We start from the raw sequence: 57,341 nt of genomic DNA on the forward strand, positions 1-57,341 counted from the left end.
GGCGACACCCTCCTGCCCGATCAGCACGTTGCCCGACAGGGCGTCGGCGATCTGCAGGGTGACCAGGGGCAGCACGCTGCCGACCATGGCCGCGGCGGTGGCGTACGCGGCGAACGCGGTGCCGAACAGCAGCACGAAGCCGCCGAGCAGCGACGGCCCGAGCACGGGCAGGCCGATCAGCCGCCAGAACTGCCAGCCGGTGGCGCCGCAGTTGGCGGCGGCTTCGCGCCACTGGGGGCGCAGCCCGTCCAGCGCGGGGGCGATGACCAGCACCATCAGCGGGATGAGGAAGTACAGGTAGACCACGGCCAGCCCGGCGGGGGTGTAGAGGCTCCACCTGGCCTCGGTCAGGTGCAGCAGTTCGGTCATCACGCCGGAGATGCCCAGGGTGGCGATGAACGCGAAGGCCAGCGGCACGCCGCCGAAGTTGGCCAGCACCCCGGAGGCGGTGACGACGAGGTTGCGCAGGCCGGGCAACCGGCTGGCGACGACGGCCTGGGCGAGCAGCGTGCCGAGCAGCACACCGAGCGCGGCGGTGACCAGCGACAGCTTGATGCTGCTGGTGAGCGCGTCGAGGTAGGCGCCCTGCACGGAGCGGGTCAGGTTGTCGGCGGTCAGCGTGGTGGTGCCGGTGGCGCGGTCGGTGACGGTGACCGCGCCGACTCCGACCGCGATCATCGGCAGCCCGAAGAAGACGGTGACGAAGGCCAGCAGCGGCAGCGCGGCCAGGGTGGCCGAGCTACGGCGGGCCCCCGCCCGGCCGGACGCCGTGGGGGCGGCGTCCCGCACGGGCGGGGACACGGTGGTGACGGCGGTCGGCATCGTCAGCCGGCCAGGGCCTTGGCCCAGTTCGCGACCAGGTCGGCCTTGGCCTTGTCGTTCTGCGCGGGGGTCGGGAAGCTCGGCTCGCCGTCGACCTTCGGCAGCGCGGCGACCAGGTCGGCCTGCGCCGTACCGTCGGTGATCATGCCGGGCAGCAGGACGGGGCGGGCGAAGCCCTTCAGCCACAGGTTCTGGCCCTCGGCGCTGTAGAGGAACTCCTCCCACAGCCGCGCGGCGGCGGGGTGCGGCGCGTCGAGGTTGACGGCCTGCGCGTAGAAGTTGGCGTACTTGCCGTCGGCGGGGATGGCGACCTTCCAGTCGATGCCCTTGGCGGCGAACTGCTTGGCGTACCCGGCGTTGAGGTAGTCCCAGTCCAGGCTGATCGGGGTCTCGCCCTTCTCGACCGTGGCCGGGGTCGACTCCACCGGGATGAAGTTGCCGGACTTGTTCAGCGCGGCGAAGAAGTCGATGCCGGGCTGGATGTCGTCGAAGCTGCCGCCGTTGGCCAGCGACGCGGCGTACACCGCGGCGATCGCCGCCCCCGCCTTGGTCGGGTTGCCGTTGAGGGCGACCTTGCCCTTGTACTCGGGCTTCTTGAGGTCGGCGAAGGTCTGCGGGCAGACCGCGACGCGCTTGGCGTCGCAGCCGATCGAGACGTAGCCGCCGTAGTCGTTGAACCAGCGGCCTTCGGCGTCCTTCTGCGCGGCCGGGATCTTGTCCCACGCGGCGACCTTGTACGGGGCGAACAGGCCCTCCTGCGCGCCGCTGATGGCGAACGCGACACCGAGGTCGAGCACGTCGGGGGCGCGGTCCTGGCCCTTGAGGGTCTTCACCGCGGTGAGCTCGTCGGCGCTGGAGCCGTCGGGGTTGTCGTTGTTGACCTTGATGGCGTACTTCTTGCTGAAGGCCTCGATGACCTCGCCGTAGTTGGCCCAGTCCGGCGGCAGCGCGATGACGTTGAGCCGGCCCTCCTTCTTGGCAGCGGCGATCAGGCCGTCCATGCCGCCGAAGTCGGCGAGCGAGGTGGCCTTGCCGGCGGCGACACCGGAGGCGGTGGCCGGGGCCTCCTCCTTCGCACCGCACGCGGCGGCGGCCAGGGCCGTGGTCAAGGACAACGCCAGCACGGCGGCCAGGCGGCCGGTCCGGCGGGGGAAAGCGGGGAACATCTGCTGGTCTCCCAGGTGGGTCGGATCTGCGAGCGGACCCAGTAGGCACGCCCAGGATGTCGGCGAACTGAACTGCGTGACATCAATCGGCCGCGCCGGACTGAACAAGCCAGGCGACGAGCACGGAACGTGTGCGACGTCACCGGCCGGCTGGCGTGCCGTTCCGTCTCGTGGTCGGCCTGCGGGCCGGACCAGGCCGCCGCCTGCGGCACTGGCATGATCGCGGCCGTGACGACACGCGTAGCCCTCATCACCGGCAGCTCCCGCGGACTCGGCCGGGTCATCGCCCGGCGGCTGGCCCGGGACGGCATGGCCGTGGCCGTCAACGGCCGGCAGGAGAAACCGCTGGCCGAGCTGGTCGCCGAGATCAGCGCCGAGGGCGGCACCGCGGCCGCGTTCCCCGCCGACATCACCGACGAGCAGGAGGTGGCGCGGCTGGCCGAGGCGATCGCGGCGCGGCTGGGCCCGGTGGACGTGCTGGTGCTCAACGCGACCGGCCCGCAGCCCGAAGCCCTGATCGCCGACGCCGACCGGGCCGCGTTCGAGGCGCAGCTGGCGTTCTTCGTGCACAGTCCCGTGCTGCTGGCGCGGGCGCTGACGCCGGGTATGACCGAGCGCGGCTTCGGCCGGATCGTGCACCTCGACTCGGAGGTCGCCGACCGGCCGCAGCCGGGCTGGTCGGCGTACGCCACCGCGAAGAACGCCCAGATCGGCCTGGCCCGCGCCTGGGCGCGCGAGCTGGCCCCGCACGGCATCACCGTTAACAGCGTCGCGCCCGCCTGGATCCCGGTCGAGCGGCACGCGGGCTCCACCGTGGACGGCTACCTGGCTACGGTGCCCGCCGGGCGGATGGGCACTCCGGAGGACATCGCGCACGTGGTCAGCTTCCTGGCCTCCGAGGGCGCGGGCTTCGTCACCGGGCAGCGCATCGTCGTCGACGGCGGCCGCAGCCTGCACGCCTGAGCGCCGCCCCGGTCGCGATCCCCCGTTGGCGCTCCGGTCGACCTGGTTTGTCATAAAATCGGGTGATGTGCCGACCCGCGCAAGGGGGCGAGATGGCTGCCACGGAACCGGTGTACGAGGTGGAGCTGTCGTGCGCGGTCAACGGGGAGCCGGTGCACGTGCGCGTGGACACCCGGGAGTCGCTGCTCGACCTGCTGCGCGAGCGGCTCGGCGTGACCGGCGCGAAGAAGGGGTGCGACCACGGCCAGTGCGGCGCGTGCACGGTGCACCTCGACGGGCGCCGGGTGGTGTCCTGCCTGACGCCCGCGGTGCAGGCGGCGGGCGCGGACGTGACCACGGTCGAAGGCGTGGCCGGGCCCGACGGCGAGCTGCACCCGCTGCAGCAGGCGTTCATCGACCACGACGCGCTGCAGTGCGGCTACTGCACCCCCGGTCAGATCATGTCCGGGCTGGCCTGCCTGGCCGAGGGCCACGCGGGCGACGACGACGAGGTGCGCGAGTACATGAGCGGCAACCTGTGCCGGTGCGGCGCCTACGCGGGCATCGTCGCGGCCGTGCGCGCCGTCGCCGAGCAGCAGGGGCGCTGAGGCGTGCGCCCGTTCGCGTACACCACGGCCGGGACCGCGGTCGAAGCCGTCGCCGCGCTCGCGGCGGCCGGGCCGGGGGCACGGCTGCTGGCCGGCGGCACGACGCTGTACGACCTGATGAAACTGGAGATCGAGACGCCGCCCGCGGTCGTCGACGTGCACCGGGTCGCCGACCTGGCCGGCTTCGACACCTCCGGCGAGCGGGAGCTGGTGTTCGGCGCGGGCGCGCGGATGGCCGACGTCGCCGAGGACGGCCGGCTGCGCCGTGACTACCCGGCGCTGACCGAGTCGCTGTGGCGCGCGGCGTCGCAGCAGCTGCGCAACATGGCGACCCTCGGTGGCAACCTGCTGCAGCGCACCCGCTGCCCGTACTTCCGGGGCGGGGAGCCGTTCGCGTGCAACAAGCGCCGGCCGGGCAGCGGCTGCGCCGCTCAGGAGGGCCTCGACCGCTCGCACGCGCTGTTCGGCGGCAGCGACGACTGCATCGCGGTGTACCCGGGCGACTGGGCGACGGCGCTGGTCGCGTTCGACGCCGAGGTGGACGTGCTCGGGCCGGGCGGCGCGCGCAGCCTGCCGCTGGCGCGGCTGCACCGCGAGCCGGGCGACACCCCGCAGCTCGAACACACTTTGGAACCGGGCGAGCTGATCACCAGAATCCGGGTGCCGGTCACCCCGGCGGGCCGCGGCTCGGCCTACCTGAAGATCCGCGACCGCGAGTCGTACGCGTTCGCGCTGGTCTCCGCGGCCGTCGCGCTGACCGTGGACGGCGACGGCCGGGTCGGCGAGTGCCGCATCGCCGTCGGCGGCGTCGCCACCCGCCCGTGGCGGGTCCCCGCGGCCGAGCAGGCGCTGCGCGGGCAGCCGGTCAGCGACGCGAGCGCCCGCGCGGCCGGCGAGGCCGCGTTCGCCGGCGCGCGGCCGGGCCGCCACAACGCGTTCAAAATCGAGCTGGGTACGCGTACCGTCGCCGACGCGGTGCGCGTGGCCGCGGGCAGGGCCGTCCGATGAGTTCGCCGCACGCCGACGTCCAACCCGTCGACACCCGGCGCGTCGACGCCCGCGAGAAGGTCACCGGCGCCGCCGTGTACGCCACCGACCTGCACCCCGACCAGCTCGCGCACGCCGTGCTGGCCACCGCGACCGTGGGCCGCGGCCGCATCACCGGACTGGACACCGCGGCCGCCGAAGCGGTCCCCGGCGTCCTGCTCGTGCTCACCCACCTCGACCACCTGGACCTGCAGTCCCCCGGGTTCGTCATGGGCGGCGGCTACGGCGTGCAGAGCCTGCAGCCGCTGCTCGACGAGCACATCGCCTACCGGGGCCAGGCCGTCGCGCTGGTCGTCGCCGAGACGCTGATCGCCGCGACCCAGGCCGCCAAGCTGGTCCGGGCCGACTACGAGCCGGAGCCGTTCGCCGTCACCCTCGACTCCCCCGGCGTCGAGCGGCTGTCCCAGCCCGCGGTCATCCCGCTGCCGTTCCTCGCCGACCTCGACGTCGGCGACGCCGAGAGCGCGTACGCCGCCGCCCCGGTGCAGATCGACGCCGTCTACGACCAGCCGGCCCAGCACCAGAACCCGATGGAGCTGATCGGCGCGACCGTCTGGTGGCGCGGCGACACCGTCGTCGTGCACGAGGGCACCCAGAACGCCTCCGCGATCCGCCACGGCCTGGCCCGCCAGCTCGGCATCGACCCGGCGAACGTCGAAGTCGTGTCCCCCTACACCGGGGGCGGGTTCGGGCAGAAGAACTCGCTGCAGATCCACATCGCACCCCTGGCCGTGGCCGCCCGCCGCCTCGGCCGCCCGGTCAAGCTGGTGGTGTCCCGCACCCAGCTGTTCCACCACACCAGCTTCCGGCCCGCCAGCCGGCACCGGATCCGGCTGGGCGCCGACGAGCACGGCCGGATGCTCGCCGCGCTGCACGACGTCGAGCACCAGACCTCCCGGTTCGACCTGTTCCCAATGATGTACACCGAGACCACCGCCCGGCTGTACGGCATCGGCGACTTCCGCGGCCGGCAGACGTTCGCCCGGATGGACACCCAGTCGCCCGGTTTCATGCGCGCCCCGTTCGAGCACCCGGGCGTGTTCGCGTTCGAATCCGCCGTCGACGAGCTCGCCTACGCCGCGCAGCGCGACCCGCTCGAATTCCGCCTCGCCAACGACACCACCGCCGACCCCGTCACCGGCGAGCCGTTCTCGTCCCGCCACCTGGCCCAGTGCCTGCGCCGCGGCGCGAAGCTGTTCGGCTGGAGCGCCCGGCAGTGGCAGCCGGCCAGCATGCGCGCCGACGACGGGTCCCTGGTCGGCTGGGGAGTCGCCGCCGGGGCGTACCCCGCCTCGATCGTGCCCTCCGCCGCGCACCTGGTGGCGAGCGCGGACGGCCGGATCCGGGTCGGGGTCGACGGGCACGAGATGGGCCAGGGCATCCGGTCCGCCATCGCCCTGCTGGTCGCCGAGAACCTGGGCCTCGACGTACGGCATGTCGAGATCACCGTCGGCGACACCCGCGTCGCCACCCAGCACCTGACCGCCGGCTCCTGGGGCACCGCCTCCACCCTCGGCGCGGTCCACGCGGCCCTGCGCGAACTGCGCAAACAGCTCGGCGCGGACGTCAGCGGCCCGGTGGACCTGGCGGCCGCCGTCGGCGCGACCGGCCGCGAACACGTCGAGTCCCGCGCCGAGACGCTCGGACCCGGGCAGACCGAGCAGGACGCCGAGCGGGCCCGGCAGGGCCTCGTCGCCCTCGCCGGACCGGAGTTCACCGGGTACAGCACGTTCAGCTGGATCGCCCACTTCGTCGAGGTGCGCGTCGAACCGACGACCTGTCGCATCCGGGTGCCCCGCGTCGTCAGCGTCGCCGACTGCGGCCGGGTGGCCAGCCCCGTCACCGCCGCCAGCCAGGTGCGCGGCGGCATCGTCTGGGGCATCGGCGCCTGCCTGCGCGAAGCCGGCGAGGTCGACCCCCGGTACGGCGGCTGGCTCAACGCGAGCCTGGAGGAGTACCCGGTGCCGGTCAACGCCGACATCGGCACCCTCGACGTCGACTTCATCGGCGAGCCCGACCTGCGCTTCCACCCCGTCGGGGTCAAGGGGCTCGGCGAGGTCAGCATGGTCGGCGTCGCCGCGGCGGTCGCCAACGCCGTCTACCACGCCACCGGCGTACGCCACCGCCGCCTGCCGATCCGCATCGAGGACGTGCTCGCCGGGACGGGTCTTCCTGAGCCTCGCCTGTGAACGCTGAACCGCAGATGTGCGCAATACACGCATCAAGCGGTATATCTGGCACAGCCCAGCCCTCTTACCAGCAGGATCGAAGGTTCTTCTTGCGCTCCGTCGAGCAAGGCGCGGCAGCGTCGGAGACTCACCGATCGCAAGGAGGCGAGCTCTCATGATGAAGTTCTCGAAGAAGACCCTGGTCACGGTCGGCGCCGCAGGAGTACTGGCGCTCGGCATCGCGGCGCCCGCCGCGGCGTGGGCGGCCGAGGACAGCGGATCCGCGTCCGCCGGGACCTCCGCGCAGGGCAAGGACAAGAACGGCCAGCGCGCCGAGCATCAGCAGAAGCTGGCCGAGGCGCTCGCGAAGGAACTCGGCATCGACCAGGCGAAGGTCTCGGCCGCGCTGGAGAAGGTGCAGTCCCAGCTGCGCCCGGACGGCAAGACCGGCAACAGCAAGACCCGCGACGGCAACGCCGCCGACCGGACCGCGCAGCTCAAGGAGCGGCTCGCCGCGGCCGTCAAGGCCGGCAAGCTGACCCAGGCCGAAGCCGACGCGATCATCAAGGCGACCGAGGCGGGTGTCCTCGGCGGCCACGGCCACTCACCGGACCGTACCTCCTCCAGCGAGTCCGGCAAGTGACCCGGCGGGCGGCGTCCGGTGAGGGGGATACTCCGGACGCCGCCCGCAGCGGCACCCGATCCAGGCTGTGAGCACGGCGTGAGCGCACCGGCTCATGCCCCGCTAACGGGGCATACGATGAACTGTCCCCTGATGGCACGCGTACTGCTGATAGACGACCACCGCCCCGCCCGCGACGGCCTGCGCGCGGCGCTGACCCGGCACGGGCACATCGTCGAGACCGCCGACAGCGGCGAGCAGGGCCTGGCCCGGCTGCGGGGTTTCGCCGCCGAGGTCGTCGTGCTCGATCTCGCGCTGCCCGGCATGGACGGCTTCGACGTGTGCCGCCGGCTGCGGGCCGAAGGCGACCTGCCGATCATCGTGCTGACCGCCCGTGACGACGACATCGACGTGGTCGCGGCACTGGAGGCGGGCGCGGACGACTACGTGGTCCAGCCGGTGCACGCCCGGATCGTCGAGGCCCGCATCCGCGCCGTACTCCGCCGCGCCCGCCGCGGACCCGCCCGGCCGGCCGGCTCGGAGCAGCACGGCGCGCTGAGCATCGACCGGGCCTCGCTCTGCGTCGGCAAGGCGGGCCGGCGCGTCCGGCTCGCCCCGACCGAGATGCGGCTGCTGCTCACCCTGTCGGCCGAGCCCGGCCGCGTACACAGCCGCCGACAGCTGCTCGAAGCCGTCTGGCAGCACGACTTCCTCGGCGACTCCCGCCTGGTCGACGCCTGCGTCCAACGCCTCCGCGCCAAGATCGAAGACTCCCCTGCCAGCCCGGTGTTCGTCCAGACGGTCCGCGGCTTCGGCTACCGGTTCGGCCCGGTGTGACGCCCTCGATCGCCCGCGGATCACGCGACCTCAGACTCGGACACCCGGCGCGGTGGACCGGGTCGGTTCGGCCGCCGGGGTAGGCGGGGTTCGTCGCGTCGTCCACTCTGGCAGCTCGAACAGCCACGACGCGCCCAGTGCGCGCAGACCGCGGTGGATCAGCAGGCACAGTGCGATCACGACCGCCGACAGCACCGCCGGGTAGACCAGTGCCGACACGAGCTGGCCGGTGAAGCCGAGGTTCGAGATCGGGTCGTGGAGCAGCAGGTGCAGCAGCGCCAGCACCGGCATGTGGATCACGTAGATCGGGAGGGTGCGGCGTCCGAGGGCGGCGAGCAGGCCACCGAGGGCGGGAAGGCGGGCGAGCCGGGCGGCGGCGGTGATGCCGAACGCCACCGCGATGAGCCCGACGGCGAGCCATACCCCCGGCCAGCGCTGTGCGCCCGCGGCGGCCATGGCGATCAGCGCTCCCGCGTAGGCGAGGAAGGAGCCGGTGAGGCGGCGGGTGGTCGCGGAGTCGGCCCAGCGTTCGATGTGCGGGCGCAGGTGGACGCCGGCGAGGAAGAAGACGAGGTTCTGGTACAGGCCGCCGCGGTCGCCGGGAGTAGCGAGCAGGCCCGCCGCGGTGATCGCCGACAGGGTGGCCGCGGCGGTGAGCACCGCGGCGCGGGGCAGCCGGTGCAGGGCTTTGGCGATGACGAAGTAGACGGCGAGGGCGTACAGGTACCAGAGGTTCGACGGTGTGACGGTGAGCTGTGCCAGCAGTGCGAGGGCGGAGTCGGCGCGGGCGGTGGCGAAGCCGGGGGTGGCGCTGAGGATCGCGGTGTGGATCAGGAGCCAGGCGGTGTACAGGTAGAGGAACTTGGCTATGCGGGATCGTGCGGTCTGCCGCCAGGGCCGGGCCAGGGCCGTGGTCGCGAAGACGCCGGAGATGGTGAAGAACAGCGGCATCCGCAGTGGGAGCAGCTGCTCGCCCAGGGTGCCCCAGGCACCGGGCAGCGGGATGCCGATATGCCAGTCGACCTGCAGATAGTCCTTCATGACCACGTGCCACAACACGACGAGGACGATGCAGGCGCCCTTGGCGGTGTCCGCCCACAGCGCGCGTGGGCGAGGCTCTTGCAGCGACTTCGCAAGCGACGGGGTGAGTTCTGTTCGCACGCGGCAAAACTGCCGACGCCATGTCCGCGCCTATCGCGCAACATGTCACAAGACCGTCACAACGCCGCGATTCTGGGTTCGCCAACCCATTCCCTGCCATCCGGAGGCGGCGATCGGCATTACCTGGGAACCTGCCCCGCCTTGCTCACCGACATCGACCGGTCGCCGCGCATGGAATTGCCATTACTTGATTTGATCTTGGCTCAATGCCAATGTGGACGCATGCGACCGCGTCGATCCCTTTGGGCGGCGCTCGCCGCGCTGACAATGCTCGCCACGGTCGCAGCGGCGGTCTCGGCAGAGAGTTTGGGCACGCCAGGTTGGCTCGCGGCAGCGGCCGGCGTTCTGGTCACGATAACCCTATCGGTGATCGGATGGCTGCTCGAACGTCAGAACGGCCAGGAGGCACCGTCGACGAAGCCCGAACCGCGCCGACGCGTCCCCGCTGTCCATGAAGTTCGCGACCGGCTCACCTTCAACATTCATGCCGCGATTCCGCTGAACGAGCCGGCTTCTGAAGCATTGTCCGATGTGTACCCGACGTACATTCAACGCGATATAGACATCACGTTGCGGGCTTGGCTGAAGGAACGGACCCACGACGCGGGACTCGTCGTACTCGTGGGGCCAACCGCGGCGGGCAAAAGTCGCACCCTTTTTGAGGCGCTTCACGCCGAGCTGCGCGACTGGCGGCTACGCATGCCCACCAACGGCACCGAACTCGATGACCTGATCCGCCACGAACCGAACCTCGACAGCACCGTGATCCTGCTGGAAGAGATGCAGGACTATTTCACCTCCCAGCCGCTGACCGCCCACAGGGTCAAGTCCCTGCTATTAGGCAAGGCCGGGCGTGTGCTGATTGCCGCGACCATCCGGCCGGTCGACATCGAGGCCATCGTCGGGCCACAGACCGGAATCGCACAGGAGATGAACAAAGACGCAGACCAGGTCATGAAGATGCTCGCAGACTCCTCGTCGTGGCGGCCCGGTGGGGCAGAGCGGGCCATCCGACTCGACCTGAAGCCGCACCTGAGCACAACAGAACAGGCGCGGGCGGCCGAGGTGGCACAGCGCGATCCGCGGGTAGCCCAGGCGCGGGACCGCGCCAGCGAGCACGCGGTCATCCCGACACTGGCCGGCACGACAGAGCTCATCCGCCACTGGACGGGCGAGGGCAACGAGCAAGGACAGGCGGTCATCACCGCCGCCGTGATCGCCCGGCGCTGCGGCCATCCGGACATCTTGCCGGAAGCGGTCCTGGTCGCCGTCGGCGGCGCCCTGCTGGCTGGACGAAAGGCAGCACCTGACACCGCCGACTGGTTCCCGGCCGCAGCCGGCTGGGCCCAACAACCGGTACGCGGCCAGATCACCGCGCTTCGGCAGGTACGCACCCAGGCGGGCCGCATCGACGGCTACTACGTCTCGGACATTCTCGTCGGGCACTCGATTGACGAACAGCACCCGCATGTCACCGCCGCCCTCGCTGCGGACACCACCTGGCGACAGCTCATCGATGTGGCCACTCACCAAGCCTGTGGCGACATCGGCTCGGCCGCCTACCGTGTCGGCCGACGCGAGATCGCCGAATCGGCGTGGGCCAGAGCCGCAGACCGTGCCGACAAGCCCGCGATGCGCCGTCTCGCGCTGCTGCTCTACGAAAACGGCGAGCGCACTCGAGCACGCTACTGGCTGGACCGCGGCGTGGCCGAGCAGGACCCCGTCGCGATGACATTGCTGGCGTCCATCGAAGACCACGAGGGCCGCCCCGAACGGGCCGAGGCTCTCCTGGCCGAGGCCGTGGAGCAGGGCGACATCTACGCCATGGGCCAGCTCGGCTTCCTGCTGCGCATACACGGCCGCGGAGAGGAAGCCGAAAGCTGGTACGCCCGAGCGGCCGAGAGCGGTGACGCCAACGCCATGACCAACCTTGGGTACGCGTTCCTCCAACGCGATGATCTCGACGGCGCGGAGAGCTGGACCCAGCGCGCCGCCGGCCTGGGTCACGCTGGGGCGATGCAGAACATGGCGGTCATCTGCCGCAGGAAGGGTGACATCACCGGACGTCGCAAATGGCTGCAGCGGGCCGCGGAGACCGGTTATGCGCTCGCGAAAGGCGACAGGCGGCGTATCGACCCATGGCCGGGCGAGGCGGGTGACGAAGGGATCTCGAACTCCATTCTCGAGTACGCCGCCGCCTTGCTCGCCGACGGCGATCCGGACGAATCACTGCTGTGGTATCGCCGCGGCTCGGAGTTAGGCGACTCCCGGTGCGCGGCCGCGGCCGCCGCGCTTCTGGACAGCGACGATCTGCGAGTACGAGCAGCGGAGCTGGCTTATGAGAATCTACGCCTGAACCGAGCGGACCTGCGTGGTTCCTATGGCCATGACGTCGGCGTCGAGCCTCACCTCGCCATAATGCGCACCTATGCCACCACTCTTCGGGCCGCCGGCCACGAGCCCGAGGCTCTGCTGTGGGACGCGCGCGTGAGCCGGCTCGCCGACCCGAACGTGCCTGCCGAAGGCTCGCGCGAGGTCTGGCATCCGGGTTCATGGCGTTGGCGAAGCGAGCCCATATGAGACCTGCGACCACCCTTGTCTAACTCGGCTTGTCGGCTCCGAATCGACAGGTCGTGTTGGCACCGCCTCCACGCCGTGCTTCGCGGCGTGAGCACCGCGTGCACCGACACCGCACAAAGCCGTTGACCTTGACGTTACGTCAACTTCTACCGTGGGCTCACCGACGAGATACGGGAGGCGCGGGCGATGGAGTGGTCGATCCAGGACGTGGCACGGCTGGCCGGGACGACGAGCCGGACCCTGCGCCACTACGGCGAGCTGGGCCTGCTCACGCCCAGCCGGGTGGGCGGCAACGGCTACCGCTACTTCGACCAGGACTGCCTGGTACGCCTGCAGCGCATCCTGCTGCTCCGTGAACTGGGCCTCGGCCTCCCGGCGATCGCCGAGGTCGTCAACGGCGCGCAGCGGGACACCGTAGCCGCGCTGCGTACCCATCTGGACCTGCTCGAACAGGAACGCGAGCGGATCGGCCGCCAGATCGAGTCGGTGAAGACGACGTTGCGCAAGACGGAGGAGGGCGAGCAGCTCATGGCAGAGGAAGTATTCGACGGCTTCGACCACACCCAGTACGAGCAGGAGGTCACCGAGCGCTGGGGCCGCGAGGCCTACCAGCGGGGCGACCGCTGGTGGCGTTCGCTCAGCGACGCCGAGAAGGCGGCGTTCAAGCAGCGGCAGGTGGACATCGCGAAGGCCTTCGCGGGAGCACTCCTGGCCGGGCTGCCCGCGGACGACGACCGGGTGCAGGCGATCACACAGCGGCACTTCGACTGGTTGTCGATCTCGCCGAGCCCGACGAGGGGCCATTTCGTCGCTCTGGGCGAGATGTACGTCGCCGACCCGCGCTTCACCGACGCGTACGACCGGCACGGCACGGGCACGGCAGTCCTGGTCCGTGACGCGATGAAGGTCTTCGCCGAGCGGAATCTCAACGACTGACGGCCATGTGGGGCGGGGTGCGACCCTGCCCCACCGCTGATCACGGCGGTCATGACCAGGTACAGCAGAGCGACCTGCGACAGCAGCGGATGGAATCCGACGGTCCGGAGGGCGTCCTGCCGGAGCCGGCCAGAACCGCACGTGACCGTGTCCCCCACGGCGTTGGCTGCATTCGCGCGACAGTAGTCGACGTCGGCTACGGCCGGGGGCGGCGGCGTTATCAGCCCAGCGGCGGTAGGTCCACGGAGAGCGCCCGGGCGCGCACCTGGAAACCGACGCTGTCGTACAGGCGGCGGGCGTGGTTGCTGTCGGCGACCTCCAGGCCGAGCCGTGGCAGCCCGGCCGCGCGCGAGCCGTGCATCGCGTGCACCAGCAGCGCCCGGCCGAGCCCGAGCCCCTGTGCCCGGGGCGCGACGCCCAGGTTGAGGATCCAGGCGCACTCGTCCTCGGTCCACGGCACGGGACCCGCGCACAGCACGTGTCCGGCGCTGCGCCCGTCGGGCCCGACGACCCGCGCGCAGGCTTGGGCCAGCGGCGGCACCGGTTCGCCGCGTTCGAACATGCCCCGGATCTCCTTGGTGTCTCCGTCCTGCCACGGGCCGTCGGGGTGTCCCGCGCCGTACGCGGCGGCGAGCCCTTCGGCGAGGTCGTCGTCCCAGCCGCCGGCGCGCAGCGTCCAGCCGTCGGGCAGGGCCGGCAGCGGTGGGAGTTCGGCGAGGTAGTGGCGCATGTCGGTGGCGGCGCGGCGCAGCCGCAGCCCGCCGTCGACCAGTGCGCGGGCGAGCGCGTCGTCCGGTGTGGTCAGCCGGCGTCCGGCGAGGTCACGGCGGGCCTGCGCGGCGACCTGGGCGAGGTCCGCGCCGGGCAGCGGCCGTACCCGTTCCGCGAGCAGGGTGCCGTCGTCGTCGCGCAGCCGCAGCCGGGCGAGCGGCGTGCCGTCGTCGGTGTGCAGCAGTGTGGCGCCGGGTTCCCCGGTCTCGGTGCGCAGTGGCATCCGGGCACCCTATCCGGTTGATCTTCAGCCGCGCAGCTCAGATTCGGCCGTCGGGGGTGGTCAGCCAGGCCCGGATGCCGTCGAAGGCGGTCGGGCCGTTGTCGTCGACGACGTCGCGGGCGAGGTCGGCGACGGTCGTCCGGCTCAGCGCGTCGCGCCAGGCGCGGTCGGCGGCGCCCATGGCGCGGGAGATCGGGCAGGGCTTGGTGCAGGCCTCGGCGGGGGTGGCGAGCGGGCCGCGCTGGCGGATCTCGGTGCACACGAAGGTGGGCTGCGCGCCGTCGACGGCCTCGACTATGTCGAGCAGTGTGATGTCCTCGGGTGCCCTGGTCAGGACGTAGCCGCCCGATTTGCCCTGGACGGACCGGACCAGACCGGCCCGGGAGAGGCCCTGGAGCTGCTTGGCTAGATAGGTCCCGGAGACGTCGTGCAGCTCGGCCAGGCGCGCGGCGGGCACCGGGCGGTCTGCGGCGGTGAGCACGACGCAGCAGTGCAGGGCCCACTCGACGCCTGAGGACATTTTCACAAACCCCAGTGTACTTGACCCGGACATGATTTATCCGAGTAGAGTCTCGGACAAGAAACATCCGAGTTTGCGGAAACGGAGAAACCACCATGAAGATCGTCATCATCGGCGGCACCGGCCTCATCGGCAGCAAGGTCGCCGAGCGGCTGCGCGCGCAGGGTCACGACGTGCTGGCCGCCTCGCCCAGCAGCGGCGTCGACACCATCACCGGCGCGGGCGTGGACGAGGCGCTCAAGGGTGCGGACGTGGTCGTCGACGTGGCCAACGGGCCGAACTTCGAGGACAACGCGATCATGGAGTTCTTCCGGACCTCCACCGGCAACGTCATGGCCGCCGAGAAGACCGCCGGTGTCGGGCACCACGTGGCGCTGTCGATCGTCGGTGCGGACCGGATCCCGGACAGCGGCTACATGCGCGCGAAGGTCGCCCAGGAGGAACTGGTCAAGGCCGCCGGCGTGCCGTACACCGTCGTGCGGGCGACGCAGTTCTTCGAGTTCGTCAACGCGATCGCGCACGGCGGCACCCGCGGCGAGGCGATCCACCTGCCGTCGGCGATGATGCAGTCGATCGCCGCCGAGGACGTCGCCGCCGCCGTGGCCGACGCCGCGATGGCCGCCCCGGCGAACGGCACGTACGACATCGCCGGACCGGACAAGATCCGCCAGGACGACATGGTGCGCCAGATGCTCGCCGCCGACGGCGACGCGCGCGAGGTGATCACCGACCCCTCGGCGACCTACTTCGGCGCGGCCGTGACCGACACCTCCCTGGTGCCGCTCGGCGAGGCCCGCATCGGAAAGATCAACTACGCGGACTGGCTGGCCGCCCGCCCCGCCGCCTGACCGAGCCCGCGCCGTGCGCACCCCGGTCCGCCGGGCGTGCGCACGGCGGCTCACCACAGCACACCGCAAGGAGCAGACATCGTCATGCCATCCACCGACCTCTCCTTCGCCGACCGGGTCGTCATCGTCACCGGGGCGGGCTCGGGCATCGGGCGGGCCACGGCGCTCGCCTTCGCCGAGCACGGCGCGCACGTGCTCGGCGTCGGACGCCGCGCGCAGGCCCTGGAAGAAACCGCCCGGCAGCATTCCGGCGTCGTGCCGCTGGCCATCGACGTACGCGCACCGCACGCCGCCGACACCGTGACGGCCGCCGCCGCCGACCGGTGGGGACGGATCGACGTGCTGGTCAACAACGCGGGCATCACCGCGCTGATGCCGCTGGCGCAGGCGACGGCGGAGCGCATCAGCGAGCTGTTCGACGTCAACGTCACCGCCCCGAGCCTGCTCGCCCGCGCCGCCCTGCCACACCTGCGGGAGCACCGCGGCTCCATCGTCAACGTCTCCAGCACGTACGGGCGGCGGCCGCTGTCGGGCGCGTCCCACTACGCCGCGACCAAGGCCGCCGTGGAGCAGCTCACCCGCAGCTGGGCGCTGGAGCTGGCCGCCGACGGCATCCGCGTCAACGCCGTCGCCCCCGGGCCCACCGAGAGCGAGGCGCTCGGCGCGGCCGGGCTGTCCCCCGAGATGCTCGCCCGGATCAAGCAGCAGGAGGCCGACACCATCCCGCTCGGCCGGCGCGGCGAGCCGCACGAGGTCGCCACCTGGATCCTGCGGCTGGCCGACCCCGCCGCGGTCTGGCTCACCGGGCAGATCCTGGCCGTCGACGGCGGCCTGGAACTCATCTGAGGTCACCTGGAGGGACGATGCCTGGCGACGACTACACACCGGGACGCTGCGGGCTGCTGCTGATCGACACTGTCAACGAGGTGTTCGACGCCCGCGGCAAGGGCTACCCGCTGTACCGGGACGAGTTCGAGCGGATCGGCACCTTCGGCAACCTGCGCCGGCTGCTGGCCGGCGTCCGGGACCGCGGCGTGCCGGTGTTCTTCTCCGGGATGTCCTACAGCGAGCAGGAGTACGCCACGTGGGGCCGCCTGACCGGCATCCACCGGGCGATGTTCGACAACCGGCTCTTCGAGGCCGGCAGCTGGGGCACGGAGTTCCATCCCGAGCTGTCGCCGGGTCCGGGCGAGGTGGCGCTCGCCCCGCACAAGAACATCGACGTGTTCGCCAGCACCGACCTCGACGCGCAGCTGCGCCACCACGGCGTGGAGTTCTTCGCCGTCGCCGGGATGATCGGCTCGATGTGCGTCGAGTCGACGGCCCGCAGCGCGATGGAACGCGGCTACCACGTGACGACCATTCCCGACGCCACCGCCTCCGACGCCGGTCCGGCCGCGTACGACGCCATGGTGGCGCGCTATCCGCTGTTCTCGCACGCGACGCTCCCCGTCGACGAGTACCTGCGGGCGCTCGACGCGGCCCGCCGCTGACCCGGGCCTGTCCGGGCGCGGTGATACGGTCCGTGCCGCAGCGCGGCGGCACGGACCGCGCCGGACGGCGGAGGCGGTATGGACGACGCGGCCACACTGGACACGTTGCTCTCCGGTGAGCCCTCGACCGAGGCCTGGGCGCAGGCTGTTCCGCTGCTGGAAGGCGCGTCTCCCGACGGCCTGGCCGCCGCCGGGCGGCTGCTCGGCTGGCCCGCGCGGTGCAGGCCGATGCCCGACCGCTGGTGGGACGAGCAGCGCGCCGGGCAGCACCGACCCTGGCACCGGCTGGCGGCCTGGCGGGAACTCGGCGACCTCGACCACGTGCAGAGCGGCGGCAGCCCGCGGTTCCCCGCCGAGGACGACTTCGCCGGGTTCGGCGAGGGGGCCGTCTCGGTGGCCTGCCCGCCCGACCCGGCCTGGCTGGTGCTGGGCGCGGCGGCCGAGTGGCACCACAACGGCGGCGACATCGTGGTGTGGGGCACCGGCCCGCACACCCCGAGCCGGATGCTCCTCGACGGCAGCGGCTTCCATGACGAGGCGCTGGACGTGCAGCTCAGCCCGGACGGCGCGGTCGCGGTCGCCTCGGTCGAGGGCCGCCTGCACGCCTGGTCCACGCCCGGCGGCGAGGCGCTGTGGGAACTGGACCTCGGTCCGGCGCAGGAGTCGGTCGACACCTTCGACATGGCCCGCATGACGACCCGGATCGGCTTCAGCGGCGACGGCCGCCGGGTCGCGGCCGGCTCCGTGGCGCGCGGGTTGCGCGTCATCGACACCGAAACCGGGCACGTGCTGCTCACGCGGGAGGTCGCCGGCTGCGGCCCGGTGGCGCTCGACCACGCGGGCCGGCTGCTGGCGCATTCCGGCGAAGCAGGCGCGATCGTGGTACGCGACACCGCCTCCGGTGCGTTCACCAGCCACGACACGGGGCTGTCGACGGTGAACGCGGTGGCGTTCGCGGCGGACGGCAGCGGGCTCCTCGTCACCGGCAGCGCCCGCGAGCAGGACGCCGTGGCCGCGGTGCTGCTGGCCTTCGACGGGGACCGGATCGTCGACAGCCGCCCCGTGCGGCCGGCGGGCCTGCCGTCGGACATGTCCGCGCGGTCGCCGCTGGCCGCGGTGGCCACCCGCTGCGTCTGGGGCAGCCACGGACCGCTGGCCTTCGCCGTCGACGACGGCGGCGCCGTGCTGTTCGACGAACGGGGCCGTCTCCTGTGGACCGAGTCCGGCCAGGTCGCGGGAGGCTTCTCCCCCGCGGGCGACGTGCTGGCGCTCGTCGGCGACACCGTCACCGCGGTGTTTGTAGAAGGGCTCCGCTGACGCGCGGCGGCCACGGTCCGGAACGATCGGCAGCGGGCTGCCGAGCACTCCTGACCGTGGCCGCCTGCCGGGACGGCGGGACACCCGCGCCGCCCCCGGTCACCGACCGGCCGTCAGCCGATCGTCAGTTCTTCTTCCACACGAAGAACCGGATGGTGCTGGTGTTGTTGTCGGGGTTCGGGTCCGGCGTGGTGCTGGACACGGTGGCGGTGTTGACGAGCTCGCCCTCGGCGCGCACCTTCAGCTTGATCGGGAAGACGAGCGTTCCGCCGGCGGCCAGGCTGTCGGCCGTACACGTGATGACGTGGTCCTGGCCCGAGTCGTAGGTGCAGGCCGACGGCAGCGACTCCACCCCGACCTTGTCGGGTCGCAGCGGCAGCGAGTCCAGCACCGTGATGTTCTGCGCGTCCGACGGACCGAGGTTGCGCACCGTCAGCGTGAGCAGCACGACGGTGCCCTTGTCCTTGTCCTTGTCCTTCTTGTCGCTGAGCGCGGCCGCCTCCTGCTGCTGCCAGGTCTGCGTCGCCGCGGCCTCGATCGCGAGGTCCGCGGAGGTCTCCACCGCGGTCGTCGTGGTGAACGTGTTGTTCCCGGTGTTCGGGTCGGGGGTCGGCGAGGACACCGTCACCGTGTTGGTCAGCGTGCCGTCCGGCACGTCGGCGCCGACCGCCACGGTCAGCACGAACTGCCGCTCCCTCTGCGCGAACGTGCCGAGCGCGCAGACCACCTCGCCGGGCTCGTCCGCGGTGCACACGGCGTCGCCGCTGCTGCTCACGAACGTCGTGCCGGCCGGCAGCGTGTCGGTCACCACGACCGCCTGCGCATCCGACGGGCCCGCGTTGGCCACGGTGACGGTGTACTTCAGCTCGTTGCCCGCCGTCACCGGGTCCGGCGCGCCGGACTTGGTCACCGACAGGTCGGCCGAAGCGGTCACCTCGGTGGGCACGCTCGCGCGGACGTCGCTGTTGTCCGGGTCGGCGGTCGCGCCGGACACGATGGCCTCGTTGAACAGGATCGTGCCGGGCACCAGGTCCGCGGCGACGTGACCGACGACGGTGATGGTCGCGCTCGCGCCGCTGGCGAGGTTGCCCAGGCCGCACTCCAGCCGGCCGCCGTTGGGCTGCCCGTTGGTGCAGGAGCCGACCGAGGGCGACACCGACACGAAGGTGACCCCGGCCGGCATGGTGTCGCGCACGACCACGTCACGGGCCGTCGACGGGCCGCTGTTGGTCACCGTGATCAGGTATTCGAGGTCGGTGCCCGCGTCGGCGGTCGTGTCGCCGATCTTCGTCAGGCTCAGGTCCGCCGAGCCGACGAAGTCGACGCGGCCGGTCGCCTGGTTGTTGCCCTTCTCCGGGTCGGCGGTCGTGCTGCGTACCGTCGCGACGTCGTTGATCTGCGCCACGTCGGCGGCCGTCACGACGACCCGCACGACGCCCCGCGTGCCGGCCGCGATCACGCCCAGCGTGCAGTTGAGGGTGAGGTCGCGGATCGGGCCCGTCGGCGTCGCCGAGCAGGTCCCCGGGCTCACCCGCACCCGGGACACCTCGAACGGCGCCGCGGAGGTGAGCACGTCGGTCAGCGTCACGTTCTGGGCGTCCGACGGGCCGAGGTTGTCGACGTAGATGTCGCAGTAGCCCTCGGTGTCGGCCGGGGCGGGCTCGTCGGGCTTGCACACCTTGGTGACCGACAGGTCGGCGGCGGTGGCGACCCGGGTCGTGACGGTTGCGGTGCTGTCCGTCTCGTCCTGCGGGCTGGTGACGGTCGCCGTGTTGGTGAGCGTGAGGCCGGTGAAGCTCGCGGGGACGCGCACCTGGATGACGAGCTGGATCGTCTGTCCGGTGGCCATCGGGCCCAGGCCGCAGGTCAACGTGCCCTGGTTGTTCTGGCACGGGATCGAACTGGCCAGGAACTCCACGCCCGCGGGCAGCACGTCCGTGACACCTACCCTGGTCGCGGGGTCCCCGCTGTTGGTGACGGTGATCGTGTAAGTGATCTCCTCACCGGCGAGGACGGTTTCCGGCGACCCGACCTTGGTGATGGCCAGGTCGGCCAGTTGCACCCGGTTCGACAGCGCCCGAGCAACGGCGCGCATGCTGCCCGCGCCCTTGCTGATGAAGTTCGTCGCGTGCGGCAGGCCGCGTACCGGCACGGACCGGTCCGCTCCGGCCTGCTGGCTCGCGACCGCGCGTCCGGTCGGGCCGGCGCCCGACGCGGCCGCTGGTGCGGCGAGCACCGCGAGTCCGCCGGCCATGGCCAGCGCGACGTGCGCGGTGATGAGACGTCTACGAGACAACGGTGTCCCCCTGTCCTGGTTGATCTGGGTGCGTCACCCAATTCATCAACGCGTCAGGGTTACTTTGCGTAAGGGGTTGACTACTTTATGAAGCCGAATGGCGGAGGTGCTCCTGCTTCATAAAGCCCGGACCCGCCCTATGCCGACGGACGTTCCTTGTGCCCGGCTTCCAGCAGCTCGATCATCTCGGCGATCCGCAGCGGGCGCTGCTCCGGCCTGCGCTTGGTGGCGTCGATCCACCGCAGGTAGGCCTTGCGGTAGAACTGGGCCAGGGAGTCGAAGAACGCCCCGGCCGCCGGATGGGCGGCGAGCGCCGCGGCCACGTCCTCGGCCAGGTCGGCCCGCTGCGGACCCTCGGCCGTCAACTCGACCGGCACCGTCGTGCCGACCTGGACGCCGCAGTCGCGCTGCCACGCCGGGCCGAGCGTGAAGCCGAAACCGGCGCCCACCGCCTCCACGACACCCCGTACGCGTACACCGCCGACGGTGCCGGCCACGTGGTGGCGCGGTTTGGCTCCCCACACGGTTTCCGGATCGAACGGCACCGGGATCACGATCCCGCCCCGGGCGGCCGCGCCGACCAGGGCGTCGAAACGAACAGGTTCCACAGCCCCGATCCTCTCACCCGGGCACGAAGCGGGCCTCGGACGATCGCCGCGTACTCCGGGCTGCCGAGTTCGCCAACCCGGCCCGCGGCCATGCCGTTTCCATCAGGATGGGGAGTGGCTCCACGGGGGTGGGGGTCGAGCTGGAGGAAGGGACGACACGATGACGGAGCACATGAGCAGCGGAAGTCCGGCCGGGCGAGGGCAGGACCACTCGGACATGGCGGGCGATATCGACACGATGACCGTCAACCAACTCCGCGGCTGGCTCAAGGACCACGGCGTGACCGGGACCTCGGGCATGCGCAAGGAAGAGCTGGTCAAGACGGCGGTGAAGACCATGCGCTCCGATCAGGGCACGATGTCGGCGAGCATCGCCACCGGCAAGAAGAGCACCGGCGCGAGCCCGGCGAGCGGCGCGGCCCACAGGACCGGCGGCAAGAAGACGGCCCAGCCGGGCGCCATGGCGCGCGCTGAAGGCTCCGGCCGGGCGGGCGAGACGGCGTGGGAGAGCCGGCACGACGACGTGATCGACCTGCTGCTGGGCCACCACGAGCAGATCAAGGAGCTGTTCGGGCAGGTCGGCCGGGCGCGGGGTGAGCAGAAGCAGCAGGCCTGGGAGCAGCTGGTACGCCTGCTGGTGATCCACGAGAACATCGAGCAGCAGCTCGTACACCCGCTGGCCGCCCGGCGGCTGCCCGACGGCGAGGACGTGATCGAGTCGCGGCTGCAGGAGGAGCAGCAGGCCACCGAGGACCTGTCCCAGCTGTACGAGATGGGCGTCGAGCACCCGCAGTTCGACGACCGCCTGATCGAGCTGCGCGACGCCGTGATCGAGCACGCCGAGCTGGAAGAGGACGAGGAGTTCGGCTACCTGCGCGAGAACCTGCCCGTCGAACAGCTGGTCGGCATCGCCGCCACCGCCCGCGCCGCCGAGCGGGTCGGACCGGCCGCGCCGGACGCGCACCCGTCACGCCAGAACGGCTCACCGGCCGCCATCGCCAACCGGGTGCGCGACGCCCTGCGCGACGCCGCGAAGTGACCCGTCCGGCCTCGATCGTCTGATTTGCCAGGCACCTGTGCGTATCTTGAAACCTCATACGCCCAGGTGCCTGGCAGGTCCGCTGATCTTGCGCGGCAAGCGCGGGGGCGGGGCTCAGCCCTGGCGGGCCTTCTGGCGCGGGTCGGACTTGTTGATCACGAAAACCGCGCCGTGGCGGCGCACCACGATCGAGTTCTGCCGGTTCTTGAGACTGCGCAGTGAGCTTCTGACCTTCATCTGGCACCTGCCCTTTCTGTTCGCCCCATCGACAACCGCCGTGGTCAGTCCCGCATTCCCGCAGGTCAGACGAGTGCACCGGCGGTGCTGATCGACAAAAGCGGCAAAACGGCATGTTCGGGCGGCGCGGCGCGCGATGATCAGGACTGACGAGACATGACCGAGCGAGGGAGCATCATGAGCACATCGTCGGCGGCGGCAGGCGGCTTCGCCGGACAGCCGGTGCCCGTACAGCCCGTCGACCCCAGCCGGGCGATGGTCGCCGTCACCACCTACCCGGAGTACGGCGACGCCCAGCGCGCCGTGGACTTCCTGTCCGACAACAAGTTCCCCGTCGAGCACGCCGCCATCGTCGGCACCAACCTGCGCATGGTGGAGCAGGTGCTCGGCCGCATGACCACCGGCCGGGCCACCGGGTACGGCGCGGCCGGCGGCGCCTGGTTCGGCCTGTTCATCGGCCTGCTGTTCGGCATCTTCGTGCCGACGAACTGGCTGGCCGTCGTGCTGACCGCGGTGGTGATCGCCGCGATCTGGGGCGCCATCTTCGGCGCGATCGCGCACGCCATGACCCGCGGCAAGCGCGACTTCACGTCCAGCCGCTCGCTGCAGGCGAGCGAGTACGCGGTCAGCGTCTCCGCCGAGTACGCCGAGCAGGCCCGCCAGCTGCTCGCCCGGCTCACGCCGCCCACCGCCACGGCCGGCTGACCGGAGGTCAGAACAGTCTGCCCGCCTTGACCTCGGCCGGCTCCTCCAGTTCGAGCAGGAACTGCTTGCGCCGCAGGCCGCCGGCGAATCCGGTGAGGCTGCCGTCGCTGCCGACGACCCGGTGACAGGGCACGATCACCGAGACCGGGTTGCGGCCGACGGCCTGCCCCACCCGCTGGGCCAGGGCCGGGTTGCCCAGCTGGGCGGCGAGCGTGCCGTACGTCGTGGTCCGCCCGTGCGGGATCTCGCGCAGCAGCGCCCACACCCGCTGCTGGAAGGCGTCGCCGTGCAGCGCGACGGGCACGTCGAACGTGGTACGCCGACCGGCGAGGTACTCGGCCAGCTCCTCGGCCGTCCTGGTGAACAGCGGATCACCGGCCGGCTCGACGTACGGGCCGATCGCCTCCGGCTTCGGCGGGTACCAGTGCCCCGGGAAGTACAGCCCGATCAGCGTGTCGCCGTCGGCGACCGCCGTCAGCTCGCCGAGCCCCGTGCCGATCCGGGTGTGCCGTGCGGTCATGGTCCTGCCTCCGTCCTCGCCTCAGCCGATCATGTCACCGGGACCCGGCGGCAGGCTGGCGGGAAAACGACATCGCATCCGGCCCGGCCTGGTCACGGCCACAGGCGTTCGGTGCGCCAGCCGTCGGCGGTGCGGCGGTAGCGCAGCCGGATGTGCCGCCGCTCGGTGTCGGCCTGCCAGAACTCCACGCTCATCGGCTTGAGCAGGTACACCGTGTGGTGCTCGGCGACCAGCTCCGGGTCGGCCTCCAGCCGGGCCTGCGCGGCGGCCAGCTCCGCGGCGAGGTCGGCGGGGTCGTGCAGCACGGTGCTCTGCCGCCCGATCAGGCTCGCGGTGCGCGATCCGATCGGCCTGGCCAGGAAGTCCTGGGCGCTGACCTCGGGCACCGCGGGCTGCACCGGCCCGCGGACGCGGATCTGCCGGCCCTGCTCGCGCCAGTAGAACCCGAGCGCGGCCTGCGGGTTGACACCGAGCTGGGCGCCCTTGGCGCTGATCGACTCGGTGGCGAAGTACAGGCCCTCGGCGTCGAGGTCCTTGAGGATGAGCACCCGCAGGTCGGGCAGGCCGTCGGGCCCGGCGGTGGCCAGGGTCATCGCGTGCGGCTCGGACACCCCGGCCGTGATGGCCTCCTGCAGCCAGGCGGCCAGCAGGTCGGCGGGGTCGGACCCGGCGGCGGCCGGGTCGAAGGCGGGCAGCGGACGGGCGAAGACCGGCAGTCCTCGCAGAAGATCACGCATGGACACGGTGCCATTCTCCCGGATCATCCCCAGCGTGTGCGCCACCAGGGCCCGGTTCGGTGCGACCGCCCGGTCAGTACACGTCCCGCAGGTACCGCCGGTCGGCCGACAGCTGCTTGACGTACGCCGTCGCCGCCGCCGGATCCAGGCGGCCGTGCTGCTCGGCGATCTCCCGGAGCGCCGCGTCGACGTCCTTGGCCATCCGGCCGGCGTCACCGCACACGTAGAAGTGCGCGCCCTCCTGCAGCCACGCCCACAGCTGCGCGCCGTGCTCGCGCATGCGGTCCTGCACGTACACCTTGCTCCGCTGATCGCGCGAGAACGCCAGGTCGAGCCGGGTGAGCACGCCGTCCTCGACGAGTTCGGCCAGCTCGTCGGCGTAGTAGAAGTCGGTGGCCCGGCGCTGCTCGCCGAAGAACAGCCAGTTGCGGCCACGCGCGCCCGCCGCGCGCCGCTGCTGCAGGAACGCCGTGAACGGGGCGACGCCGGTGCCCGGACCCACCATGATCATGGGTGTGGCCGGGTCGGCCGGGGGCCGGAAATGCGGCGTACGCTGCAGGAACACCGGCACCGGCGTGTCCGGTGCGGCATCGGCCAGGTAGGACGAGCAGACGCCCTTGCGGGCCTGGCCGCGGTGGTTGCCGAAGCGCACCACCGACACGGTGAGGCTCACCCGGCGCGGGTCGAGCAGCGGCGACGACGAGATCGAATAGAGCCGGGGCTGCAGGCGCGGCAGGACCGCGACCCAGTCCGCCGCCGCGGCCCGCACGGCGTGCCCGGCCACGACGTCGACGGCCTGCCGGTCCCACGTCCACTTCGCCAGCTCGCCCTTGTTGTCGGGGCGCAGCAGGGTCTTCAGGTGGGCGTCGTGGGTGCGCTCGGCGACGAAGCGCAGCAGCCCGGGGGTGACCCGGGTGATGTCGAGCCGCCGCAGCAGCGCCTCGGCCAGCGGCACCGGCCCGCCCACGTCGACGACCTGGTCCGGGTGCAGCCCGGTCACCGCCAGCCACTCGGTGACCAGGTCGGCGCAGTTGGTCGGCCACACCCCGAGCGCGTCGCCGGCCTCGTAGTCCAGCGAGCCCGCGCTCGTGTCGAAGGTGAACCGGCGCACCTCCTTGGCCGAGCCGGCCAGGCTGAGCAGCCGGTTGCCGGCCAGCAGGGCCGTGAGCGGCTTGGACCTGCTCGGCGGGGCGTGCAGCACCCCGACCGCGACCTCGGCGCGGGCGACGGCCGGGCCGGTCGTCGCGGTCGTGCCGGGACGGCTTGCTCCGCGCCCGCCCCGGCGAACGGCCGCGCGACTGCCCGGTGCCGGGTCGACCGACCGCACCGGGGCGGCGGCCAGTGGCTGCATGACGGTCGCCGCCTGGGCGACGGGCGATGGCGGCCCGACGGGCGGTGCCGGATTGTCACCCGGTTCAGGGACGGCGGTCAGCGCCGTGACGACCCGGTCGAGCCACGCCAGCGCGGCGGCGTCGTAGTCGGGCTCGCAGTCGACACGCTCGGCCAGGCGCACCCCGCCCAGCTCGCTCAGCCGGCCGTCCAGGCGGCGGCCGTGGCCGCAGAACTCGGCATAGGACGAATCGCCGAACCCCAGCACCGCGTACCGGCGGCCGTCGAGCCTGGGCGCGTCGGGCCGCTCCAGGAAGTCCCAGAAACCGGTCCCGTTGTCCGGGGCGTCGCCGTCGCCGAACGTACTGGTGATCACCAGTAGTGGCGCGTCGCCGGCCGACAGGTCCGGGACCGGGCCGTCCATCCCGCGCAGCCGCGCCTGCCAGCCCGCCTCGGCCAGCCGCTGCGCGACCGTCGTCGCGAACCCTTCGGCGTTGCCGGTCTGCGACGCCCACAGCACCTGCACGTCCCGCGCGGCAGGCCGCGCCCGCTCCGGCCCGGCCTGCAGTGATGTGGGCAGCGAGATGCGGGAGAACCTGCCCGCCAGGAAGCCGTTGAGCCACAGGGCCTGATCGGGGTCGAACGGCGCGTCGCTCGGCAGGCACGGCACCGAGGCCGCCGCCGCGGGCGCGGTGTCGACGCCGGACAGGAACCCGGCCAGGTAACGCCGCTGTGCTCGGCTGAACACCGGCGGAGCGAGATCGTCGGCGGCCAGCAGCGAACCCGCGGCGGCGTCGGGCAGCGGCGCGGTCACCACGTCGACCACGTCTCCGTGCGGCCCCTCCGCCGTCTCCGGCACGGCCGGGGCGGCCACCTTCGTCAGCGCGACCGCGCAGACCTTCAGCTCCGGCTGGAACGAGAGCGGGTCGACCGCGTCGCTGGTCACGGCGTTGACGCTCAGGTACTCGCCGTACAGGTCGTTCCAGTGGAACGGCGCGAAGCAGCTGCCGGGCAGGACCCGCTCGGTGACCACCGCGGGGAGCACGGCCCGGCCCCGCCGGGAGGCGACCTCGACCAGGTCTCCGTCGTGCACGCCGAGGTCGGCGGCGTCGGCCGGGTGCAGCTCGACGAACGGCGCCGGGTTGAGCTTGCCGAGCTTGGCGACCTTGCCGGTCTTGGTCATGGTGTGCCACTGGTGCTGCAGCCGGCCGGTGTTGAGCACGAACGGGTAGTCGTCGTCGGGTAGCTCCGCCGCGGGCAGGTGCGGGCGCGGGTGGAACACCGCCCGTCCGCTCGCCGTCGGGAACCTCAACCGCGGCCTTTCCCGCCCTTCAGCCGGCTGTCCGTCCAGATAGCGCACCGGGTTGCGGGCCGGGCCGTCCGGGGCGGCGGGCCACTGCACCGGGGTCTGCCGGAGCCGCTCGTATGTGACGCCGCTCAGGTCGTATCCGGTCTGCGGGTTGGCGAACCGGCGCAGCTCGGCGAACACCTCCTCGGCGCTGCCGTAGTCGAACGCGTCGGCGTACCCCATCTCGGCGGCGACCCGGGCGATGAGCTGCCAGTCCGGCAGCGCCTGGCCCGGCGGCGACACGGCCGCGGACACCAGGGTCAGGTTGCGCTCCGAATTGATCATGATGCCGTCGGTCTCCGACCAGGTCGCCGCGGGCAGCACCACATCGGCGTACGCGTTGGTCTCCGTCTCGGCATACGCGTCCTGGGTGATGACCAGCTCAGCGGCCTCCAGGCCCGCGATGACCGTGCGCCGGTTGCCGACCGACGCGACCGGGTTCGTGCACATGATCCAGCACGCCTTGATCTGCCCGTCGGCCATCCGCTCGAACATCTCCACGGTGCCCTTGCCGACCTCCGTGCGCAGGGTGCCCGCCGGCAGGCCCCACTGCTGCTCGGTGAACTCGCGGTCGGCCGCGACCAGCACCGAACGCTGCCCCGGCAGGCCCGGCCCCATGTAGCCCATCTCCCGGCCGCCCATCGCGTTCGGCTGGCCGGTCAGCGAGAACGGCCCGCTGCCCCGGCGGCCGATCGCGCCGGTCGCCAGGTGCAGGTTGCACAGCGCGTTGGTGTTCCAGGTGCCGTGGGTGCTCTGGTTGAGGCCCATCGTCCAGCAGCTCATCCACTCCCCCGCCGCGCCGATCAGCGCCGCGGCGGCGCGGATGTCCGCCTCGGCCAGGCCGGTGATCCGGGCGACCTCGGCGGGCGGGTAGTCGGCCAGGAACTCCGGCATCGCCGCCCAGCCCTCGGTCTGCTCGGCGATGAAACGCTCGTCGACGTCACCGGCCTCGACCAGCAGGTGCAGCAGGCCGTTGAGCAGGGCCAGATCGGTGCCCGGGGCGATCTGCAGGAACAGGTCGGCCTTGTCGGCCGTGGCGGTGCGGCGCGGGTCGACGACGATCAGCTTCGCGCCGGCCTTGACCCGGTCCATCATCCGCAGGAACAGGATCGGGTGGCAGTCGGCCATGTTCGAGCCGATGACGAAGAACAGGTCGGCGTGGTCGAAGTCGTCGTAGGAGCCGGGCGGGCCGTCCGCGCCCAGCGACAGCTTGTAGCCGGTGCCGGCGCTGGCCATGCACAGCCGCGAGTTCGACTCGATCTGGTTGGTGCCGATGAACCCCTTGGCCAGCTTGTTCGCCAGATACTGCGCCTCCAGCGTGAGCTGGCCGGACACGTACAGCGCCACGGCGTCCGGGCCGTGCTCGTCGATGATCCGGCGCAGCCCCTGCGCCGTGCGGCTGATCGCCTCGTCGACGGTGGCGTCCACCGGCTCGGCCCCGCGCGCCGGGCGCACCCGCGCCGCGGCCAGCCGGCCCGGCGCGGCCAGCATCTCGGCGCTGGTCGCGCCCTTGGTGCACAGCCTGCCCCGGTTGGCGGGGTGCTCGCGGTCGCCGGAGACCTTGAGCACGCGGCGCTCGCCGCCGGGGTCCTGCCCGATGTGCAGGATCATCCCGCAGCCGACGCCGCAGTACGAGCACACTGTCCTGATCTGGGACGTCCCAGCACGGTCAGTGGACGCCATGCCTGTTCCTCCACGTGTCGGCGAAGGCACCCGGGCGACGCCCCGTGATGCCTTCCGACGGTAGGAACCCGCCGTTACCGAGGCGTCACACCACCCGCCCCAGGACATTACGCGCGCCACACATCCGCAACCAGCTATGTGTGAGTGATCGTCGCGCATACGACGCCCGGCGCGTCGCACAGGGGGTGTGCGTGCCCGATGCGCACGGAAAGCACCGCATCGCTCCACGCCGATTGACAAAGTTTATCGTCAAAACTAATGTCCATTGATCATCGGCGGTGTCCCGGCGGCTTCGCCGTGCGCCGCATCCGGTCGCGCCCACGACTTAGGAGCATCATGACTGATCAATCGAGCACCGCACGCAGGAGACGATGGCGGGCAGGTCTGGCCGCGGTGGCGAGCGCCGCCGTGGTGACGGGTCTCGGCATGGTCGCGACGGCCAACGCGTACGCGGCCTCGGGATGCCGCGTCGCCTACTCCGCCCCGAGCCAGTGGCCGGGCGGCTTCACCGCCAACGTCGAGGTCACCAACCTCGGCGACCCGGTCAACGGCTGGTCGCTGGTCTGGACGTTCCCGGCCGGGCAGCAGGTCACCCAGGCGTGGAACGCCAACGTCACCTCGTCCGGCAGCCAGGTCACCGCGACCAACGTCGGCTACAACGGCACGATCGCCACCAACGGCACCGTCGCGTTCGGCTTCAACGGCTCCTGGTCGGGCGCGAACACCGCGCCGACCTCGTTCACGCTCAACGGTGTCGCCTGCACCGGCAGCGTCGGCGGCAGCACCCCGCCGCCGTCGAGCCCGACCCCGTCGCGCAGCACCTCCCCGTCGCCGTCGGTCTCGCCGTCGGCCTCGCCCTCGCCGTCCGGGCCGCCGGCCGTCAGCGCGATGGCCGCCGTGGCCGCCATGCAGCCCGGCTGGAACCTCGGCAACTCCTTCGACGCCACTGGCGCCGACGAGACCTCGTGGGGCAACCCGCGGGTCACCGAGGCGCTGCTGGACACGGTCAAGGCGCAGGGTTTCAAGAGCATCCGCATCCCGGTGACCTGGGGCCAGCACCACGGCGCCGCGCCGAACTACACCATCGACGCCGCGTGGCTGGCCCGTGTCAAGGAGGTGGTGAACTGGGCGCTGGCCGACGGCTTCTACGTGATGATCAACATTCACCACGACTCGTGGCAGTGGATCGCCAACATGCCGGGCGACCGCACCAACGTGCTCAACCGGTACAACGCGCTCTGGACGCAGCTGGCGGCCGCGTTCCGTGACTCGTCGGCGAAGCTGACCTTCGAGAGCGTCAACGAGCCGCAGTTCACCGGCAGCTCCGGCGACGCGCAGAACGCGCAGCTGCTCAACGAGCTGAACACGTCGTTCCACCGCATCGTGCGCCAGTCCGGCGGCGGCAACGCCACCCGGCTGCTGGTCCTGCCGACCCTGCACACCTCGGCCGACCAGGCCCGCATCGACGAGCTGACCAGCACCTTCACCCAGCTCAACGACCCGAACCTGATCGCCACCGTGCACTTCTACGGCTACTGGCCGTTCAGCGTGAACGTCGCGGGCGGCACCCGGTTCGACGCCACCACCCAGGCCGACCTGGTCGGGCAGTTCGACCGCGTCTACAACGCGTTCGTCGCCCGGAACATCCCGGTGATCATCGGCGAGTACGGCCTGCTCGGCTTCGACCGGCACACCGGCACCATCCAGCAGGGCGAGAAGCTGAAGTTCTTCGAGTACCTCGGCTACTACGCCCGGTCAAAGCAGCTCACCACGATGCTCTGGGACAACGGCCAGCACCTGGGCCGCACCTCGCTCGCGTGGAGCGACCCGGAGCTGTTCGCCCAGATCAAGTCGAGCTGGACGACGCGCTCCGGCACCGCGTACGCGGATCAGGTGTTCGTGCCGAAGGCGAGCGCGATCACCGCCAAGACGCTGGCCCTGAACCTCAACGGCACCACCTTCCAGGGCCTGCGCCAGGGCACCACCGACCTGGTCAGCGGCACCGACTACACCGTGTCGGGCAGCACGCTGACGCTCACCGCCTCCGCGCTGACCCGCCTGACCGGCAGCCGGGCGTACGGCGTCAACGCGACCCTGCACGCCAGGTTCTCCCAGGGCGTGCCGTGGCGGATCGACATCGTCACCAACGACCCGCCGATCGTGTCCAACGCGACCGGCACGACGTCGTCGTTCGCGGTGCCGACGCAGTTCCGCGGCGACCAGCTCGCCACCATGGAGGCCAAGTACGCCGACGGCACCTTCGCCGGCCCGCACAACTGGACGTCGTTCAAGGAGTTCGACGTGACGTTCGCGCCGAACTACGCGGCCGGCACGATCACACTGAAGCCCGAGTTCTTCGCGGAGGTCAACGCGGGCTCCCGGGTGACGCTGACGTTCCACTTCTGGAGCGGCGCGACCGTCACCTACTACGTCACCAAGGCGACCAGCGGCTCGGTCACCGGCACGATCAGCTGACGACCCCGCTTCCAGGAACGGCCGGTGGCACTGCGCCACCGGCCGTTCACACTGTCATTGCCCTCGAAACATTCGCATGTGACGATGACTGCACCGTCGAGGGGAGAGACCGCGCCATGCGAAAGACCTTGCGAACAGCTGGGCTCGTAGCGGGAGTACTGGCACTGACACTGGCCGCCGGTTCGGCCTGGGCACACGACCCGAACAGCGCCGAAGGCCGCGAGGAAGTGCGGCGCATCATGCAGGACTACGAGGCGCCGGTACGCGCCGAGGCGGCCGCGCTCGCCGCGACCCCGTGCGTCGGCGGCTTCGCCGGGACGTACCCGTGCAGCAACGTCGACCTGCTCAGCGTGCTGCCGCTGGGCTCGATCGGCGGCGGCAACGGCAACAGCATGTGGGGCTGGACCGACACCGCGACCGGCAAGGAGTACATCATCTTCGGCCGGTCCACCGGTGCGTCCTTCGTCGACGTCAGCGTGCCGACCGCGCCCGTCTACCTGGGCAACCTGCCATCGTACAACGGCACCTCCAGCTCCTGGCGCGACATCAAGGTGTACGCCAACCACGCCTACATCGGCGCGGACTCGATCAGCTCGCACGGCATGCAGGTCTTCGACCTCACCCGGCTGCGCACCGTCACCACGCCACAGACGTTCGCCGCCGACGCCCGCTACACCGGCTTCGGCAACTCGCACACGCTGTCGGTCAACGAGCAGACCGGCTTCATCTACGCCGTCGGCACCAACACCTGCAGCGGCGGCGTGCACATGGTCAACGTGTCGAACCCGAAGGTCCCGGTCAACGCGGGCTGCGTCAGCAACGACGGCTACGTGCACGAGAACCAGTGCGTGGTCTACCACGGGCCGGACACCACGTACACGAACCACGAGATCTGCTTCAACTACAACGTGGACACGCTGACCATCGTGGACGTGACCAACAAGGCCGCGCCGGTCCAGCTGTCGCGCACCGGGTACGTCGGCGTCGGGTACACCCACCGGGGCTGGCTGACCGAGGACCACGCCCGGCTGCTGATGGACGACGAGACCGACTCGGACCTGCCGGGCACCAAGACGTTCATCTGGAACGTGTCCGACCTCAACGCCCCGGTCAACACCGGCGTGCACGTGTCGCCGACGATCCAGGCGACCGACCACAACCTGTACATCATCGGGAACAAGGCCTACCAGGCCAGCTACCGGGCCGGCCTGCGCATCCTCGACATCACCGGCATCGCCTCCAACGCGCTGAGCGAGATCGCGTACTTCGACATCTACCCCGCCTCGAACAACACCGGCTTCAACGGCGCGTGGAACGTGTACCCGTTCTTCGCCAGCGGCACCATCGCCATCAGCGGCATCGAACAGGGCCTGGTCCTGGTCAAGCACAACCCGGGCGTGCCGCCCACCACCGTGTGGAGCGACACCTTCGAGACCGCCACCGGCTGGACCGTCAACCCCTCCGGCACCGACACCGCCACCCTCGGCGTCTGGGAGCGCGGCGACCCCGCGGCCACCACCTCCAGCGGCGCCAAGCAGCTCGGCACCACCGTCAGCGGCGTGAACGACCTGGTCACCGGCCGCCTGGCCGGCTCGGCAGCGGGCGACCACGACGTCGACGGCGGCGTCACCAGCGTGCGCTCACCGTCGGTCACCCTGCCCGGCAGCGGCGTGCTGAGACTCAACCTGTCCTGGTACCTGGCCCACGGCAGCAACTCCTCCAGCACCGACTACTTCCGGATCTCGGTCGTCCACTCCGGCGGCACCACCCAGCTGTTCAACCAGGCCGGGGCGGCGTCCAACCGCAACGGCGCGTGGACGGCCGGCAGCTGGGACCTGTCGGCGTACGCCGGCCAATCCGTCCAGATCCTGATCCAGACCGCCGACCTCTCCACCGCCAGCCTGCTCGAAGCCGGCGTCGACGACGTCACCATCACCCGTAGCTAAGAAAGGAAGGGCACCTTCACAACGCTCCGCGTTGTAGAAGGTGCCCTTCCCATCACTCCCCGGGGAGGGACCTGCTGTGACTGTCGGTAAATGGCGTCGGCTGCTGCCCTACCTGGTGCTGATCACCGCCGGTGCGATCACCATCGGGTACGTGCTCAACGAGCTGCCCGCCGCCGCCCCGTCCGGGGCCGCGCCGGTCGCGTCGCCGTCGCCCACCCCGTTCATGCACAGCGACGGGCTGTCCGACAGCCACGACGGCTACCTCATCCAGCCGGTGACCATGCCGGCCAAGCGCGGCAAGGCGATCCCGGTCGCGTTCCGCATCCTCGGCCCGGACGGGCGGCCACTGCGCTCCTACGAGACGATCCAGACCAAGCAGCTGCACCTGTACCTGGTGCGCGACGACGCCAGCGGCTACCGCCATCTGCACCCCGAACTCGCCGACGACACGTGGACCACGACGGTCGACGTCACCGACGGCGGCGCGTACCGGTTCTACGCCGAGTTCGTCCCCCGCGGCAAGGACGTCCTCGGCCACCCGACGGTGCTCGGCCTGCCCTTCCTCATCACCGGCGACACCGCGCTCGCCCCGCTGCCCGCCCCCGCCGCGACCGCCACCGCGGACGGCTTCACCCTGACCCGGCTGGACGGGGTCGCCCACCTGCGCGCCGGACGGGGCGAGCTGCTGCGCATCAAGGTCAGTTCGACCACCGGACCACCCGTGCTCGAACCCCACCTGGGCGCGATGGCGCACCTGTCGGCGTTCGAGGTGCGCACCCTCGGGCTGACCCACGCGCACGCGGCCGCCCACGCCCCCGACGCGACGCTCGCCTTCCACGTCGAGTTCGCCAACCGCGGCGAGCAGCGCCTGTACCTGGAGTTCAAGGTCGCCGGCCAGGTGCACCGGGCGGCGTTCACGGTGTTCGTGACCTGACGCTACTCGGGGTCGACGGTGGCGGTGGTGTCGAAGGGCAGCCGGGGCGTGTGGCCGGGCAGCGGGTGGTCCGGGTCGGCGACGCCGAGCCGCAGCACGATGTACGCGTACCCCAGGTTCGACAGGATGCGGCGCATCATCGCGCGGCTGCCGTCGATCTCGATGACCTGGCTGTACGGCAGCACCGCCAGCCCCTGCCCGGTAGCGTGCAGCCACACCGCGGACAGCGCCTGCCCCGCGCGCAGCCAGGCGTCGCGGTCGTCCTCGCCGCCGAACAGCACCACGTAGGTCGAGGACTTGTCGTGGCCGCCGCCGACGGGCAGCGCGCCCCGCGCGGTGAAGTCGCGCTCGCCCACGTCGGTCTCGGGACGCTTGTCGGGGATGAACTCCGGCGGCACGCCCGCGCCGGCGGGACGGCCGGGTCCGGTCCAGGCGGCGGTCTCCGCCCGCAGCACGGGTTCGCCCGCCGCGGCGTCCTCGGCCCGCGACACCGCCACGGCGAGTTCGCTGACCTGCTCCGGCGTGAACCGGTGCAGGTGCACGCCGTACTCCCCGGCGATCCGGCGCAGCTCGTCGACCTGCTCCGGGGAGACCGGCGTGTCCACGGTCGGGCGGCGGTCGGTGTGCCGCAGCTGCAGGGCCTGCACGAGGCGTACGGCCTCGGCGGTCACCGGGGCGTCCCCGCTGATGACGAGAGTGGCCAGGTGATGCGGCTGGGCGGGGTCGGGCAGCGTGCGCGTCTCGACCGTGTGGCCCTGTGCCACCAGCGCGACCTGGGCGTGGTGCAGCGCGGCGCCGCAGCTCACCAGCATCATGCGCTCGTCGGGGTCGGTGCCGGGCAGCGCCCGGGAGGTGTCGGCGAACAGGTCGAGCCGGTCGGGGTGGACCTGCCAGTGCCACGGCTGGGTGTTGTGGATCGAGGGAGCGCGGCCTGCCGTCTCGGCCGCCTGGGCGTACGCGGCCGCGGGCGGCCGGTGCTGCTCTGCGGCGGTGTTCATGGTCGCGCCTCCCGAAGGTGCCTCGTCTGCCCACGGCCGCCGGTCCGGGCGGAGCGCGCGCTCCCGCCCGGCCTCGTCGACCCTGCTCCCCTACGATTACCCGCCCGGAGCGCCGTGTGCAGGAGGTTCGCGCTTTCCGTACAAACGAGAGCCCCGCCGCACGGTCTTCAGACGCGTACAGCGAGGCGATCTCAGTGTAAGGGGCGGCGGGCGGCGGCGGCAGCCGGCGGCCGAAGTTTCAGTCGCCGCAGCAGCCGTCGGCGCAGGCGCTCCCACGCCCGCCGGTCGAGGGCACGGTCGCGCAGCAGGTGTCGCCGCGCCACGCGCCGACCCCCTCCTTGACCGCGACGGCGGCGATGGCCAGGGCGGCGACCGGGTCGGCCCACCACCAGCCGAGCAGGCTGTTGGCGGCCAGCCCGAGCAGCACCACCGCGGACAGGTACGTGCACAGCAGGGTCTGCTGGGAGTCCGCGACAGCGCTGCGGGAACCCAGCTCGGCGCCTGCCCGCCGCTGGGCGTACGACAGCGCGGGCATGACCGCCAGCGAGGCCGCGGCCAGCACGATGCCGACCGTCGAGTGGTCCGGGCGGTGCCCGCCGAGCAGCGCCTGCCCCGCCTCGACGGTGACGTAGGCGGCCAGGGCGAAGAACGACAGCGCGATGACCCGCAGCGCGACCCGTTCCCGGCGCTCATGGTCGGTGGCGGAGAACTGCCAGGCCACCGCCAGCGCCGACGACACCTCGATGACCGAGTCCAGACCGAACCCGATGAGGGCGGTCGAACCGGCGGCACGCCCGGCGGTGATCGCGACTACCGCCTCCACCACGTTGTAGGTGATCGTGGCCGCGACCAGCAGCCGGATCCGGCGTACGAGGCGGGACCGGCGCGCGGGCGCGAGCGGCAGCTCCAGACCCGCGCTCATCAGCAGCACTCTTCCGTCTCCGCGGCGGCGCAGGCGGTCGGGTCGACGGCCAGCACCACGCCGAGCAGGTCGCCCAGGGCGTGCGCGAGGCGCGGGTCGGACAGCTCGTAGCGCGAGCGGCGGCCTTCGGGCACGGCGACGACCAGGCCGCAGCCGCGCAGGCAGGCGAGGTGGTTGGACATGTTCTGCCGGCTGACCTCCAGCAGGTCGGCCAGCTCCGCCGGGTAGGCCGGGCCGTCGCGCAGGGCGAGCAGCAGCCGGGCGCGGGTCGGGTCGGACAGCGCGTGCCCGAAGCGGGCCAGCACCTGCCCGTAGGCCGGCGGCGAGGTGATCGTGTCCATGGAAAAATAGTACACGGTTCGCTGAACAAACGGCTCAGCGGCGGTGCACCTGGCCGTGCGCGGACTCGCAGTGCCCGTCGGCGCTCTCCCGGACCTGGTGGTCGACCTGCAGCGTGGTGTGGGTGATCGAGTGCGACGCCGCGAGCACCCGCTCCAGCTCCCGCCGCACCAGGTGGCAGTCGGCGGGCTCGTCGACCAGCACGTGGGCCGACAGCGCCGCCTGCCCGGAGTCGATCGTCCACACGTGCAGGTCATGGACCTCGACGACACCCTCGGCGGCGAGCATGTCCACGCCGATCGCCTCGGGGCGCACCCCGGCGGGCGCGGCGTTGAGCAGCACCCGGGCCGACTCGCGCAGCAGCACCCAGCCACCCCTGATCATCAGTACGACCACGACCAGCGTGGCGACCGCGTCGGCGCGCGCCCAGCCGGTCAGCAGCACCACCAGGCCCGCGGCCGTCGCCGCGACCGAGGCGAACATGTCCATCAGCACGTGCTGGTAGGCGCCCTGGACGTTGAGGCTGGACCGGTTGGCCTTGCCGATCGCCCAGGCCGCCAGCACGTTGACGGCCAGGCCGAGCAGTCCGGTCACGACGACCATCCACCCGGTGACCTCGGGCGGATCGGCCAGCCGGGCGATCGCCTCGTAACCCAGCCAGCCCGCGAGCAGCAGCAGGCTCAGCCCGTTGGCCGCGGCGGACAGGATCTCCGCCCGCGCCAGGCCGAACGTGTACCGCCCGCCGGCGGGCCGGGCGGCGAAACGCATGGCGACCAGCGCGAGCACGATCGCGGCGGCGTCGGTGAGCATGTGGGCGGCATCGGAGATCAGGGCCAGCGACTGCGCGAGCACGCCGACGACGACCTCGACCGCCATGAACGCGGCGATGACCGCCAGCGCGATCGCCAGCCAGCGCCGGTCCGCGTCCCGGCTCACGCCGTGCGCGTGCCCGTCGTGGGCATGCCCGTGCTCATGGTCGTCATGCATGGTCGTCCACCTCGTGCCCGGAATGCTGACATCGTGCGCCCCAGCAGGGAAAACCGCGACCCTGACGCGCGCAGCAGGCTGACGGTACAGCGAATCATGAATTCATTGCAACATGAACATGGGAACGGATGTCATCGCCGAACGCGACCGCGCAACGCTGTCGGCCCGCGGACGCGCCCTCCCCTCCGTCGCCACGGCTGTCTATGGTTGCCGCCATGGACGACCTCCTCGCCACCCGCCGCCCCGTCTTCGACGCCCGGATCAGCCTCGCCACCGCAGTGCACGCGCAACCCGGCGTGTATGCCCTGCTGCTCGGCTCCGGCACGTCCACGGCGGTCGGCGTGCCCACCGGCTGGGGTGTCGTGACCGCACTGGTCGCGAAGGTCGCCGCGGCCGCGGGCGAGACCGCGCCCACCGACGCCGAGCTCGAGCAGTGGTGGACCAAACACGGCGACGGCGCACCGCTGGGCTACTCCGCGCTGCTGGAGTCGCTGGCCAGCACCCCCGCCGCGCGGCGGGCGCTACTGGCGTCCTTCTTCGAGCCCAGCGCCGAGGAACGGCAGCAGGGCATCAAGGTCCCCGGCGCGGCCCACCGCGCCATCGCGGCGCTGGTCGCCCGCGGCGCGGTGCGCGTCATCGTCACCACCAACTTCGACCGGCTCATCGAGCAGGCGCTCGAAGCCGAGGGCATCTTCCCGCAGGTCATCGCGAGCCCCGCCGCGATCGAGGGCATGGAGCCGCTGCCGCACGCCCGCTGCACCGTCATCAAGCTGCACGGCGACTACGCCCGCACCGACCAGCTCAACACCGTCGAGGAGCTGAGCGCCTACCGCGCGCCGTGGCAGCGGCTGCTGGAACGCGTGCTCGACGAGTACGGCCTGATCGTCAACGGCTGGTCGGGCGACTGGGACCACGGCCTGGTCGCCGCCCTCGAAGGCACCCGGTCCCGGCGCTACCCGCTGTTCTGGGCGTCGCGCGGCGAGCTCGGCCAGATCGCCAAGCGCCTCGTCGCGCAGCACCGCGCCCACGTCATCACCGGGGCCGCCGCCGAGCAGTTCTTCCCCGACCTGGTCAACCGGCTCGAAGCGCTCGACGACCTCGCCGACCCGCCGCTGACCAAGGCGATGGCGGTGGCCCGGCTCAAGCGGCTGCTGCCCGACCCGGTCAAGCACATCGAGGTCGCCGACCTGTTCGACACCGAGATCCGGCGGCTGCGCGACTACCTGCGCACCACGCCGCCGACACCTTCGGCCCCGGACCCGGCCGCCGCCCAGCGCGTCCACGACGACGTGCGCGCCCGCTGCGACACGCTGATGCGGCTGCTCGCGCACGGGGTCTACCTCGACCGCGACCGCCAGCACACCGCGCTGTGGGTACGCGTCATCGAGCAGCTCATGCGCGCCCGGCACCGCCCCGAGGGCGAACCGGACCCGCGCTGGGCCGGGCTGCAGCACTATCCGGCGCTGCTGGCGCTGAAGACCGCGAGCCTGGCCGCGGTCGCGTCCTACCACGACGACGTGCTGCTGCGGCTGCTACGCCGGCCGACCTGGCGGATCCGGGCCGGCAACGGGCACCGGCCGGTCGCCGCGATGGACGCGCTGCACGACTGCCGGGTGCTCGACTTCGACACCGTCAACGCGTTCCCCCGCTGGCACGGCGCCACCTGGCAGTACCCGCAGAGCCGCCTGCTGCGCGAGGAGACCATGCCGGTGCTGCTGCCGCTGGTCGGCGACGAGGACTCGTTCCTGCAGCTCTACCACCGCACCGAATACCGCACCGCGCTGGCGCAGTCGCTGTTCGGGGTGAGCGACGGGCTGGGACCGGCGGCGGGCGGGTTCGCCGTGGACTCGCAGTGGGCGGCGGACGGGACGCTGTACTGGGAGACGGACTTCCGGGAGAACGCCGACCGCGACATCTGGGAGCGCACGCCGCTTGGCCGCCGCGACGGCGAGGCGTACGGCCGCAGACTGGCCGTGCTGGCAGCGCAGCTGCGCACTCTGGAGGTGTGACGGCCCTCGTCACGACAGGCGGACCGACACCTCGCGCCCGTCTGCCTGTACGGCGGTGAGCCGGAACGCCCCGTCGTGCTCCACCCGCAACGTCACACCGATCTGCGGCACCCCGGCCGGGGCGGGCTCCAACTGCAGCTCGTAGACGCCGAGCGACCTGTTGCCGGCGACGGTCGGGCTGTCTCCGTGATACACCCGCACCTTGAGGACGGGCTGGCCGTCGTCGGCGGTGGTGAACAGCTGGGTGGACGCGCACGGCACCACCGTTCCGGCCGCGATCAGCGGCAGGAACGCCCCGCCGCCGACCTCGATGCCGACCGCGGTCCCGGTCACACCGCCCCGGACCGGCACGGCGAACCAGTTGCCCGGGGCCTCCACCACGGCCGGCGCTCCACCGGTCGCGGCTTGCAGCCGCTGGACGAAGGTCGCGCCGGGCAGGCCGCCTCCGGTCACGTCCTCCTGCTCGGACATCGTCGGCCAGGGCAGGCCTTCCAGCAGCAGCGGCAGCACCGGCCGGCCGAGCCGCCGGGCGTGCTCGACCTCACGGGCCACCCAGCCGTCGCGCTGCGCGGCGGGCGTCATCACCACGATCACCGCCGAGCAGCTGTCGAGCTGCGACCGCGTGTAGGTGGACCACCAACTGTCCGTCACCGGTTGCGTGTCGTACAGGATGGACAGTCCGGAAGCGACGAGGTGGGCGGCCAGTCGCCGGGCGTAGGGCGCATCGTGTTCACGGCTGAAACTGATGAATACCGGCCCGCTCATGCGCGGATGGTATCGGGGCCGCGCCCGTCAGGCGGCCGCCGTCACCGGCTCGTCGTCGGTCATCTCGCGCAGGCGGCGGATGCGGCTGGACCACACCACCGCCACGGCGGCGAACGCGGCCGCGCAGCCGACGGCCAGGCCGGCCCGCGGCTCGACCAGCTCGGCGACGGTGCCCGCGCACAGCGCGCCGACCGGGATGGCGCTCCACGACACGAAGCGCACCGACGCCATGACCCGCGACAGCAGCTCGGGCGGCGACGCCGTCTGCCGGTGGGTGCGGGTGACCACGGACAGCACGCATACGCCCGCGCCGAACCCGGCCAGGCCGAACCCGAAGACGTACGGCGCCCAGCCGCCCCGGGCCAGCGGCATCGCGAGCGCGAGCACTGCCGCACCGACCACGGCGAGCAGCACCGCACGAGCCCCGCCGAGTCTGCGGGCGAGCCGGGCCGTCAGCGCCGCCCCGACGACGGTGCCCAGCCCGTCGAGCGCGAGCACCAGTCCGACGGCCGACGGCGGCAGGCCCAGCGTGCGCACCAGGAACGTCGGGGTCGCGGCGAACACGGCCCCGTTGGCGAGGTTGACGGCCGTGGCGGCCAGGCACGAGGGCCGCATGACCGGGTGGCGGAAGACGAAGCGCATGCCCACGGCGATCTGCCGGAAGAAGGGTTCGGCCTGCGCGGGCCGGGCCGGTGCGCCCGGCGAGGGGATGCCCGCCAGCAGCACCGCCGACACCACGTACGTGAACGCGTCGACGACCAGCCCCGCGACCGCTCCCGCGGCCTGCACCAGCAGGCCGCCCGCGGCCGGGCCGGCCAGGTGGGTCGTCGCGGAGGTGCCCGACAGCAGCCCGTTGCGGGCGATGAGGTCCTCGCGGGACACGATACGCGGCAGGAAGGTGGCGTTGGCGACGTCGAACAGATTGCTCGCCAGCCCGACGAAGAAGGTCACGGCCAGCAGGTGCGCCAGCGTGAGAACGTCGAACCACGCCGCCACCGGCACCGTCAGCACCGCCACCGCGCGGAACGTGTCCATGGCGACCTGCAGGGCCTTGAGCTCGTACCGCTGCACGATGATGCCGGCGGGCAGCCCGATGAGGACCACCGCGGCGTATCCGGCTGCCGTGAGCAGGCCGACCTCGAAATTGGACGCACCGAGCACCGTCAGCGCGACCAGCGGCAGGGCCACGGTGGTGACCCCGGCTCCGAAAGTGCTGGTCGCCGAGGCCGCCCAGTATCGCCAGAAGGCGGCGTCGGCACGCACTCGCAACGGTTCGGCCGCATACGAATCACCGGTCATGGTCGTCCCTCCCCCGTTCAACCCGGAGCGAAGGCTACCGGCCGCACCGGTCGCTGTCCGGCCCGGACGATCGCGCGCGGGCCGGCAGCGCCGGTGGTGTCAGCTCAGGACGGTCTCGCCGCCCGGGTAGGCGAAGGACGCCCGCGGGGCGTAGAAGCCCCAGGTGATCTCCAGCGGGTTCGCCGGGCGCAGCGCGTACACCGCATGGGTCTTGTCCAGGAACTCCAGCTTCTCGACCTCGAAGTCGGCGACGGGCTCGGAGATGAACGGGTAGTTGCCCGCGACGAAGTCCCCGCCGACCTCTGTCAGGTAGCGCAGCTGGCCGCGGGCGGTCTCGCCGAGCTTGTGGCCGACCCGCACCGTGGTGCGGATGACGGGCACGCCGTCGGAGGTGGTCGTCGCCGTGAGCTTCTTACCGTGGATCTCGATGGTGGTGGTGCCGGCACTGGCCGGCACGCCCCGGGCGGAGGCGTAGTCGCGCACCACCGGGCTGGAGTTGAAGTAGTGGGTCCACCAGCGGCCCGGGGTGACGCCGTCGGGCGCGTACGCGTCCTCCAGGTCGGGGCCGATATAGGTGAGGGAGTACGCGCCGAAGCCGGAGGTCTGTTCCGGGGAGTCGACGACGTACTGGTTCATGAAGACCTGGCGGTTGGCCATGGGCTTCAAACCCGCCGGGACCAGTGCCGCGACCGCGTCGGGGTCGGCGGGCACCCAGCCGAAGTAGAGCATCCGGCTGTTCACGACGAGCTGAGGGGCTTGGAGCTGGGTCATCGAGAGCTCTCTCCTGGACGTTGCTGTGTGTAGCCAGCAAGCTACGAGCAGCTCGCCTCAGGCGGCAATCCAATATCGACCTTTGTCGACATCTTGACGGAACGGTGTTGTCATGCGTCACAGATCGACGGCACCGCCGAAGCGGTGGGTCCCCTCGACCCCCGGCCGGTGGACATGATCTCCTTGGAGCGTCGACTCCGGGAGGGTTCCGCCATGCTTCAGCGCTACGACCAGCGCAACGCCGACCTGAAGTACTGGGTCAACGGCGTGCTGCGCCACCGCGACGAGCCGGGGATCTCCCCGTTCGACTCCGTCGTGCAGGGCGGCGACGCGGTATGGGAGGGCCTGCGGCTCTACCAGGGCCGGGTCTTCGCCCTCGACGCCCACCTGGCCCGGCTGCGCCGCTCGGCGGCCGCGCTCGGCTTCGCGGCCGTGCCCTCCGACGCCGAGATCACCGCCGCGCTGACCGAGACGCTGCGCGCCAACGAGATGACCGACGGCGTGCACGTGCGGCTCACCCTGACCCGCGGCGTGAAGGTCACCAGCGGCATGGACCCGCGGCTCAACCAGTCCGGCTGCACGCTGATCGTGCTCGCCGAGCACAAGGCCCCGGTGTACGACACCGGTGGCCTGAAGCTGGCCACCTCCAGCGTGCGCCGCCCTGGCGCGGACGTGCTCGACCCGAAGATCCACCACAACAACCTGATCAACTCGATCCTGGCGAAGATGGAGGCCACCCTCGCCGGGGCCGACGACGCGCTGATGCTCGACGGGCGCGGCTTCGTCGCCGAGACCAACGCCACGCACCTGTTCGCGGTGATCCGCGGCCGGCTGGCGACCCCGCGCACCGTCGCCTGCCCCGAGGGCGTCACCCGGGAGACGGTGCTCGCGCTGGCCGCCGAGGCGGGCATCGACGTCGAGGTGCGCGACATCTCGCTCGCCGAGATGCACTCCGCCGACGAGGTGTTCTGCACCGGCACCATGGGCGAGATCGCCGGCGTGACGCTGATCGACGGGCGGACCATCGGCGACGGCGGGATCGGGCCGGTCACCAAGCGCATCGCCGACATCTACCGCACGCACGCGCGCGCCGCGGGCACCCAGGTCGTCTGACCCACGCCCGCCCGGCCGGTCACGCGCCGGCCGGGCGGCTCAGGCCGCGGCGGTCAGCCGGTGGGCGTGCAGCTCGTCGTAGTACGGCTGGGCGGCGTCGACCAGGTGGCGCAGGCGGTCGGGGACCACGGCCGGGGACGGGTCGTAGGCGGCGAAGCCGGTCGAGGACTCGACGTTGGCGTACCAGTGCGGCGCCCATACGCCGTCGGTGTCGCGCGGGCCGGACGGCCAGGTCAGCATCGCGGGGTCCCAGGCGATGCCCAGTGCCGCGCACAGTTTCGCCAGCACCCCGGCCGGGTCCCGGAGCAGGTCGGCGGCGTCGACCACCGGGCCGCCGTACGCGCGGAAGATCTCGGCCTGCTGGATGAAGCCTAGGTCGGCCAGGGTCGGCTCGCCGCGCACCTTCGCGTACGACGCCACCACGTGCGCCGGGTCGCGGATCAGGTACGCATTGGCCAGCTCGCCCAGCCACTCGCGGCCGATCTCCGGCAGCAGGTGGTGGGTCATGTGCTTCTGGTAGTACACGTCGATCCCGGACGGCAGCGGGCCGGTGAGCGCCGCGGCGACGTCCTGCCAGCGCCGGGGCTGGCTCGCCAGGATCTCGGCCCGGCCCGGGTGGTCCAGGCCGGTGACGTCGAGGTAGTGCGCGTACAGCGGCTCGTCCACGACCAGCGTGTCCGCCCGCGCGCCGAAGCTGCGCATGAGCGCCGTCGACACGTTGCGCGGCCCCGACCACATCGCCACCCGAGTCACCATCGCCGCCTCCTCGTCACGCAGCGTACCCGCAAATGATCACGTGTGGGCGGCGGACGCCACGCCGGACAGGACACTCGAAACGGTGAAGAGCGTGGCCATTCATGATCTCATTCATCAATCCACACATTTAAGCGGGTTACGGTCGGCGTCCATCATCTGGCGCAGCGTGACGGGCCACCGCCCGCGCCTGCGCCACGGTCTCCGTCGAGAGAGGCGTCACCGTGCGACGAACACAGCTCGGTACCCGTCCCATCCTGCTCCTGGCCGCCGCTTTGGCCCTGACCTTCGCGCCACCGGCGGTGGTGGCGGCGGCCGACCCGCCGCCGCTCGCACCGGGCACATTGGCCAAATCAGTGCAGAACGTCACCGATCCCGGTTCGAATCCCGCCGACCACGGCGACGTCGTCAACTGGGTGATGTCCTACGACGACCCCGGCGCGGGCGGCTCGGTGACGGTCACCGACCCGATCAGCGCGGGCCAGGCCCTGGTGCCCGGCTCGCTGAAGGTGCCGCCGGACTGGGTGAAGGCCTGGTCCACGGACGGGACGACGTTCTCGACCACCGAGCCGGCGTCCGGCGTGGTCGCGGTGCGTGCGACCAACCCCGACCTGCAGCCCGGCGGCACCAGCCTGACCCGGCTGCTGCTGCCGCCGGTGCAGCCCACCACCACCGCGACCGGCGGCGACGGGTTCACCCCGCTGCTGTACCGGTCGGCCAACGGCGCGGTCGAGTCGTGGAACATCTACCACCACCTCACCCCGCAGTTCCCGAAGGTGGTCTGCATCAACCTGCTCACCGCGCAGCCCTGCGCGGGCGGCCCGTGGCCGCGACCGCTGAACAGCACCGCCGGGCCGCTCGGCACCGGCAGCACCGGCGACCTGGGCAGCCCGATGGCCCCGCAGTTCGTCTTCGACCCGCAGCGGCCGGGCGTGGTCTACTACCCCGCCTACACCAGCGCCGCGCTCGGCGTCGGCTGCCTCGACCTGGACGCCCGCGCCAACTGCGGTTTCTTCCCGCTCACGCCCACCGGCGGCTCGCCGTCGAGCAGCAACAACATCGCCGGGCTCGCCGAGGTCGGCGGCAACGTGTACGCCGCGTCCACCAACGGCTCGGTGCTCTGCCTGACCATGGCCACGCAGACGCCGTGCGCCGGGCAGCCGTACGCCGGGATCGTCGCTCCCCACAGCGACACCCCGACCAGCCCCGGTGGCCTGAACTACTTCGGTTCCACCACGCTGGCCGACGGGAAGGTCTTCATCTCGTCCTCGCCGAGCAGCGGCGCGAAGCTGGCCTGCTTCGACCCGGCCACCAACAGTGCCTGCACGGGCTGGGCCGCGCCGAAGGCCGCCGGACCGGCGGGCCTGATCACCTACGGCGTGTTCACCACGTACACCACCACCGGTGACGAGGAGGGCGTGTGCGTGCCGCCGGCCGGCGGCGTGTACCAGCTGCACTGCTACACGGTCGCGGGCGCGACCCTGACCCCGCCCGCGTTCCCGGCGCTGCCCAACGGCGTGCTGACCTTCAACCCGAAGGTGATCACCGGGCCGGACGGGCACCTGCGCAGCTACTTCCCGTTCTGGGGCGGAGCGATCCTCGGCGCGACCGGCTGCTGGGACTGGGACACCGGCGCGGCCTGCGTCGGCATGACCTTCCCGAAGACCCACCCGGGTGTCGGCGGCAGCGGCAACACCCGTGACTACGGCTACGACTACGACGAGGCCGGCGAGTGCCTCATCGGGCTCGGTGACGCGGGTCTGCTGTTCTCGCTCGACCCGATCACCGGCGCGTCGCCGTGCTTCCGCGCGGGCGCGTCGCTCAACCTGACCGCGCCCGACTTCTACTGCGACGGAGCCTCCGGGCACATCACCGGATACCAGGACGCGCACCTGGTCGACATCGACATCGCCAACGTCGACCTGGCCAACTCCGCCGCGACCGTCAGCAAGCCGGACAACACGGTGATCGCGACCCTGCCGTTCGCGCCCGATGGCAGCGTCGACCTGTCCGGCATCTCGCCGAGCACGCATCCGGCGCTGGTCATCGAGGCCAGCCTGCGGCTGCTCAACGTCGACGACTTCGGCGGCGGCAACGAGCCGCACCTGGTCGCCGGCTTCGACGGCGACCCGCCGCAGATCTGCTTCCAGACCAAGCTGAGCAGCGACTGCGGCGTGTACTCCGTGTCCAACACCGCGACCGGCACCGACGCCGGGGGCGCGCTGACCTCCAACACCGTGCAGCAGCCCGTCAACCCGGGTGCGGCCTGCCAGCCGAACATCTCGATCAACAAGGAGATCTGCAAGGACACCCGCGCCTCGCGGTGCGGGCCGGGCGGCGCCGGGCCCTGGGGCAAGACCAGCCCGGCCGGGCTGCTCGGGCTCCTCGGCACGGCGTACTGGCGGATCACGGTGACCAACACCGGCCCGGTCGACGCGGTGGGGGTGACCGTGAACGACGCGGTCGCGCCGGGCTGCGTCACCGCGGGCGGCACGTTCACCCTGGCCGCCGGGGCGAGCAAGCAGATCCACTGCTCGACGTTCCTGCTGCTGCTGCCGCTGACCAACACGGCCAGCGTCAACTACAGCGCGGCAGGCGCGCCGCAGGGCACACCACCGAGCACGTCCGGCACGTCGTCGGCGACGGCCTGCTCGCTGCTGTGCATCCTCGGCTCCCCCGACCGGGCCGCGGAGCTGCGCGAACGCTGATCCCGTCGCTGCTCGCCACCGGTGGTCTCCCGGGGTGAGCAGCGCGGACACGGCCCGCAGTCGCGAGTCGCGGCACCCGTCCGGGTGCCGCGACTCCTTTGTGGGACAGATCACCAGGACTGCCCTGTTTCCGTCCCCGCGGGCAGTCGCCCACTGTCGACCGATCAACCCGTCAAGGGTCCCGGTGCCGCCGAGGATCGCCCGGCGCGTTGCGCTCGTACTCCCCTGAACAGAAGGGCCGAATCGGAGGCAGAGGCGGCCCATCGAGAGCCAGGGCGGCGTGCTCGAAGGCGTACGCGACGCCGGGCACGTCCGGGTACGCCGTTACTGGATCGACCTGGATCGCTGAGCTCGCCCTCCCCGCCCGCAACGCCCGCGGTGGCCGCCGTCACGGGCGCGGCCGGGGGTCAGCGCGAGTGGCGTCCGCGCGCTACCTTCACCGGCCATGAGATCACGCTTGCTGATCGCCGGGGCGCTCACCGGCGCACTGCTGACCATGGCCTGCTCCGTCAGATGGAACACCGGCGACGAGGGCGTCGCACCCTCGCCGGCCCCTGTCGTCAGCGCCGACGCCGCGACGACCGCGTCGGTGGTCGACCTGCTGCGCAAGGGCACGAAGTTCATCGACGAGACCAGCTTCCGGACCGATGTCGACATCTCCGGCGGGCAGGTCACCACCCGCTCGCACCGGGACAACCCGCGAAAGCGCGGCGACGCCCTGATCTCGTTCGCGGGCAAGGACACCGAGATCAGAATGGTCGACGAGGCCGTGTACATGAAGTCGGAGCAGCTCAAGGGTGTCGGCGACGGCTGGCTGAGCCTCGACCCGGCCAAGGTTCCGGCGAGCTTCGAGTTGACCTTCGCCGCGGGCAAGAACGATCCGGGCGGTTCCGCCCGGCTGCTCAACGCCATCGTCACGGCCGAAATCGACAAGACCGTGACCAGCGGAACCGAGATCAACGGCACCATGGATCTCAGCAAGGTCGGTAGCGGCAACGGCATCAGCTTCCGGCTCACGCGAGGCCAGGACTTCCCCGAGGCCATGAAGCACCACCCGTTCAGCGCCTCGCTGGACGCCCAGGGCCGGCTGATCAGGTTCATGATCCCCGCGTCGGGCGGGGCGCCGAGCGCCTCGCTGCGATACAGCGACTTCGGCGCCCCGGTCGCCGTGTCGCCGCCGACGGGCGCGACGCGCGCACCCGACGCCCTCTACGCCCAGCTCGGCCTGCAGTAGCCCTCGACGGCCGCCGTCGGCTGTCAGGAAGGGCATCTTCCTATACGCGGAGCGATAAGAAGATGCCCTCCCTTTGCTCTTCGCGGGGTTGTCAGGAGGCTGTGGGGCACTGGGCGAGCTCGGAGTGGTCGTATGTCCAGAATCCGAAGAACCCCGAACTCTCCCACCGGTACACATGCCAGTACCGATAGTCGGACTCGACCGGGAACGGAAGGCCCGGAAGGAGCGCGGCCCGCTCCCCGACGTACCGATACTGGCTGGTCGTGGTCGTGCCGCAGCGGTCGCCGCCGGTGGCGGTGATCGTCAGGTCGGCCGACGAGGCGATCGCGCCACCACTGCACCGCACGACGTAGCTACGCTGGTAGTAATCCGTGGTGGCCCCCACCACCTGCCAGTAGCGGTAGCTGCCCACCGTTCCGACGAGCCAGAACGTCTTCGGCACCCCGTTGACATAACGGCTGTAACTGCCCGCTGCGGAGCAGGCGAGGTCGTCCGGGGCGGCGTTTGCCACGGCCGGGGCGACGAGCACGGATGCCAGCGCCGCGACGGCGGCGACGAGTGCGAATCGGAGTCTCATGCCCTGGGACGGTAAGACCGTCCGCGCCCCGAGACGCGCCGGCGACGCCATCCCGACACGTGGACGGGCTAGGGCAGCAGGTCGGCCGGCAGCCCCTGCAACGCCACCGGGCGGCGGAAACGTTCGACCGCCTCGGTGCCGACCGAGGTGGACCACGAGGCCGACGTCGCCGGCCACGGCCCGCCGTGCTGCATCGCGTCGCAGACCGCGACGCCGGTGGGCACGCCGTTCCAGACGATGCGCCCGGCCCGCGCCAGCAGGCCCGGCAGCAGCGTACGGGCCGCATCCCGGTCGCCGTCCCCGGCGTACACCGAGGCGGTCAGCGAACCCTCCAACCGCGACGGCACCTGCTCGGCCGCACCGACGGCGATGACCACCGACGGCCCGAAGTGCTCCTCGAGCAACTCCCCGGCCAGCTCGTCCACGCCCACGACCACCGCGAACGGCACGGGCGAGCCGGTGCCCGCGACGACCCGGTGCGCCGCGGCCGCCCGCGCCTGCCAGCTCTCATGCGCCTGCGCCATGCCCGCCGTCAGCATCCGGTGCACCGGCACCGCCGCGACGGCCTGCGCCAACTCGTCCGCGAACGCCGCGGACCCCGTCACGACCAGGCCCGGTTTGGTGCACAGCTGGCCCGCGGAGCCGGTGACCGCCGTGGCCAGCGCGGACACGGTCGCCGGGACGGCCGCGCCGGGAAGCACCAGCACCGGGTTGAGCGAACCCATCTCGGCGTACACCGGAATCGGGTCGGGTCGCGCCGCCGCCGCGTCCATCAGCGCCCGGCCGCCGGTCAGCGACCCGGTGAAGCCGACCGCCCGGATCCCGGGCGCGCGCACCAGTTCGAGCGACACCTCCGGTCCACCCACGACCAGCGAGAACGCGCCGTCGGGCAGGGCGCGGGCGAGGATGCGCCCGAGCAGCTCGCCGGTACGCGGCTGCGCCGGATGCGCCTTGACCACCACCGGGCACCCGGCGGCCAGCGCCGACGCGGTGTCGCCGCCGCTCACGCCGAACGCGAGCGGGAAGTTCGACGCCGCGAACACCGCGACCGGCCCGACCGGAACCGGCACGGTCACCACGTCACCACCGCCGGCGGCGACCCCGGCCGACACCCGCCGCCACGGCTTGGCCGCATGGTCGCCGAGCAGCCGCAGCTGGCCGGTCGTGCGGTCCAGCTCGGCGCGCAGCCGGGCCTCGGTCAGGCCGGTCTCCGCCAGCGCGGTCGCGATGATCTCGTCGCCCGCCGCGGCGAGCGCGTCCGCGCACGCGTGCAGCATGGCGCGGCGCGACCGGCCGCCCAGCGAAGCCAGAGCCGGTGCGGCCCCGACCGCCTGCGACACTGCGGTGGACACGTTCACGAGCGGATCTCCTTAACGTCTCCGGACATGCCGTCCCTGCGAGTGGTGCACCGACAAGTTAGCGTCCACATCATGATCGCCGACACTCCCGAAACAACCGACCCGGACCGCGCCGCGATCGCGGAGATCGTGCGCGCGTTCTTCGCCGCCTTCGTCTCCGGCCCGGACGGCACGGCCCGCCTCGACGCGCTGCGCTGCCTGTTCCTGCCCGGCGCGGTCATCGTGAAGACCTGCGGCGGCGAGCCGACCGTGTACGACGCCGACGGCTTCATCGCACCCCGCCAGGCGCTGCTGGCGGGCGGGGCGCTGACCGACTTCCGGGAGTGGGAGCTGTCCGGGCGCACCGAGGTCTTCGGGGACATCGCCCAGCACTTCTGCTCGTACGCCAAGTCCGGCGTGCAGGACGGGACGCCCTTCACCGGCCGGGGTATGAAGACGATGCAGCTCGTCCGTACCTCCGCCGGCTGGCGGATCAGCGCCGCCGCCTGGGACGACGAGCGGGAAGGCCTGGTCGTCACCGCCTGACGCCGCTGTTGCCTGCCCGACAGTCGCAAGCACGACGTGCGGTGGCACGGGATCTCCGGCCCGGACATGGTGAGGGCTCGATTTCCTTTGCCCGAGGAGTACACGAATGGTGCGATGGAAGCAGGCCGCCCTCAGCGCGTGCGCGCTCGGCCTGGCCGTGGCGCTGCTGCCGCCGGGGTCCGCCGCCGCGCGGCCCACGGCCGACGCGAGTCCCGCCGGAGTCGACTGGTTCGCCGACGAGGCGGCCGGGTTCGCCAAGGAGCGCGGCATCTCCGAGGCCGAGGCCCGCGAGCGCATGGCCTGGCAGCTGGTGGCCCCGGACCTCGACGAGCGGTTGCAGACCGACCTCGGCGCGCGCTACGGCGCGGTCTGGATCGACGTGCGCGACGGCGACCGGGTGAAGGTCGGCGTCACCGGTGTGGTCGACGGGCCCGCGCAGTCCGCCGTCAAGGCCGCCGCGCAGGCGGTGGGCCTGACCGGCGGCTACGACCTGGTGTCCGTCAAGCGCTCGGCGGCCCGCCTGGCCGCCGACAACGACTGGCTCGGCGAGGAGCTCGGCCTCACCGCCAATCTCGGCGGGCTGTCCATGCGCAACCTGGGCCGCACCTCCAACTGCAGCAAGCCCGGCGACAGCGGCGCGCCGATGTTCGCCAGCCACGTCGCGTACGGCATCCTGGTCGGCGGCGTCGAGGACGACTGCGACACCGTCTACCAGGGCATCCGCACCGCCGAACGCGAACTGAACGTCAACATCCTGCACTGACCGGCCGGGGCGGCGCGCACGTCGGCGACGGCGTACGCGCCGCCCCGCGTTTCGGGCCGCGGACACGCCGTCCGGGTGGCGACGTAAATGGCTGGCACGAGCGTGTCGAGGTGGGCAGGCTCGTGCTCATGACGAGTAGTGATCTTTGGGACGAAGACACCGCGGCGCGATACGACGAGACCTCCGCCGAGATGTTCACACCTGACCTGCTTGATTCGACCGTGGACTTCCTCGCCCGGCTGGCCGGGGACGGTCCGGCGCTGGAGTTCGCGATCGGGACCGGGCGGGTGGCGGTGCCGCTCGCGGCCCGTGGCGTGCACGTCAGCGGGATCGAGCTGTCGCAGCCGATGGTGGACCAGTTACGGCGCAAGGTCTCGGCCGCGGAGGTGCCGGTCGCGGTCGGCGACATGGCAACCACCACCGTGGCCGGCGAGTACTTCTCGCTCGTGTACGTGGTGTGGAACAGCATCGGCAACGTCCGTACCCAGGACGAGCAGGTGGAATGCTTCCGCAACGCCGCGCGGCACCTGGCGCCGGGCGGCCGGTTCGTGATCGAGCTGTGGATCCCGGGCATCCGGCGGATGCCGCCCGGCCAGTCGGCGGTGCCGTTCTCGATCAGCGACCGGCACGTCGGCTTCGACACGTACGACATGGTCACCCAGCAGGGCACCTCGCACCACTACCGGCGGCTCGACGACGGCAGCACCCGGTACGGCGCGAGCAACTTCCGCTACATCTGGCCCGCCGAGTGCGACCTGATGGCCCGGCTGGCCGGCCTGGAACTCGAACAGCGGGTGGCGGACTGGCACGGCGCCCCGTTCACCTCCGACAGCGAGAGCCACATCTCGGTCTGGCGCAAACCCCCGACCACCCCCGCCAGCTGACCGTCATGGCACAACCGTGGATCTAGAAGAGTTGTGGTCGCTCCCGCGACGACAACTCTTCTAGATCCACGCCAGGGCGTGAGGTCAGGCGGTGGGGCGGGGGTCCGTGGAGCCGGGCACGGCGAAGGGGTCGATGACGACCGGGCGGGACGCGGCGGCGTCGCGGTTCTCGGGGCGGGGCTCTTCCGGCGCGCTGAAGACGAGGGCGGCCGGCGGCGTGCGCCGAGCGGGGTTGTGGGCTGAGGCAGCGGACAACGCGGGCTCCAAGTGGCACAACGGGACGGCACCCGAGGTCCGGGCGCCTGGCGACGACGGTACCCGGCAGAGGCGACATATAACAGCGAGTAACGAAAACCTCTTGGCCGGCGAGCACCGGTTTGCCGTCCCCGGCCCCGGGTATCCGCAGACCTGCCGGTCCCGGCCCCGTCATCCGGTACCCGGCACTCATCCCTCGCGCCGCAGCCCGGAGGCCCGCCATGTCGCCGCCCGAACCCGCCACCGCCCCGCCGGCACCCGCGATCGAGGCAGCCCGGTGGCGGTCCGGCCTGCGGGCGGCCCGGCAGCGGCTCGAATCGGCCCGTGCGCCCGGACCCCTGTGGGTGCCCGCCGACACCGACCCGCCGGACGCCGCGGACGAGCCGCACGAGGACGCCGACCACGCCGTCGCGTACTGGCTGCGGGTCGCGGCCGCGTGGGGCTGGCGCTTCCTGGTGCTGGCCGGGGTCGGCTGGGTGCTGCTGTCGCTGGCCGGGCGGCTCGCCCAGGTGCTGGTGCCGCTGGCCATCGCGCTGCTGCTGGCGGCGCTGCTGGCGCCGGCGGTGCGGGTGCTGCACGAGCGGCTGCGGCTGCCCGCCTCGGTGGCCACCGCGATCGTGCTGTTCGGCGGGGTGCTGCTGACGGCCGGCTTCCTCGCCCTGCTGGTCACGCAGCTCATCGACGGCATGCCGGGCCTGGCCGAGAACGCCTCCGCGGGCCTGCAGCAGGTCCGCGAGTGGCTGCGCACCGGCCCGCTGCACCTGTCGACCCGCCAGCTCGACGGCACCTTCGACGCGGCCGGGGCGTGGGTCGCCGACAACCGCCAGAACCTGACCAGCGGTCTGTTCGCCACGGCGGGCATGGGGTTCGAGGTGCTGATCACGGCGATGCTCATCGTCGTCGTGACGTTCTTCTTCCTGCGGGACGGGCGCAGGTTGTGGCACCTGTCGATGATCGCGCTGCCGCGCCGGGCGCGCCGCCGGGTGCTGGAGGCCGGCGACGCCGGGTGGCTGACCCTGGTCGCGTACGTGCGCGCCACGGTGATCGTCGCGTTCATCGACGCCGTCGGCATCGGGCTGGCGCTGGTGCTGCTGCGGGTCGAGTTCGCGTTCCTGCTGGCGGCGCTGGTGTTCCTGGCGTCGTTCATCCCGATCGTCGGGGCGACGGTCTCCGGGGCGGTGGCGGTGCTCGTCGCGCTGGTCGACGAGGGGCCGCTGACGGCGCTGATCGTGCTCGCGGCGGTCATCGTGGTGCAGCAGGTCGAGGGGCACGTGCTGCAACCGCTGATCATGGGCCGGGCGGTCGCGATCCACCCGCTGGCGGTGATCGTCGCGCTCGCCGCCGGGGTCGCCGTCGCCGGGATCATCGGCGCGCTGGTCGCGGTGCCGCTGGTCGCGGTCCTCAACACCGCGCTGCGCCACCTGACCCACTACCAGCCTCCACCCGCCCCGGAGGCGGTCGTGGTCAGCGCCGACCCGGCGCCCTGAGCGTTCCGTGTCGGGGTGCGTCGCCATAATCCGCGCGTGGATCTGGACGGATGCTGGGCGCTGATCGAGTCGGTGCGCGCCGACGTGAACCCTTCGTGGGACGACATGGATTGGAGGTTCGGGGAGGCGATGATCGAACGGCTCGCCGCCCTGCCGCCCGCTGACATCGTGGTCTTTCAGTACTTCTTCGACGGCCTGCGGTTCCAGGTGCACTCCGATCGCGTCTGGCAGGCGGCCCGCCTGATCCAGGACGGCTGCGGCGACGACTCGTTCAGCCGCTTCTGCGCCGGGCTGATCAGCCTGGGCCCGGAATGGTACGGGCGCATCGCCGCCGACGCCGACGCGCTGGCCGAGCACCCGGCGGTCCGGGGAATCGCCGCGGGCACGGTCGACCGGTACGCGCTGCAGATGGAGACGTTCGAGTTCAGCGCCTATGAGGCGTACGAGCAGGCCACCGGCATCGAGGACGGGTTGTGGACGGCCGCGGACGACTACACGCCCGGCGAGCCGTACCCGTGGACGGCGCCGACCGACAGCAGCCGGCGCCTGCCGCGCCTGGAGGCGCTGTTCCCCGAGAGCGCCGCGTTCTTCCGCTGAGAGCACGCCACCCGGCCGCGGTCGACGGGCCGTGGCGGGCAGGACGCGCAGTCCTGCCCGCCACGAACGCCGGCCCGGTCACCCAGGTGTGATCGGGCCGGCGGGTCTCAAACCTGGGTCAGCCGCCACGTCTGGTTGGACCCCGTGTGGCAGGTCCACTGGATGATCGCGGCGTTGTCGGCGGTGGACGCGCCGTTGACGTCCAGGCACTTGCCGCTGTGCACGGCCTTGAGCTGGTACACCCCCGTGGTCGAGGTGGGCACCGCCTGCCACTTCATGTTGTTGTTCGTGGTGCAGGTGAGCTGCACCATCGCCGCCCCGTCGGCGGTCGAACCGCCCGAGGCCGCCAGGCACTTGCCGCTGTGCACGGCCTTGAGGTAGACGTAACCGCCGCCCGCGTCGACGGCCTGCCACTTCTGGTTGTTGCCGCCGGTGGCGGGCCACTGCACCACGGTCGCGTTGTCGGCCGTGGACACCCCGCTGACGTCGGCGAGCTTGCTGCTGTGCTGCGCGGTCAGCGTGTACGTCTTGCCGGCGATCCCCCCGGTCGGGTTGGTGCCGACCCCGGCCCCGGCGAAGGTGAACGAGTCGACGTCGAAGTTGTTGTTCACGCTCGACTTGAACACCATGTACAGCTTGTGCGTGCCGGACAGGGCCGCCACGTTCACGGCCGCCTGCTGGACGTAGGTGTCCCAGCCGCCGGTCGCCGCGATCGGGTTGGTCGCCAGCAGGGTGCCCGTCGGGGAGTCGGCGCGCAGCTCGATGCTGCCGCCGCCGCTCGGCGACGAGACCCGGTAGCTGACGCTGGTGATGCCCTGCACGCTCATCGGATCGAACATGATCCAGTCGTTGTTGCTGACGTCGCCGATGCGGTTACCGCTCTCCGCGCCGGCCTGGGCGACGACCCGGATGCCGGACTGGCTGGTGAAGTACTCCGCCTGCTTGTGCTTGGGCTGCAGCACCACGTTGGCGTAGCCGGTCAGCCGCGCCACCGTGCCGTTGCCGTTGTCCTGGTAGCGGGAGTTGAGCAGGTAGAACAGGTTGGCGCCGTCCGGGTGGCCGCCGAGGTTGCCGGTGGCGATGGTGCCGGAGCAGCCGGGCAGGTCGGTGGTCGGGTGGGCGTGGTCGTCGTGGCCCAGGGCCGGGTTGGTGAACACCTGCGTGCAGTTGATCGTGCCGTCCTGCGCGTCGGTGACGTTCAGGCTGTACGCGACGTTCTGCCCGAAGTCGAGCATGCCGCCGTTGGGCGGCGAGGTGATGTTCACGATCGGGGCGTTGTTGCCGACCGTGATCGGCACGTTGACGAACGACGACCGGCCGGTGTTGTCGGTGACGGTCAGCTTCGCGGTGTAGTTGCCGTTGGTGGTGTACGCCCGGGTCGGGTTCGCGGCGGTGGAGTCGGTGCTGCCGTTGCTGTCGAAGTCCCAGGCGAACGAGATGGTGTCCCCGGCGTCCGGGTCGTACGAGCCGGCGCTGGAGAACGCCACGTTCAGCGTGGCCAGACCGTTGGTCGGGGTGGCCGTGGCCTTGGCGACCGGGGCGCGCCCGCCGTGCACGTAGTCGATGCGGTAGAGCCCCGAGTCGTTGTTGCCGCCGCCGAACTCCGAGCCCCACTCCAGCACGTACAGCGAGCCGTCGGGGCCGAAGCGCATCGCCATCGGCTTGATGAAGCCGCCGCCCGGCAGGAACGGGTTGATCTTCACCAGGTTGCCCGAGGAGTCGAAGTGGATCTCCTTGAGATAGTTGCGGGACCACTCGTAGAAGAAGTGCACGCCGTTGTAGTACGCCGGGAACTTCGTCGCCGAGGTGCTGGCCGCGTTGTAGCGGTAGACCGGGCCGCCCATCGGCGCCGAGCCGCCCTCGCCCATCTCCGGGAACGTCGGCGAGACGCCGTAGCCGTACCAGATCTGGGGCTGGACCAGCGGCGGCAGCGTGCGCAGGCCGGTGTTGTTCGGCGAGTCGTTGACCGGCGCGTTGCAGTTGAACTTCGCCCCGACCACACCGGTGTCCGGGTTGTACGGCGCGTACGCCTGGTTGTTGCCGTGGCAGAACGGCCAGCCGAAGTTGCCCGCCTGCTTGATCACGTTGAGCTCGACCAGGCCCTCCGGGCCCCGGTTGGTGGTCGCGCCGCCCCGGTCAGGGCCGTAGTCGGCCAGGTTCACCCAGCCGGTCTGCATGTCGACCTCGAACCGGAACGGGTTGCGGAAGCCCATCGCGTAGATCTCGGGCTTGGTCAGCGCGGTGCCCGGCGCGAACAGGTTGCCGCTGGGGATGGTGTAGGTACCGTTGCTCTCCGGGTGGATGCGCAGCAGCTTGCCCCGCAGGTCGTTGGTGTTGCCGGCACTGCGGGCCGCGTCCAGGAAGCTCTTGCCCGATCGCCAGTCCAGCGGCGCGTACCCCTGCCAGGCCGGGTCCAGGTTGGGCGGCGAGTCGTCACCGGTCGACAGGTACAGGTTGCCGCCCGGCCCGAACGCGACGTAGCCGCCGGTGTGCCCCGGCTCGCTGAAGGTCCGGTCCCGGTACGCGGGCACGTTGAGCAGCACCTGCTCGCTGGACAGGTTGAGGGTGTCGCCGCTCATGGTGAACCGGGACAGCCGGTTGACGTCGGTCGTGCTCGACGCCGGTGAGTAGTAGAGGTAGATCCACCCGTTGGTGGCGAAGTTCGGGTCGAGCGCCATGCCGACCAGGCCGTCCTCGCCGCCGGTGTAGACCGACAGCTGGGCCGCCTGCACCGTCTGCTGCTGCGCGGGCTTGAAGATGTTGAGCTTGCCGCCGCGCTGCACGTAGAACACCCGGCCGTCCGGGGCGATGTCCAGCGCCATCGGGTCGACGGTGTTGGAGTCGAGGGTGACCTTCTCGAAGTTGGACCACACCGTGCCGCCGCAGTCGCCGGGCAGGTTGCCCGCCGCGTAGCGCACGCCGCCCAGGATGTGGTTGCGGAAGTTGGTCTCGCTGTACGACGCGTCGTCGTGGCCCATCGCGGTGGCCCACACCTTGCCGCCTTCGGCCTCGCGGCACCAGGAGATCGGGTGGTCGGGCCCCATCGCCGCGCCGCCCGGGTTGTACGTGCGCTCGTCGG

The 57,341-nt window shown here is 71.8% G+C and carries 49 protein-coding genes (1 of these 49 running past the window's edge); 26 read left to right on the top strand and 23 right to left on the bottom strand.

The annotated features are described in order from the left end of the window. Both Cco03nite_RS12770 and Cco03nite_RS12775 read right to left on the bottom strand, forming a co-directional pair. Nucleotides 1-822: ABC transporter permease (locus Cco03nite_RS12770; protein WP_203692262.1), on the bottom strand; the 822-nt coding region annotated here is incomplete at its 3' end. A gap of 2 nt (nt 823-824) precedes the next feature. After that, nucleotides 825-1,988 carry an ABC transporter substrate-binding protein gene (locus Cco03nite_RS12775; protein ID WP_203692263.1) on the bottom strand — a complete coding sequence of 388 codons (1,164 nt, stop codon included), beginning with the start codon at nt 1,986-1,988 and terminating at the stop codon, nt 825-827. Nucleotides 1,989-2,216: 228 nt separating this feature from the next. Here Cco03nite_RS12775 and Cco03nite_RS12780 point away from each other — a divergent pair, with 228 nt between their 5' ends. The 6 genes from Cco03nite_RS12780 to Cco03nite_RS12805 all read left to right on the top strand — a co-directional run bounded on the left by Cco03nite_RS12780 (nt 2,217) and on the right by Cco03nite_RS12805 (nt 8,212). Continuing rightward, nucleotides 2,217-2,951: an SDR family NAD(P)-dependent oxidoreductase gene (locus Cco03nite_RS12780; protein WP_239167330.1), complete on the top strand. Its 735-nt coding sequence runs from the start codon at nt 2,217-2,219 to the stop codon at nt 2,949-2,951. Between the two features lie 92 nt (nt 2,952-3,043). Beyond that, nucleotides 3,044-3,538, top strand: coding sequence for a (2Fe-2S)-binding protein (locus Cco03nite_RS12785; RefSeq protein ID WP_203692264.1), 495 nt, complete (start codon nt 3,044-3,046; stop codon nt 3,536-3,538). A 3-nt stretch (nt 3,539-3,541) separates the two neighbouring features. Next, nucleotides 3,542-4,546, top strand: a complete 1,005-nt coding sequence (locus Cco03nite_RS12790) for an FAD binding domain-containing protein (RefSeq protein ID WP_203692265.1) — start codon at nt 3,542-3,544, stop codon at nt 4,544-4,546. Next, nucleotides 4,543-6,774 carry a xanthine dehydrogenase family protein molybdopterin-binding subunit gene (locus tag Cco03nite_RS12795; RefSeq protein ID WP_203692266.1) on the top strand — a complete coding sequence of 744 codons (2,232 nt, stop codon included), beginning with the start codon at nt 4,543-4,545 and terminating at the stop codon, nt 6,772-6,774. The genes Cco03nite_RS12790 and Cco03nite_RS12795 overlap by 4 nt, the downstream gene beginning before the upstream one ends. Nucleotides 6,775-6,928: 154 nt before the next feature. Further along, entirely contained in the window at nt 6,929-7,396 is a 468-nt protein-coding gene (locus Cco03nite_RS12800) for a hypothetical protein (RefSeq protein WP_203692267.1), read from the top strand. Between the two features lie 132 nt (nt 7,397-7,528). Beyond that, nucleotides 7,529-8,212 (top strand): response regulator transcription factor, encoded by a 684-nt coding sequence (locus Cco03nite_RS12805; RefSeq protein ID WP_203692268.1) that lies wholly within the window; start codon nt 7,529-7,531, stop codon nt 8,210-8,212. Between the two features lie 30 nt (nt 8,213-8,242). Here the strand turns inward: Cco03nite_RS12805 and Cco03nite_RS12810 are convergent, their stop codons facing one another. Next, nucleotides 8,243-9,373 carry an acyltransferase family protein gene (locus Cco03nite_RS12810; protein WP_239167331.1) on the bottom strand — a complete coding sequence of 377 codons (1,131 nt, stop codon included), beginning with the start codon at nt 9,371-9,373 and terminating at the stop codon, nt 8,243-8,245. Nucleotides 9,374-9,514: 141 nt separating this feature from the next. Between Cco03nite_RS12810 and Cco03nite_RS12815 the strand changes: the two genes are divergently transcribed. Then, a complete protein-coding gene (locus tag Cco03nite_RS12815; protein ID WP_203692269.1) occupies nt 9,515-11,953 on the top strand; it encodes a tetratricopeptide repeat protein in 2,439 nt (812 codons plus the stop codon). A gap of 186 nt (nt 11,954-12,139) precedes the next feature. Beyond that, nucleotides 12,140-12,889 carry a MerR family transcriptional regulator gene (locus Cco03nite_RS12820; protein ID WP_203692270.1) on the top strand — a complete coding sequence of 250 codons (750 nt, stop codon included), beginning with the start codon at nt 12,140-12,142 and terminating at the stop codon, nt 12,887-12,889. Between the two features lie 220 nt (nt 12,890-13,109). Here the strand turns inward: Cco03nite_RS12820 and Cco03nite_RS12825 are convergent, their stop codons facing one another. After that, nucleotides 13,110-13,883 (bottom strand): GNAT family N-acetyltransferase, encoded by a 774-nt coding sequence (locus Cco03nite_RS12825; RefSeq protein ID WP_203692271.1) that lies wholly within the window; start codon nt 13,881-13,883, stop codon nt 13,110-13,112. A gap of 37 nt (nt 13,884-13,920) precedes the next feature. Beyond that, entirely contained in the window at nt 13,921-14,403 is a 483-nt protein-coding gene (locus Cco03nite_RS12830; protein ID WP_239167349.1) for an RrF2 family transcriptional regulator, read from the bottom strand. Between the two features lie 95 nt (nt 14,404-14,498). On the opposite strand from Cco03nite_RS12830, the gene Cco03nite_RS12835 reads away from it, so the two are divergent. The 4 genes from Cco03nite_RS12835 to Cco03nite_RS12850 all read left to right on the top strand — a co-directional run bounded on the left by Cco03nite_RS12835 (nt 14,499) and on the right by Cco03nite_RS12850 (nt 18,061). After that, nucleotides 14,499-15,251: an SDR family oxidoreductase gene (locus tag Cco03nite_RS12835; protein WP_203692273.1), complete on the top strand. Its 753-nt coding sequence runs from the start codon at nt 14,499-14,501 to the stop codon at nt 15,249-15,251. Between the two features lie 84 nt (nt 15,252-15,335). After that, nucleotides 15,336-16,097, top strand: coding sequence for an SDR family NAD(P)-dependent oxidoreductase (locus Cco03nite_RS12840; protein ID WP_203692274.1), 762 nt, complete (start codon nt 15,336-15,338; stop codon nt 16,095-16,097). A 17-nt stretch (nt 16,098-16,114) separates the two neighbouring features. After that, nucleotides 16,115-16,744, top strand: a complete 630-nt coding sequence (locus tag Cco03nite_RS12845) for a cysteine hydrolase family protein (protein WP_203692275.1) — start codon at nt 16,115-16,117, stop codon at nt 16,742-16,744. A 78-nt stretch (nt 16,745-16,822) separates the two neighbouring features. After that, nucleotides 16,823-18,061: a WD40 repeat domain-containing protein gene (locus Cco03nite_RS12850; protein ID WP_203692276.1), complete on the top strand. Its 1,239-nt coding sequence runs from the start codon at nt 16,823-16,825 to the stop codon at nt 18,059-18,061. A 124-nt stretch (nt 18,062-18,185) separates the two neighbouring features. Here Cco03nite_RS12850 and Cco03nite_RS12855 read toward each other — a convergent pair whose 3' ends face one another. Beyond that, a complete protein-coding gene (locus Cco03nite_RS12855) occupies nt 18,186-20,357 on the bottom strand; it encodes a DUF11 domain-containing protein (protein ID WP_203692277.1) in 2,172 nt (723 codons plus the stop codon). Between the two features lie 137 nt (nt 20,358-20,494). Continuing rightward, nucleotides 20,495-20,965: a YdeI/OmpD-associated family protein gene (locus tag Cco03nite_RS12860; RefSeq protein WP_239167332.1), complete on the bottom strand. Its 471-nt coding sequence runs from the start codon at nt 20,963-20,965 to the stop codon at nt 20,495-20,497. Between the two features lie 217 nt (nt 20,966-21,182). Between Cco03nite_RS12860 and Cco03nite_RS12865 the strand changes: the two genes are divergently transcribed. Then, entirely contained in the window at nt 21,183-22,004 is an 822-nt protein-coding gene (locus Cco03nite_RS12865) for a hemerythrin domain-containing protein (protein WP_239167333.1), read from the top strand. A 114-nt stretch (nt 22,005-22,118) separates the two neighbouring features. On the opposite strand, the gene ykgO is transcribed toward Cco03nite_RS12865, so the two are convergent. Then, a complete protein-coding gene (ykgO, locus tag Cco03nite_RS12870) occupies nt 22,119-22,241 on the bottom strand; it encodes a type B 50S ribosomal protein L36 (protein ID WP_203692278.1) in 123 nt (40 codons plus the stop codon). A 255-nt stretch (nt 22,242-22,496) separates the two neighbouring features. Between ykgO and Cco03nite_RS12875 the strand changes: the two genes are divergently transcribed. Continuing rightward, nucleotides 22,497-22,946, top strand: a complete 450-nt coding sequence (locus Cco03nite_RS12875) for a general stress protein (protein WP_203692367.1) — start codon at nt 22,497-22,499, stop codon at nt 22,944-22,946. 7 nt (nt 22,947-22,953) lie between these two features. Here the strand turns inward: Cco03nite_RS12875 and Cco03nite_RS12880 are convergent, their stop codons facing one another. The 3 genes from Cco03nite_RS12880 to Cco03nite_RS12895 all read right to left on the bottom strand — a co-directional run bounded on the left by Cco03nite_RS12880 (nt 22,954) and on the right by Cco03nite_RS12895 (nt 28,563). Then, the gene (locus Cco03nite_RS12880) at nt 22,954-23,466 is read right to left on the bottom strand and encodes a methylated-DNA--[protein]-cysteine S-methyltransferase (RefSeq protein ID WP_203692279.1); all 513 of its coding nucleotides are present in this window, start codon (nt 23,464-23,466) and stop codon (nt 22,954-22,956) included. A 92-nt stretch (nt 23,467-23,558) separates the two neighbouring features. Further along, the gene (locus tag Cco03nite_RS12885; protein WP_203692280.1) at nt 23,559-24,203 is read right to left on the bottom strand and encodes a pyridoxine/pyridoxamine 5'-phosphate oxidase; all 645 of its coding nucleotides are present in this window, start codon (nt 24,201-24,203) and stop codon (nt 23,559-23,561) included. A 73-nt stretch (nt 24,204-24,276) separates the two neighbouring features. Continuing rightward, entirely contained in the window at nt 24,277-28,563 is a 4,287-nt protein-coding gene (locus Cco03nite_RS12895) for a bifunctional nitrate reductase/sulfite reductase flavoprotein subunit alpha (protein WP_239167334.1), read from the bottom strand. Between the two features lie 336 nt (nt 28,564-28,899). On the opposite strand from Cco03nite_RS12895, the gene Cco03nite_RS12900 reads away from it, so the two are divergent. The 3 genes from Cco03nite_RS12900 (at nt 28,900) to Cco03nite_RS12910 (ending at nt 33,918) form a co-directional block, all read left to right on the top strand. After that, on the top strand, nt 28,900-31,038 hold the full coding sequence (locus Cco03nite_RS12900) for a cellulase family glycosylhydrolase (protein ID WP_203692281.1): 2,139 nt from the start codon (nt 28,900-28,902) through the stop codon (nt 31,036-31,038). A 116-nt stretch (nt 31,039-31,154) separates the two neighbouring features. After that, nucleotides 31,155-32,984, top strand: a complete 1,830-nt coding sequence (locus Cco03nite_RS12905) for a choice-of-anchor B family protein (RefSeq protein ID WP_203692282.1) — start codon at nt 31,155-31,157, stop codon at nt 32,982-32,984. 76 nt (nt 32,985-33,060) lie between these two features. Next, entirely contained in the window at nt 33,061-33,918 is an 858-nt protein-coding gene (locus tag Cco03nite_RS12910; RefSeq protein ID WP_239167335.1) for a DUF8832 domain-containing protein, read from the top strand. A 2-nt stretch (nt 33,919-33,920) separates the two neighbouring features. Here Cco03nite_RS12910 and Cco03nite_RS12915 read toward each other — a convergent pair whose 3' ends face one another. The 4 genes from Cco03nite_RS12915 to Cco03nite_RS12930 all read right to left on the bottom strand — a co-directional run bounded on the left by Cco03nite_RS12915 (nt 33,921) and on the right by Cco03nite_RS12930 (nt 37,164). After that, nucleotides 33,921-34,916: an Acg family FMN-binding oxidoreductase gene (locus Cco03nite_RS12915; RefSeq protein WP_203692283.1), complete on the bottom strand. Its 996-nt coding sequence runs from the start codon at nt 34,914-34,916 to the stop codon at nt 33,921-33,923. Nucleotides 34,917-35,154: 238 nt separating this feature from the next. Continuing rightward, nucleotides 35,155-35,838, bottom strand: a complete 684-nt coding sequence (locus Cco03nite_RS12920) for a cation efflux transmembrane domain-containing protein (RefSeq protein ID WP_203692284.1) — start codon at nt 35,836-35,838, stop codon at nt 35,155-35,157. After that, the gene (locus Cco03nite_RS12925; protein ID WP_203692285.1) at nt 35,838-36,179 is read right to left on the bottom strand and encodes an ArsR/SmtB family transcription factor; all 342 of its coding nucleotides are present in this window, start codon (nt 36,177-36,179) and stop codon (nt 35,838-35,840) included. Before Cco03nite_RS12925 ends, Cco03nite_RS12920 begins: the two co-directional genes overlap by 1 nt. A gap of 34 nt (nt 36,180-36,213) precedes the next feature. Beyond that, nucleotides 36,214-37,164 (bottom strand): cation diffusion facilitator family transporter, encoded by a 951-nt coding sequence (locus Cco03nite_RS12930; RefSeq protein WP_203692286.1) that lies wholly within the window; start codon nt 37,162-37,164, stop codon nt 36,214-36,216. Nucleotides 37,165-37,379: 215 nt separating this feature from the next. Here Cco03nite_RS12930 and Cco03nite_RS12935 point away from each other — a divergent pair, with 215 nt between their 5' ends. Further along, nucleotides 37,380-39,173, top strand: a complete 1,794-nt coding sequence (locus Cco03nite_RS12935; RefSeq protein ID WP_203692287.1) for an SIR2 family protein — start codon at nt 37,380-37,382, stop codon at nt 39,171-39,173. A gap of 9 nt (nt 39,174-39,182) precedes the next feature. Here Cco03nite_RS12935 and Cco03nite_RS12940 read toward each other — a convergent pair whose 3' ends face one another. From Cco03nite_RS12940 to Cco03nite_RS12950, 3 genes are all read right to left on the bottom strand, one after another. Continuing rightward, nucleotides 39,183-39,938: a toll/interleukin-1 receptor domain-containing protein gene (locus Cco03nite_RS12940; RefSeq protein ID WP_203692288.1), complete on the bottom strand. Its 756-nt coding sequence runs from the start codon at nt 39,936-39,938 to the stop codon at nt 39,183-39,185. Nucleotides 39,939-39,965: 27 nt separating this feature from the next. After that, a complete protein-coding gene (locus tag Cco03nite_RS12945) occupies nt 39,966-41,237 on the bottom strand; it encodes an MFS transporter (RefSeq protein WP_203692289.1) in 1,272 nt (423 codons plus the stop codon). Between the two features lie 99 nt (nt 41,238-41,336). Further along, nucleotides 41,337-42,008 carry an acetoacetate decarboxylase family protein gene (locus Cco03nite_RS12950; RefSeq protein ID WP_203692290.1) on the bottom strand — a complete coding sequence of 224 codons (672 nt, stop codon included), beginning with the start codon at nt 42,006-42,008 and terminating at the stop codon, nt 41,337-41,339. Between the two features lie 213 nt (nt 42,009-42,221). Between Cco03nite_RS12950 and Cco03nite_RS12955 the strand changes: the two genes are divergently transcribed. Continuing rightward, nucleotides 42,222-43,121 (top strand): aminotransferase class IV, encoded by a 900-nt coding sequence (locus Cco03nite_RS12955; protein WP_203692291.1) that lies wholly within the window; start codon nt 42,222-42,224, stop codon nt 43,119-43,121. A gap of 39 nt (nt 43,122-43,160) precedes the next feature. Here Cco03nite_RS12955 and Cco03nite_RS12960 read toward each other — a convergent pair whose 3' ends face one another. Beyond that, complete coding sequence (locus Cco03nite_RS12960) at nt 43,161-43,877, bottom strand: sulfotransferase-like domain-containing protein (protein WP_203692292.1); 717 nt, start codon at nt 43,875-43,877, stop codon at nt 43,161-43,163. 221 nt (nt 43,878-44,098) lie between these two features. Here Cco03nite_RS12960 and Cco03nite_RS12965 point away from each other — a divergent pair, with 221 nt between their 5' ends. Both Cco03nite_RS12965 and Cco03nite_RS12970 read left to right on the top strand, forming a co-directional pair. Continuing rightward, nucleotides 44,099-46,582, top strand: coding sequence for a DUF7617 domain-containing protein (locus tag Cco03nite_RS12965; RefSeq protein ID WP_203692293.1), 2,484 nt, complete (start codon nt 44,099-44,101; stop codon nt 46,580-46,582). Between the two features lie 445 nt (nt 46,583-47,027). Beyond that, nucleotides 47,028-47,816 (top strand): hypothetical protein, encoded by a 789-nt coding sequence (locus Cco03nite_RS12970; RefSeq protein WP_203692294.1) that lies wholly within the window; start codon nt 47,028-47,030, stop codon nt 47,814-47,816. A 91-nt stretch (nt 47,817-47,907) separates the two neighbouring features. Here Cco03nite_RS12970 and Cco03nite_RS12975 read toward each other — a convergent pair whose 3' ends face one another. Next, complete coding sequence (locus Cco03nite_RS12975) at nt 47,908-48,393, bottom strand: hypothetical protein (protein WP_203692295.1); 486 nt, start codon at nt 48,391-48,393, stop codon at nt 47,908-47,910. Nucleotides 48,394-48,461: 68 nt separating this feature from the next. Then, nucleotides 48,462-49,751, bottom strand: a complete 1,290-nt coding sequence (locus Cco03nite_RS12980) for an aldehyde dehydrogenase family protein (RefSeq protein ID WP_239167336.1) — start codon at nt 49,749-49,751, stop codon at nt 48,462-48,464. Nucleotides 49,752-49,823: 72 nt separating this feature from the next. On the opposite strand from Cco03nite_RS12980, the gene Cco03nite_RS12985 reads away from it, so the two are divergent. From Cco03nite_RS12985 to Cco03nite_RS12995, 3 genes are all read left to right on the top strand, one after another. Next, complete coding sequence (locus tag Cco03nite_RS12985; protein ID WP_203692296.1) at nt 49,824-50,276, top strand: nuclear transport factor 2 family protein; 453 nt, start codon at nt 49,824-49,826, stop codon at nt 50,274-50,276. Nucleotides 50,277-50,382: 106 nt separating this feature from the next. Next, nucleotides 50,383-51,039: a chymotrypsin family serine protease gene (locus Cco03nite_RS12990; RefSeq protein WP_203692297.1), complete on the top strand. Its 657-nt coding sequence runs from the start codon at nt 50,383-50,385 to the stop codon at nt 51,037-51,039. A 128-nt stretch (nt 51,040-51,167) separates the two neighbouring features. After that, on the top strand, nt 51,168-51,923 hold the full coding sequence (locus Cco03nite_RS12995; RefSeq protein WP_203692298.1) for a class I SAM-dependent DNA methyltransferase: 756 nt from the start codon (nt 51,168-51,170) through the stop codon (nt 51,921-51,923). 84 nt (nt 51,924-52,007) lie between these two features. Here Cco03nite_RS12995 and Cco03nite_RS13000 read toward each other — a convergent pair whose 3' ends face one another. Then, nucleotides 52,008-52,178: a hypothetical protein gene (locus Cco03nite_RS13000; RefSeq protein ID WP_203692299.1), complete on the bottom strand. Its 171-nt coding sequence runs from the start codon at nt 52,176-52,178 to the stop codon at nt 52,008-52,010. A 221-nt stretch (nt 52,179-52,399) separates the two neighbouring features. Between Cco03nite_RS13000 and Cco03nite_RS13005 the strand changes: the two genes are divergently transcribed. After that, nucleotides 52,400-53,665 (top strand): AI-2E family transporter, encoded by a 1,266-nt coding sequence (locus tag Cco03nite_RS13005; protein ID WP_203692300.1) that lies wholly within the window; start codon nt 52,400-52,402, stop codon nt 53,663-53,665. A 36-nt stretch (nt 53,666-53,701) separates the two neighbouring features. Beyond that, complete coding sequence (locus Cco03nite_RS13010) at nt 53,702-54,262, top strand: DUF4240 domain-containing protein (RefSeq protein WP_203692301.1); 561 nt, start codon at nt 53,702-53,704, stop codon at nt 54,260-54,262. Between the two features lie 107 nt (nt 54,263-54,369). Here Cco03nite_RS13010 and Cco03nite_RS13015 read toward each other — a convergent pair whose 3' ends face one another. Further along, on the bottom strand, nt 54,370-57,341 hold the 3' portion of the coding sequence (locus Cco03nite_RS13015) for a ThuA domain-containing protein (protein ID WP_203692302.1). Its footprint extends 589 nt past the window's final position; 2,972 of the gene's 3,561 nt are visible here — the last part of the coding sequence; its start codon lies beyond the right edge, outside the window; it ends in the stop codon at nt 54,370-54,372.

The sequence above is a fragment of the Catellatospora coxensis genome (assembly GCF_016862635.1).
Taxonomy (GTDB): domain Bacteria; phylum Actinomycetota; class Actinomycetes; order Mycobacteriales; family Micromonosporaceae; genus Catellatospora; species Catellatospora coxensis.

Coding starts and splice junctions, on each gene's coding strand:
- Cco03nite_RS12775 (WP_203692263.1), bottom strand. CDS start 1,988: ATGTTCCCCGCTTTCCCCCGCCGGACCGGCCGCCTGGCCGCCGTGCTG.
- Cco03nite_RS12785 (WP_203692264.1), top strand. CDS start 3,044: ATGGCTGCCACGGAACCGGTGTACGAGGTGGAGCTGTCGTGCGCGGTC.
- Cco03nite_RS12795 (WP_203692266.1), top strand. CDS start 4,543: ATGAGTTCGCCGCACGCCGACGTCCAACCCGTCGACACCCGGCGCGTC.
- Cco03nite_RS12800 (WP_203692267.1), top strand. CDS start 6,929: ATGATGAAGTTCTCGAAGAAGACCCTGGTCACGGTCGGCGCCGCAGGA.
- Cco03nite_RS12805 (WP_203692268.1), top strand. CDS start 7,529: ATGGCACGCGTACTGCTGATAGACGACCACCGCCCCGCCCGCGACGGC.
- Cco03nite_RS12820 (WP_203692270.1), top strand. CDS start 12,140: ATGGAGTGGTCGATCCAGGACGTGGCACGGCTGGCCGGGACGACGAGC.
- Cco03nite_RS12825 (WP_203692271.1), bottom strand. CDS start 13,883: ATGCCACTGCGCACCGAGACCGGGGAACCCGGCGCCACACTGCTGCAC.
- Cco03nite_RS12830 (WP_239167349.1), bottom strand. CDS start 14,403: ATGTCCTCAGGCGTCGAGTGGGCCCTGCACTGCTGCGTCGTGCTCACC.
- Cco03nite_RS12835 (WP_203692273.1), top strand. CDS start 14,499: ATGAAGATCGTCATCATCGGCGGCACCGGCCTCATCGGCAGCAAGGTC.
- Cco03nite_RS12840 (WP_203692274.1), top strand. CDS start 15,336: ATGCCATCCACCGACCTCTCCTTCGCCGACCGGGTCGTCATCGTCACC.
- Cco03nite_RS12845 (WP_203692275.1), top strand. CDS start 16,115: ATGCCTGGCGACGACTACACACCGGGACGCTGCGGGCTGCTGCTGATC.
- Cco03nite_RS12850 (WP_203692276.1), top strand. CDS start 16,823: ATGGACGACGCGGCCACACTGGACACGTTGCTCTCCGGTGAGCCCTCG.
- Cco03nite_RS12865 (WP_239167333.1), top strand. CDS start 21,183: ATGGCGGGCGATATCGACACGATGACCGTCAACCAACTCCGCGGCTGG.
- ykgO (WP_203692278.1), bottom strand. CDS start 22,241: ATGAAGGTCAGAAGCTCACTGCGCAGTCTCAAGAACCGGCAGAACTCG.
- Cco03nite_RS12875 (WP_203692367.1), top strand. CDS start 22,497: ATGGTCGCCGTCACCACCTACCCGGAGTACGGCGACGCCCAGCGCGCC.
- Cco03nite_RS12880 (WP_203692279.1), bottom strand. CDS start 23,466: ATGACCGCACGGCACACCCGGATCGGCACGGGGCTCGGCGAGCTGACG.
- Cco03nite_RS12885 (WP_203692280.1), bottom strand. CDS start 24,203: ATGCGTGATCTTCTGCGAGGACTGCCGGTCTTCGCCCGTCCGCTGCCC.
- Cco03nite_RS12895 (WP_239167334.1), bottom strand. CDS start 28,563: ATGGCGTCCACTGACCGTGCTGGGACGTCCCAGATCAGGACAGTGTGC.
- Cco03nite_RS12900 (WP_203692281.1), top strand. CDS start 28,900: ATGACTGATCAATCGAGCACCGCACGCAGGAGACGATGGCGGGCAGGT.
- Cco03nite_RS12905 (WP_203692282.1), top strand. CDS start 31,155: ATGCGAAAGACCTTGCGAACAGCTGGGCTCGTAGCGGGAGTACTGGCA.
- Cco03nite_RS12915 (WP_203692283.1), bottom strand. CDS start 34,916: ATGAACACCGCCGCAGAGCAGCACCGGCCGCCCGCGGCCGCGTACGCC.
- Cco03nite_RS12920 (WP_203692284.1), bottom strand. CDS start 35,838: ATGAGCGCGGGTCTGGAGCTGCCGCTCGCGCCCGCGCGCCGGTCCCGC.
- Cco03nite_RS12925 (WP_203692285.1), bottom strand. CDS start 36,179: ATGGACACGATCACCTCGCCGCCGGCCTACGGGCAGGTGCTGGCCCGC.
- Cco03nite_RS12930 (WP_203692286.1), bottom strand. CDS start 37,164: ATGCATGACGACCATGAGCACGGGCATGCCCACGACGGGCACGCGCAC.
- Cco03nite_RS12935 (WP_203692287.1), top strand. CDS start 37,380: ATGGACGACCTCCTCGCCACCCGCCGCCCCGTCTTCGACGCCCGGATC.
- Cco03nite_RS12940 (WP_203692288.1), bottom strand. CDS start 39,938: ATGAGCGGGCCGGTATTCATCAGTTTCAGCCGTGAACACGATGCGCCC.
- Cco03nite_RS12945 (WP_203692289.1), bottom strand. CDS start 41,237: ATGACCGGTGATTCGTATGCGGCCGAACCGTTGCGAGTGCGTGCCGAC.
- Cco03nite_RS12950 (WP_203692290.1), bottom strand. CDS start 42,008: ATGACCCAGCTCCAAGCCCCTCAGCTCGTCGTGAACAGCCGGATGCTC.
- Cco03nite_RS12955 (WP_203692291.1), top strand. CDS start 42,222: ATGCTTCAGCGCTACGACCAGCGCAACGCCGACCTGAAGTACTGGGTC.
- Cco03nite_RS12960 (WP_203692292.1), bottom strand. CDS start 43,877: ATGGTGACTCGGGTGGCGATGTGGTCGGGGCCGCGCAACGTGTCGACG.
- Cco03nite_RS12970 (WP_203692294.1), top strand. CDS start 47,028: ATGAGATCACGCTTGCTGATCGCCGGGGCGCTCACCGGCGCACTGCTG.
- Cco03nite_RS12975 (WP_203692295.1), bottom strand. CDS start 48,393: ATGAGACTCCGATTCGCACTCGTCGCCGCCGTCGCGGCGCTGGCATCC.
- Cco03nite_RS12985 (WP_203692296.1), top strand. CDS start 49,824: ATGATCGCCGACACTCCCGAAACAACCGACCCGGACCGCGCCGCGATC.
- Cco03nite_RS12990 (WP_203692297.1), top strand. CDS start 50,383: ATGGTGCGATGGAAGCAGGCCGCCCTCAGCGCGTGCGCGCTCGGCCTG.
- Cco03nite_RS12995 (WP_203692298.1), top strand. CDS start 51,168: ATGACGAGTAGTGATCTTTGGGACGAAGACACCGCGGCGCGATACGAC.
- Cco03nite_RS13005 (WP_203692300.1), top strand. CDS start 52,400: ATGTCGCCGCCCGAACCCGCCACCGCCCCGCCGGCACCCGCGATCGAG.